The organism is Rugamonas sp. (assembly GCF_025354735.1).
Lineage (GTDB): Bacteria > Pseudomonadota > Gammaproteobacteria > Burkholderiales > Burkholderiaceae_D > Rugamonas.
Map to the genome: position 1 here is coordinate 1 of NZ_JANXMI010000001.1, position 57073 is coordinate 57073.

The following is a 57073-nucleotide window of genomic DNA, read 5'->3' on the forward strand; positions in this document are numbered from 1 at the left end:
CCGATCTCGCATTTGACGCGGCCGCCCTTGTAGTGCAGGTTCAGCGGCACCAGCGTGTAGCCGGAGCGCTCGACCTTGCTGATCAGCTTATCCATCTCGGTGCGGTGCAGCAACAGCTTGCGGGTGCGCACCGCTTCCGGGTGGATGTGGGTGGACGCGGTCGGCAGGGCGCTGACGTGGGCGCCGAACAGGAACAGCTCGTCGCCACGGATGGTGACGTAGGCTTCCTTGATCTGCACGCGTGCGTCGCGGATGGCCTTGACTTCCCAACCTTCGAGCACGATGCCCGCTTCATAGCGGTCTTCGATGAAGTAGTCGTGAAAGGCTTTTTTGTTATCGGCAATGGTCATGGGGTGGTAAACAAGCGCGTGTCGGTTAAACTACTGTTTCGCGGCGCGAGCGGTATTGCAAAATAAGCAGCTTAAAATAAGCAACCTGCAAGGCCTTGCGGCGAATAATTCAACATCATAGCAAACGGTACCCCATGGCAGTAGTTCACAAGTCAGTTTTCCTCGGATATAGCGCCGAACAAATGTTCGCGCTGGTGGCCAAGGTCGAGGATTATCCCCAATTTCTGCCGTGGTGCGGCGGCGTCGACGTGCGCGAGCGGGGCGAGAACACCGTCATCGCCAGCCTCGGCATCAATTTCCACGGCGTGCGCCAGCAGTTCACCACCTCCAACGTCAACACGCCGCCCGATACGATCAAGATGGCGCTGGTGGACGGTCCTTTCAAGGCCCTCGATGGCGTCTGGACCTTCAAGGCGCTGCGCGCCGACGCCTGCAAGATCGAGCTGGACTTGCATTATGAGTTCTCCAGCCTGCTGCTCGAGGGCTTGGTCGGCCCCGTGTTCGGCATGATCGCCAACAGCATGGTCGACTCCTTCTGCAAGCGCGCCGAGACGGTGTATGGCTGAGCAAATCCATGTGCAGGTGTGCTACGCGACGCCGACGTCCGTGTTCCTGCGCGACGTGACGGTGGAGGCCGGCGCGACCTTGCAGCAAGCCATCGCGCTCAGCGGCCTGTTGCAGGAAATGCCGGAGCTCGACCTGGCCACGCTGCAAGTGGGCATCTACGCCAAGAAAAAGACGCTGGACACCGTGTTGCGCGAACATGACCGGGTGGAAATCTACCGCCCGCTGATCGCCGACCCCAAGCAGGCGCGCCGCCGCCGCAAGCCCACCGCCTGAAGTTTTAAACCAAGCCGTCGCGCAGAAATTGCCGGGTTTCCGGCTGACAGAAAAATTCCGTGTGCCAGACCCGGCCCTGCTTCGCGGCCGGTGTGCCGAAGTTGAGCCGGTGCGCGGCGTCGACGTCGAACTCGGGCAGGGACACGCCGTCATAGGGCACCACCAGGTCGTTGTCGACCTTGATCAGATATTTATCGAGGAAGACGCCCGTTTCCAGCAGCGCCGACTGGGCGTAGTCGAAATCGGCGCGCGCGTAATAGGTGGCGGCCGCGTCCAGCAGCGTGCCGCGGGCATTCAGGTCGGCGATCAACTGCGAGCTGCCGTCCAGCGCCTCGATGGCGGGCAGGCCGAAGCCCGACGACACCACGTATTGCGCCAGCCCGATCACGAGGTCCAGGCCGAAGCAGTCGCTGCGGGACGCCAGCAGCGCGGCCGCGTTGAGAAAGTCGCGGATCTGGTCGGGGTCGGCCAGCGGCGAACCCTGGTTGGCGGCGGCGATGAAAAAGGCGCGGCCGATCTGGGCGATGCGGCCCCGGCGCAGCGCGGCGATCTGCTGGAGCTCGGCCGTGGCCGGCGCCGCGCCGTCGGCGACGACGGCCAGCAGCGAGCGCACCACCAGGCCGCCACGGCTGTGGCAGACGATGTCGATATCCCAGCCGGCGTCGGCCGGTATCGCATTGAGCAGGTCGACGGCGTTTTGCTGCGGCGTTTTGCTGATGGTCCAGTGGTCGTAGCCGAACACCAGGTTGCGGTAGCGCTCCAGCAGGGGGCGCAGCGTGGCGGCGCCATCGTCGGCGGCGCCCAGGTCGTCGAAGGCGCCGGCCGTGGAACTGAAGATGCCGTGGATGAACAGCAGCACTTTCTGGCCGCGCGCCTGCGCCAGTTCGGCCGCCGTCGCCGGCTGGCGATAGCCTCGGCTCAAATTGATGAACCCTTCCGGCTTGCTGCGCCGTTCGATTTCGCGCACCACCGCCTGCGTCACGCCGCCCTGCGCCAGGTGCAGCGCCGCCTTGACGGTCCAGTCGAGCAGACCGGCCGCCGCCGCGCCGATGCCGAGCTGGCGCGGCCGGATGAAGCCGAAAGCATAGCCGGGCGCTTGCGGCGTCAGCTGCGGCACCGGTTGCGCACCCTGCACGGGAAAGGCGAACTGGATGCAGCCGCTGACCTTGTGCTGCAAGACCGTCAGATTGGCCAGGTCGAGCGCCGGCGCGGTCAGCGGCAGCGTCAGGCCGCGCTCCTGCGTCAGCGGGTGGATTTGCTCGCGCAGCGCGAGGTCGCGGCCCACGGTGCGACCGTCGGCGTCGCGCAACGCGCGTTCCAGTTCCAGATTTTTTGCTGCCGTCAGCCCGGCTTGATGTGTGTACATGGTCGCTCTCCTGTTATGAAGATGTTGGACCGTGAAGCATGGCGGAGATTCCCGCCATATCGATATTTATCTTCATATTACCCGCGCCGCATCAATGTCCGCGCACGTCGAGCACGCGGGCCGGCAGGTGCACGGTGACGCTGGCGCGCGGCGCGTCGGACGCCTCGGCCAGCGTGAGGACATAATCGCCCTCGGCGATGCGCCAGGTTTTGCTGGCGCTGTCGAACACGGCCAGCACGCGCGGGTCGATGCGCAGGCGCAGCGCCGCGCTGGCGCCGGGGGCCAGCGCCACCTTGTCCCAGCCGGCCAGGCGGCGCGGCGCCTCCCAGCCGCCGGCGGCCGGCGCCACGTACAACTGCGGCACCGCCTTGCCGTTGCGCCGACCGGTGTTTTTCGCCGCGAACGAGACGACGACGGCGCCATCCTGCGGCTGGGCCTTCAGGCCAGAGTACGCGAACGTGGTGTAGGAAAGCCCGTGGCCAAAGGCGAATAACGGTATAAATCGTTTCTCCTCGAACCATTTGTAACCGACCGCCGCGCCTTCCACGTCATAGCTGGTGGCGGCCTGCTGATAGTCCGGCTGGGCGGCGTCGCCGTCGATGCGCGCGCGCGGCAGCTGCGCCTCCGAGGCCGGGAAGGTGGCCGGCAGCCGGCCCGAGGGATTGACTTCGCCGCTCAGCACGCGCGCGATGGCGAGGCCGCCGCTGGTGCCGGGATACCAGGCTTCGACGACGGCGCCGGCCGCGTCCAGCCACGGCATGGTCACCGGGCCGCCCGTTTCCAGCACCACCACCGTGCGGGCGTTGGCGCGGGCGACGGCGGCGATCAGCGCATCTTGGCCGCCGGGCAGGGCCAGCGAGTCGGCGTCGATGCTCTCGGCGGTCCACTGCGTCGCGAAGACGATGGCGACGTCGCTGGCCGCCGCCAAGGCCGCCGCCGCCGCCGCGTCCTTGCCGTCGATGTAGGTGAGTCTGGCCTTGCTGCGCGCGGCCAGCGCCCGCATTGGCGAGGAGGTGTGATAGACCATGGGGCCGGGGAAGGTCGGCGGTCCTTCGTTGGGCACCGTCAGCCCGCCCAGCGGATAGACCTGCGACGAGCCGCCGCCGGACAGCACGCCCGCATCCGCATGGCCGCCGATGATGGCGATCGAGCTCAGGCCGGCTTTCAGCGGCAGCAGTTGGTCGCGGTTTTTCAGCAGCACGATGGCCTCCTCGGCGTCGGCCTGGCTTACCCTGGCGTGGGCCGCGAAGTCGATCCGCTGCGGCGTGTTCTGGACCGGCTGGTCGATCACGCCGCTGGCGAACATGCTGCGCACGATGCGGCGCGCCATGTCGTCCATGCGCGCGGGCGCGACGTGGCCGTCCTGCACCGCTTCCTTGAGCGCCGCGCCGAAGTAGGGCGACAGGTCGAAGGGATGGCCGGACTGCTGATCGAGGCCGCTGTTGGCGGCCGGGATGGTGGAGTGGGTCGCGCCCCAGTCGGACATGACGAAGCCCGGATAGGCCCAGTCCCGCTTGAGCACTTCGTTGAGCAGGTAGTCGCTCTCGCAGGCGTAGGCGCCGTTGACGCGGTTGTACGAACACATGACGGCGCCGGGCGCGCCGCGCTCGATCGCGAACTGGAAGGCCAGCAGGTCGGACATGCGGGCGGCGCCATCGTCGATGCGGACGTTGATGGTGGCGCGGTTGGTTTCCTGGTCGTTCAGCGCGAAGTGCTTGACGGTGGAGACGATGTGGTTGGACTGGATGCCGCGTATCTGCTCGCCCACCATCACGCCGGCCAGCAGCGGATCTTCGCCGGCGTATTCGAAGTTGCGGCCGTTGCGCGGTTCGCGCAGCAGGTTGACGCCGCCGCCGAGCAGGAAGTTATAGCCGGACAGGCGCGCCTCGTTGCCTATCATGGCGCCGCCGGCGTAGGCCAGCGCCGGATTCCAGGTGGCGGCGGTGGCCAGGCCGGAGGGCAGCGAGGTGCGCTGGTATGGTTGTTTGCTGCTGCCCTGGGTGGCGACGCCGACGCCGGCGTCGGACTGCCATTGCGGCGGCAGGCCGAGACGTTCGATGCCGGGCACGTAGCCGGCCGAATCGGGACGGCCTTGTTTCGGGTGGATGTAGGCTTTGTATTCGAGGTCGGTGGAGAAGTAGCCGTAGACGGTCTGGATTTTTTCCGGCAGCGTCATGGCGGCCACGAGGAGTTCGGCGCGGGCGTCGGCGGACAGCGCGGGGTTCATCCACGGCTGCGGCGGGGTGGCTTCGGCCGCGGCCGTGGCGCCAGCGCCGGCCAGCATGCAGGCCGCGGCGATCGCCGACCATCGAGTTGTAGGTTTCATGCGCATGCGGTCTCCTGCTGGTTTATTTTTAAAGCGACACGGAACCTGAAATCGGGGTTTGATCCCCGGCCTTGCGCCGCCGCGCCCCGCGCTATTTGCGCGGGATGTAGACGTCGAGGTGGTAGTCGCGTCCCGCCACGATGTCGGTCACGCGCGCTTCCGGCAGCAGCTTGCCTTCGTGCTTGACCATCACGCTGTCGACGCTCGCGCGCATGATCTTGACATGGAAAGTCGCGCCGCGGAATTTGCGCACGATTTCCATCTCGTCCCACGCCGCCGGCAATTGCGGCTTGATGACCAGGCCATGCGCGTCGCCCTGCAAGCCGCATAGTCCCTCGACGAAGCAGCGGTACACCCACGACACCGTGCCGGTGTTGAACAACTGGCTCGATCGGCCCGCCGTGCGCGGATACTGGTGATAGGCGCCGCGATAGTAGTTCGGGATGAATACGGGCAGCTGCCCGCGCTGCAAATAATCGGCCTCGCTCGGGCCGGGTATCATCTGGCGCAGCAGCTGGTAGGCGCGTTCCGCTTCATTGATCGTGTACAGGCTGTAAATGAAGAACACCGACGCGTGGTTGTAGACCGCGCCGTTCTCCGCCGAACCCGGATGCTTTTGCGTGACGCGGCCGACGTCGTCGCGCATGGCGCTGTACGGCGGCGCGAACATCGCCACGCCATACGGCGTATCGAGCTGGCGTTCGACTTCGGCCAGCATCTTCTTGCGCTGCGCGGCGTCGGCGGTGCCGGCCAGGATGGCCCAGGTCTGCGGGTTCAGATAGATGCGGCCCTCGACGTCCTTGCTGACGCCGAACACCACGTCGTCGTCGGTGATGCCGCGCGCGTACCAGTCGCCGTCCCACAGGTGCTTGTTGGCGGCGTCGTTGACGGTTTGCGCCCAGGCGCGATAACGCTGTGCCGCTTCGCCCTGCCGCTGCGCGTCGCAGACGTCGCTCCACAGATTGAGCGCGTAGGCGGTGGCCACGGTGAGCCAGCCGGACACGCCGCGCCCCTTGTAGCCGACCATGTTCATCGGATCGCACCAGTCGCCCTGCGCGATGTAGCTCAGGCCCCGGTGGTCGCGGGCGTTCAGCAGCCAGTCCATGGCGCGGCTGACGCGCTCGAACACGGTGCGCTCCTTGCCGTCGGCGCCGGCCACCACTTCGTCGAGCAGGGCGTAGTCGTTGGTCTCGTCCAGATACGTTTTCAAACAGACCGGCAGCCACACGCAATGGTCGGTGTGCGGCACCTGGTTGATGTATTTGAGTTCGGCGCCCTCGGCGATCAGTATCCCGTCGGGCATGGCGCCGCTGGCCTCCTGCTGCGACAGCGCGTGCACGAAGGCGGCGCGCATCACCGATGGGCGGATGAAGCTCATGCCCATATTGTCTTGCAGGTAGTTGCGCGTCTGCGGGTCGGTGCTGAGGCGATTGACGTCGCCGTGATAAAACACCTGGCGCGGCAGCCAGTGGTTGACGAAGTTGTCGAGCTCCTTGTCCGGCGTCGAAATGCGCAGGCATCCACGGCCGCCGGCGATGTAGTCGGCGTATTCCCGCTTGGTGCGCGCGAAGGCGGCGGCGCTCAGATATTTTTCGCGCACGGCGGCGATTTCGGCGTCGTCGAAGGCGGGCCCGAAGATGAAGCGATAGTCGTGCGACTCGCCGGCGGCCAGCGCGAGGCGGTACTGGACCACGGCGGCCGGCGTTTCGTAGCGCGCGTCGCCGTTGGCCAGCAGTTCTCCTTGCAGCGCGGACGGCGCGTGCAGGCCGCCTTCGCCCTCGAACGCCTGCTGCTGCACTTCCCACGCCACGGGCACTTCCTCGCACAGGAAGTAGGTCTTGTCCTTGAAGTTCTTCTGCTTGAAATGGTCGGCCACTTTCTGGTACGGCGCCACGCAGCTGGCGACGACGCCGCCCAGGTCCGCGCGGTATTCGCCGGACTGGTTCATCCACGACATGTAGCCGATCGGGAAGTAGGGGTAGACGCTGATCCTGCGCGCGCGGCCGGATAAGTCGCTCACGCGCAGCGACCACAGTTCGACCACGTCGTGGGTCGGCAGGCTCAGTGTCAGTTCGACGCGCAGGCCGAGATGTTCGACGGTCCACGCCAGATCGCTTTTGCCGACCGAGAAATTGAAGCTGTCCACCGGCGCGCGCACCGGTTCGTACGGCGCCGAAAACAGCTGGCCCGTTTCCTCGTCCTTGATGTAGAAGAAGCGGCCCGGATGGTGGGCATAATAATTCTGCTCCGGCTGCATGAAGGTCTTCGCTTCCAGGTTGGGCGCGTAGGCGTATTTGGCGGGTTCCGGCTGCATGAACTGGGCCACCGCATAGCCGCGGCAGGTCACCTGTATCATCATCTTCTGGTTCCACAGGAAGCCGGCGGCGCGCGGCATCGCGGTGGGGCTGGTCAATTCAAAGCGGTCGCCATCGTGGGTGGGGCGTAACATGAAACTCTCCGTGCTTGTCAGCTAAGGTCAGGTCCGGCCCTTGCGAGCGGCTAGCTCGGACTGGAGGCGGACCAGGGTGGGGTTATCGAGATTATAGAAAGCCATGACCGCCACCGCCAGCACGGCGAACATGGCGGGGATGAAGGACATCAGCCAGACGATGCCGGCCTGCGAGCCGCTGCTCTGCGCCGCGTTGGGCACGTAGCCGAGCGCCGTGAAGATGGTGCCGATGACGGCCACCGCCAGCGCGGTGCCGAGCTTTTGCGAGAAGGTGGCGGCGGCGAAGGTCATGGCGGTGGCGCGGCGGCCGGTGCGCCATTCGTTGTAGTCGGCGGTGTCGGCGTACATCGAAAAAGCCAGCGGCGATTTCGGGCCGAGCACCAGGCCGAGCGCGATCTGCAAGGCGAACATCAGCGCGACCTGGTCGTGCGGGATGAAGAAGAAGGCGCTCGATAACACGGCGGTGCAGCTCATCAAAATCATCATCAGCTTTTTCTTGTCGACGAAGCGCGTCATCAAGGGCGTGCAGGCGGCGCCGATGGCGGCCGCGATCATGTAGGCGGGGACGAAGCCGCCCATCAGCTCCGGCCGGCCGACGACGTATTTGAAGTAGTAGGCGGCGGTGCTGGTGCGCAGCGTGATCGACACCATGATGATGAGCGCCAGGAAGAACAGCACGATCCACGGCCGGTTTTGCGTCAGGTCACGCAGGTCCTGCGCCACGTTGCTGTGCTGCGCCGCCGACGGCGCGATGCGCTCGCGCGTGTTGAAGAAGGTCAGCGCGAACAGGGCCGAGGCGAACAGGCCCCACATCAGCATCGTCAGCTGCCACCCGAGTTTGTCGTCGCCGTGGCCCAGGTACTGCACCAGGCGCGGCGTGGCGGCGGTGACGATGGTGCTGCCGGCGAAGGCGAAGATGAAGCGCAGGCCGTTGATGGTGGAGCGTTCCTGCGGGTCGCCGGACATCACGCCCGACAGCGCGTTGTAGGGGATGTTGATGGCGGTGTAGCAGACCATCATCAGCAGATAGCTGGCGTAGGCCCAGGCCAGTTTGCCGCCGGCGTCGAGGTTGGGCGTGGTGTAGGTCAGCACGGCGGCGCCGGCCAGCGGGATCGCCATCCAGATCAGGTAGGGGCGGAATTTGCCGTGGCGGCTGCGGGTGCGGTCGGCCAGCGCGCCTATCATCGGGTCGCTGAAGGCGTTGACGATTTTAATCACGAACATCATCGACGCGGCGGCGGCGGCCGAAATGCCGAAGACGTCGGTGTAGTAAATCAGCAGGAAGGTGGCGATGTTGGTCCAATAAAAATTGAACCCCATGTCGGCGACGCCGTAGCTGATTTTTTCGCGCCAGGGGAGGGGAGCTGCGGACAAGGTGATGGTCTCGGTGATCTCGAAATAGGGAATGCCAGTTTACTGGAAGCGCGGTGCTGGAGCCGTGGTGCGCCGTGATTTTCGGCGGCGCGGCCGGCGGCGACCATCGGGGTCAGACCCCGCTGGAGTTTAGCGGCCGTAGTCGCCATCCTCAAGCGGGGTCTGACCCCGGTTTCCGCGACCGGGTCTTCAGCGGCTTACAAAGAGATCAAAAGTCCACGGTCAGGCGCGCGCCGTAGGTGCGCGGCGGCAGGTACATGGCCTGCCACACCGGCGCGGCCGATGTCGCCGGCGACACGTTGACGATGTTCGGCACCGATTTCACGTTGGCGTTTTCGGCGTTTTGCACGAACGCTTCGATCGCCCACTTCTGGTTGTTGGCCGGCTCGTAGCGCACCGTGAGGTCGGTGCGGGTGTACGATTTCTGACGATCCGGCGCGCCGTCGTTGAAGATATCGAGCCAGCTCGAGGTCTCGAAGTGCGTATTCATACGCGGCATGATCTTGGCGCCGCTATCGAGCTGGAAGCGGTGTTCGTACGCGAACGTGGCCGAGAAGTGCGGCGCGTGCGGCAGTTCGTTGCCCTTCAAATTGCGCACCAGCGACGACGATCCCGGCACCTTGACGTTGTTGTTGCTGGAGACGTCGGCGTCGGACGTGAGCAGCGTGTCCATCTCGGTGTGCTGGAACGAGGCCGCGACCTGCACCGTGTCGACCGGCGTGATGCGCGCTTTCAGTTCGCCTTCGAGGCCCGACGCTTTCGCGCCTTCGGCATTGGCCGTCAACAGGAAGCTGGCGCCGTTCGGGAAGGTGGTCGGGACCGAGACCTGATAGCCTTTGAAGTCGGCGTAGTACAGCGCCGAACTCCAGGTCAGCTTGCCGTTCATGGCCTTGCCCTTCAGGCCCAGTTCATAGCTGGTCAGCGTTTCCGGATTGGTGTGGACGCCGCCGTCGGTCAGCACGCCCGATTTGTAGCCGGTACCGATGCTGGCGTAGCCGAGCAAATCGGGCGTGATGTCGACGTCGCCCTTGATCAGCCACGTGGTGTGGTGCCAGTGCGCGGCGCCGGTGTTCGACAGCGCGGTCTTGCCGTCAGGGCCGATCACCGAGGGATTGGGCACGTAGCCGACATCGGCCGGGAAGTCGGAGGCGGATATCGGTTCGCAGGCCTTGCCGTTCGGCTGCGTGGTCGGGCAGTAGTAATTGACGCCGCCGTTGTTGCGCTTCTGGTCCCACGTTTCGCGCAGGCCGCCGGTCATGCGGAAGCGGTCCGTCACGTTCCACACGTCCTGCGTGAACAGGGCCGACGACTTGACCGATTCGGCCGGCTGGTAAAAACTGTTCGACGTCAGCGCCGGCCAGCCGCAGGTGGTGCAGCCATAGCCTTCCTGGGTGCCGGAGTAGGCCGGCTGGTCGAGGCGGATGGCGGCGCGCTCGTGGAAGTAGTAGGCGCCGAGCAGCCAGTCGACGGTCTTCTTGCCGGACGATTTCAGATTCACTTCGCCGCTGGCGTTGGTGTAGTGTTCCCAGTCGATGCGGGTGTTGCGCAGGATGCCGCCGGTGGTGTCGCTGGTCGGCACGGTGTAGCCGCCGCGCGCGTCGAACTGCTCGTTGCCGTTGGTGCGCTGGGTGCCGCCGATCAGCGACAGGTCGATGTCCGGCGTGAGCGTGTAGTCGATGCGGCTGCGGATGGTGTCGACCTTGCGGTGCAGGACGGGCGCGATCTGGATCAGCGCCGACCACAGGTCGGTGCCGGCGCGCGGGGTCTGGTTCAGATTCATCGACGGCGTGCCGTTGTCGAGGAAGCCCTCGTAGGAGACGTCGGCGCGCAGGTCGGCGCTCGGCTGCCACGCGGCCGAGATGCGGACCGCCTTCTGGTCCTGCGAATTGTATTTCGGGCCGCTGGTGATGAAGTTGTTCTTGTTCAGGCCCGGCACGTCGGGCGCGGCCTGGTAGTCGACATAGCCGTCGTGCTTCTCTCCGGCGTAGGCCACGCGCAGCGCGAACTGGTCGTTGATCGGGATGTTGTAGCTGAGGCGCTCGCCGACGCGGTTGTAGGAGCCCAGCGTCAGGTCGGCGTTGCCTTCGTTGACGCCGATCTTCGCTTTCGCGGTGACCATGTTGACGGCGCCGGCGGTGGAGTTGCGGCCCCACAGCGTGCCTTGCGGGCCGCGCATCACTTCGACGCGGTCCATGTCGAACAGCAGCGTGGTGGCGCCTTCGGCGCGCGGCGAGTAGACGCCGTCGACGTAGACCGACACTTCGGGGTCGGCCTGCTCGGTCTTGGCGCCGTCGTTGCCGATGCCGCGCATCGTCAGCAACAGCACCGAGTGGTCGCCCTGGGCGGTGGCCTGGAAGCTCGGCGTCAGGTGGGTGATGTCTTCGAGGTTCTTGACGTGGGCGTCGTCGAGCGCCTGGGCCGACAGCGCGGTGATGGCCAGCGGCGTTTTCAGCAGCGTGGTCGAACGTTTGGTGGCGGTGACGATCACTTCGGGGATGGCGCCGTTGTCGCGCGCCGCCGGCGCCGGCCGGGCGCTGGTGTCGGTGTCGGCGGCTGCCGGTGCGCTGACGGCGGGCGCGTTGTCCGTGGCGGCGCTGTTGGCCGTGTCGGCGGCGTAGGCGCCGGCGACGTGGGCCGCCATCGCGATCAGCGTGGTGCCAAGTATGTGCTTCGGTTGGAACATGGTGTTTGTCTCCTGGGTTGACTGCTGTTTTTATGGGTGCTGCGGTGGCGCTTATTAACTGGTGTGCGGGCCGGACGAATTGAGAATCTGCGCCACCAGTTCTGCGACCGGTTGGCGGATGTCGAGGACGATGCCGGCTTCGTCCGCTTGCAGCGGTTCGAGGTCGCGCAGCTGGCTGTCGAGCAGCGACGGCGGCATGTAGTGGCCGGCGCGCGCCAGCATGCGGTCGGCGATCAGCTCGCGCTCGCCGCTCAGGTGGGCGAAGCGCAGCGCCGGGTCGCCGGTGCGCAGCAGGTCGCGGTAGCGGCGCTTCAGGGCCGAGCACGACAGCACCATGCCGATCTGGCTGTCGCGGGCGTTGCGGATCTGGTTTTGCAGCGTCAGCAGCCAGTCGGCGCGGTCGTCGTCGGTCAGCGGCGTGCCGGCCGACATCTTGGCGACATTGGCGGCCGAGTGGAAGCTGTCGCCTTCGAGGAAGGGCACGCCGAGCGCCTCGGCCAGCGCGCGGCCGACCTCGCTCTTGCCGCAGCCGCTGACGCCCATGACGACCCAGCGGAACGTTTTCGTAGTGGTTTGCATGTGTGCTTGCCCAGTTGGAAAGTCAGTTTTTAGCGTAAAAATGATAGCGCTAACATTGAGGCCGAAGTTTAGCGCGCCGCGAAAATTTGTAAAGAAGAATCGATGTTGCGATGCAGCAGAGGGACGGTCGCGTGTTTGGAGGAGTGCGGGACAAGCCCGGCTCAGCGCAACCGGCGCCTGCGAAACGGCGGCGGCGAAACCGGCGGCAGCGAAACCGGCGACGGCGAAACCGAGGTTGGACCGCGAGGTCAGCCGGCGCCAGCTCGCGCAGTCAAAACCCGCCTGCGCCGCTCACGCGCTCTCCCGCGCCATCAGCGTGAAGCCGAGGTCGATCTGGGTGCGGGCCGGCTGTTCGCCCTTGATGACGGCGCGCAGCAGCGTCGCCGCTTCGTAGCCGATGCGGTAGCGCGGCGTGCCGACCGTCGTCACCGACGGATTCATCCACGCCGACGCCGGCAAGTCGTTGAAGCCGCACACGGCCAGTTGCTGCGGCACCGCGATGCCGCGCCGCTGGCACTGGTAAATGGCGCCGTGGGCCAGATCGTCGTTGCAGCAGAAGATGGCTTCGCAGTCCGGCGCCTGTGCCAGCATGCGGCCCAGCAGCTCGGCGCCGAGCGCGATGGTCGACGGGTCGCTGACCATCACTTCCAGCTTGGCATCGGACAGGCCGGCGTCCTGCATGGCCTGGCGGTAGCCCTCGGCGCGCCGCATGGTGCGTTCGTCGAGTTGGGCGGCGATGAAACCGATGCGGCGGTGGCCCTTGTCGATCAGGTAGCGCGTCATCGCGTAGCCGGCCTGCGACTGCGAGAAGCCGACCGAGGGCTGGGCCGGGTCGCTCGACATGTCCATCATCGAGACGATGGGCAGTTGCGACGTCGCCAGCATCTTTTGCACGCGCTTGCTGTGGGTGAGGCCGGACAGCAGCAAGCCGTCCGGATTGGACTGCATGTAGATGTTGAGCAGCTTCTCCTCCTCGGCGTCCGAATAGCGCGTGTTGCCGATCAGGATCTGGTAGTCGTCGGCGTCGAGCGCGTCCTGGATGCCGCCCAGCACTTCGGTGAACACGGCGTTCGACAGCGACGGCACCAGCACCACGATGACGTTGGAATGGGCCGAGGCGAGGGCGCGGGCGGCGCGGTTGGGCACGTAGCCGAGTTCGGCGACGGCGCGGTCGACGCGGTCGCGCAGCGCCTGCGACACCATGTTCGGATGGCTGATGGCGCGCGAGGCGGTCATCGTGGCCACGCCGGCGTGGTCGGCGACGGCGGCGAGGGTGATGCGGCCGCTGGAGCGACTCTTGCCTTGTAGTGTCTTGGTCATGCGTCGGTGGCGAGCGTAATGGTGATGGTAGTTAGCGTTATCATTATGCGGACCCGGTGCGGACACCGTCCTGCGGCGGCCGGCCCGATGGCGTCGGTTCAGTGGCAATCGGCCAGCGTCTTTTGATTTTTGGTGGCGGCGGCGCTGCGCTGGGCGTCATCCATGATGATGCGGTTGCCGTCCTTGTCGTAGGTGGTGAGCCGGATGCCCTCGTCGAGCGCGCGCTGGTTGTTGCGCGCGCCGTCGCAGTTGGCGGCGGCGCTGGCCTTGCGCGCCGCCTCCTCGCCGGCCGACTTGGCTTTCTTGGCCGCTTCGGCCTGGCGCTTGTCGTAGTCGGCGTTGCGTTCTACCAGCGTCGGCGGCGCCTTCGCTTTCGGCTCGGCCGCGGCGGTCTCGCCGTCGGCCGGCGCCGGCGGTGGCGCGTTCGGATCGAACAGCGGCTTGCCGGGCGCCTTCAAGATGCGCTGTTCCGGCACCGATGGCGGCGGCGGCTGGTCCGACAAGTGTTTGATGCCCTTGTCGTCGATCCAGATGAACTGCGCCAGCGCGTGCGCCGACACGGCCAGCAGCGCGCCGCAGGCCAGCAGGCGCACAAGGGCGGGCAGCCGGTGGGGTTGAGGGTGCTGGCTTGGGTGCCGCTTATATGCGCTTGCTGTCATCTGCTTCTTTCATCCGCGTTGCGTCCGTGCTGCCCTCGTTTGCCGGCAGATTTCGCCATGATTCTGCGGCCCTGTCCCCGCAGATGCAAGGGTTTAATCGGGCTTTTTTAACTTGCAGGGACGGAGCTGATGTTTTTCTGTATAATCTGCTTTTGCGCCTATAGGAAATACTATGCGTCTCCTCCAAAAAGCACTCACGTTTGATGACGTGCTCCTCGTTCCAGCGTACTCGAATGTTCTGCCTGCCGATACGTCCCTCAAAACCCGCTTGACCCGCAACATCACGCTCAATATCCCGCTGCTGTCGGCCGCGATGGATACGGTGACGGAAGCCCGGCTGGCGATCGCCATGGCGCAAGAGGGCGGCATCGGTATCATCCACAAGAATCTGACGCCGAAGGACCAGGCCCGCGAAGTGTTGCGCGTCAAGCGATTCGAGGCCGGCGTGTTGCGCGACCCGATCACGATACCGCCCGAGATGAAAATCCGCGACGTCATCGCGCTGACCGAACAGTATGGTATTTCCGGTTTCCCCGTCGTCGAAGGCAATGTGGTGGTCGGCATCATCACCAACCGCGACCTGCGTTTCGAACAGGAACTCGACGCCGAGGCGCGCGCCAAGATGACGCCGCGCGACAAGCTGGTCTACGTCAACGAGGACGCCGACACGGCCGAGGCCAAGCGCCTGATGAACAAGCACCGCCTCGAGCGCGTGCTGGTGGTCAACGAAGCCTTCGAGCTGCGCGGCCTCATCACCGTCAAGGATATCCAGAAGTCGACCGAGCACCCGCTGGCGTCGAAAGATTCGCAGGGCAAGCTGCTGGTCGGCGCCGCCGTCGGCGTCGGCATCAAGGATGAGGAACGCATCGAGCTGCTGGTCGCGGCCGGCGTCGACGTGCTGGTGGTCGATACCGCCCACGGCCACTCGCAGGGCATCCTCGACCGCGTGCGCTGGATCAAGACGCGCTTCCCGCACGTCGACGTCATCGGCGGCAACATCGCCACGGCCGCCGCCGCCAAGGCGCTGGTCGAATACGGCGCCGACGCGGTCAAGGTCGGCATCGGCCCCGGCTCGATCTGCACCACCCGCATCGTCGCCGGCGTCGGCGTGCCGCAGATCACCGCCATCTCCAACGTGGCCGAAGCGCTCGAAGGCACGGGCGTGCCCTGCATCGCCGACGGTGGCATCCGCTACTCGGGCGACATTTCGAAGGCGCTGGCCGCCGGCGCCTCGTCCGTGATGATGGGCTCGATGTTCGCCGGCACCGAAGAGGCGCCGGGCGAAGTGATACTGTACCAGGGCCGCAGCTACAAGTCGTATCGCGGCATGGGCAGCGTGGGCGCGATGACGGACGGCTCGGCCGACCGCTATTTCCAGGAATCGAGCATGAAGGCCGACAAGTTCGTGCCCGAAGGCATAGAGGGCCGCGTCGCCTACAAGGGCAGCGTGCTGGCCATCATCTTCCAGATGGTCGGCGGCGTGCGCCAGTCGATGGGCTACTGCGGCTGCGCCACCATCGACGAGCTGCGCGAAAAGGCTGAGTTCGTCGAGATCACCTCGGCCGGCATGCGCGAATCGCACGTCCACGATGTGCAAATCACCAAGGAAGCGCCGAACTACCGTTCCGGCGATTAAACCTGGTCAGGCCGGCGGCCCCAGCGCCGCCGGCGTTGCAGTTTTACGGGCGCGCGCCGCCTCTTGCCCTGACGGTCCGCGCCGGCGCAGCCCTTGCGCGGCGGACCGCTCATTCCGCACCGATGTTTTCATTTTTAAAGCACTCATCCCATGCACTCTAAAATCCTCATTCTCGATTTCGGCTCCCAAGTCACCCAGCTGATCGCCCGCCGCGTGCGCGACTCCGGCGTGTTCTCCGAAGTGTTCCCCTACGACGTCAGCGACGAGTTCGTGCGCAACTACGGCGCCGCCGGCGTGATCCTGTCGGGCAGCCACAGCTCGACGCTCGAAGGCGACGCGCCGCGCGCGCCGGACGCCGTGTTCGAGCTGGGCGTGCCGGTGCTGGGCATCTGCTACGGCATGCAGACCATGGCGGCTCAGCTGGGCGGCAAGGTTGAAAACGGCCTGGTGCGCGAATTCGGCTACGCCGAGGTGCGCGCGCGCAGCCACACCAAGCTGCTCGACGGCATCAACGACTTCGTCACCGACGAAGGCCACGGCATGCTCAAAGTGTGGATGAGCCACGGCGACAAGGTGCTGGACATGCCGCCCGGCTTCAAGCTGATGGGCAACACGCCGAGCTGCCCGATCGCCGCCATGGCCGACGAGGAGCGCCACTTCTACGGCGTGCAGTGGCATCCGGAAGTGACGCACACGGTGCAGGGCAAGGCCATGCTGGGCCGCTTCGTGCACGAGATCTGCGGCTGCAAGGCGGACTGGAACATGCCGGACTATATTACCGAGGCGGTCGAGAAGATCCGCGCCCAGGTCGGCACGGACGACGTCATCCTCGGCCTGTCCGGCGGCGTCGACTCGTCGGTGGCCGCTGCGCTGATCCACCGCGCCATCGGCGACCAGCTGACCTGCGTGTTCGTCGACCACGGCCTGCTGCGCCTGGACGAGGGCAAGATGGTGATGGACATGTTCGCCAAGAACCTCGGCGTCAAGGTGATACGCGTCGACGCCGAAGACCAGTTCATGGGCCACCTGGCCGGGGTCGCCGATCCCGAGCAGAAGCGCAAGATCATCGGACGCGAATTCGTCGAAGTGTTCCAGGTCGAATCGGCCAAGCTGGTCAACGCCAAGTGGCTGGCCCAGGGCACGATTTATCCGGACGTGATCGAGTCGGCCGGCAAGGGCAAGAAGGGCCAGACCATCAAGAGCCACCACAACGTCGGCGGCCTGCCCGAGACGATGAAGCTCAAGCTGCTAGAGCCGCTGCGCGAACTGTTCAAGGATGAAGTGCGCAAGCTGGGCGTCGCGCTCGGCCTGCCGCACGACATGGTGTACCGCCATCCCTTCCCGGGTCCGGGCCTGGGCGTGCGCATCCTCGGCGAAGTCAAGAAGGACTTCGCCGACCTGCTGCGCCGCGCCGACGCCATCTTCATCGAAGAGCTGCGCAACACGCCGTATGAATTCATCGTCGGCCAGGCCGTCGATCACGAGCAGCTGCCGAAGAACTGGTACGAGGCGACGTCGCAGGCGTTCGCCGTGTTCCTGCCGGTGAAGTCGGTCGGCGTGATGGGCGACGGCCGCACCTATGAATACGTGGTGGCGCTGCGCGCGGTGCAGACCCAGGACTTCATGACGGCGCACTGGGCGCACCTGCCGCACGCGCTGCTGGGCAAGGTGTCGAACCGCATCATCAACGAAGTGCGCGGCATCAATCGCGTGGTCTACGACATCAGCGGCAAGCCGCCGGCGACCATCGAGTGGGAATGATATCCCGTCCGGCAGCCTCTGGCAGCGGCGGGTAATTGGATGAGATGAAGCCCCTGATTTTCAGGGGCTTTTTCTTTTTTAAGCGGCTGGACCATGGCGCAGAGCGGCGACGGTTATCTCTGGATGGGCGGCGCCGCCGGGCTGTTGCGGTTTGACGGCCTGCGCGGGAACGGACGGGTATCAGGTGGCAGGTATCAGCGCTTCGGCCTTGGCAATGGCGCGCCGAACGGCCGGGCGCTGGGCCACCAGCTCGTACCAGCGTTCGACGTTCGGCGTGGCGCTGAAATCGATGCCGGCGAAGGCGCGGCGCCAGATCCAGCCGAAGTGGGCGATGTCGGCGATCGTATAGTCTTCGCCGGCGGCGTAGGTGGTTTTGGCCAGCACCTGGTCGAGTATCGCCATGGTGCGCTTGGCTTCGCCATGAAAGCGCAGTATCGCGGCGGGCAGTAGGTCGGGCGCCGATTTCTGGAAGTAGCCGGACTGGCCAAATGCCGGGCCGATACCGGACGCGTGGAAGAACAATTGTTCAAACACGCGGGCGCGTGCTTCGCCCGAGCTCGGCAGCAAGCGGCCGTGCTGCTCCGCCAGGTAGATCAGGATGGCCGCCGATTCGCTCAGCACCATGTCCTGGCCGCCGCCCATGCCGACGGTCAGCACCGGGACCTTGGCGTTCGGGTTGAGCGCAATGAACTCGTCGGATTTCTGCTCGCCCTTGCGTACGTTGATACCTTGCAAAGCGTATTCCACTTCGAGTTCTTCGAGGGCGATGATGGGTTTGATGCTGTTAGGAGTGCCGAAGGCAAAAAGCTGATACATGATGTGTCCTTGGTGGATGAGAGTCTGGATGTGCTGGTCGCTACTCCGCAGCCCACTAACGCGCGCCGAGATGCAGCGCGCGCAGCACCGGCAGCACGTTCTCCGGCTCCGCGCGTATGGTGTAGTCGGGATGGACTTCGCTGTACAGCACGACACCGTCGCTGCCGATGACGAAGCGCGCCGTCATCGGCAGCGTCCAGCTGTCATCGCCATTCAGGCGCGGCAGGTCGTTGCCCAGTTTGCGATACAGGTCGGCGACATAGACCGGCAGCTCATAGGCTAGTCCGAACAGCGCGGCGGTGCGGTTGTGCGGGTCGCTGAGCATCGTCAATTGGCCGTCGTCCTGGATCGACGCCAGCTCCGGCGACACGGCGACCACGCGCGCGCCCGCCGCGGCCAACTTGGGCAGAGCCGCTTTCATGGCATCCAATTCCATGTTGCAGTAAGGACACCAACTACCGCGATAGAACATCAGCACCAGCGGCCCATGTTTCAGCAAGCTGCCCGAGCTGATCGTCTGTCCTTGCCGATTGCGCAATTTAAACGCGGGGGCGCGGTCGCCGGCCCGCAAGGTATTGCGGGCCCGGCCCGATGCGACCAGCTCGGCGATCCCGCGCGCCAGCAGGGCGGCCGTTTCGGGCGATGCCTTGTGCGCGGTCTCGCCGGCGCTGAAACACGCTTCGAAAGCGTCGAGTTGTTCCTGGAGTGCCATGGTAGCTGGTCGCAATGCCTTAGATTTGAGCGTAACCGCCGTCGACGAACAAATCGATGCCGGAAATGAAGCTACTCTCCGGGGGCGCCAGGAACAGCGCCGCATTGGCCATGTCGTCGCCGGTGTCGATGCGATTCAAGGGCGTGCCGGCGGCCAGCATGGCCTTGATGTCGTCGTTCAACAAACCGTCCAGGCCAGGGGTCTGGGTGTGGCCGGGCGAGAGCACATTGATGCGGATGTTGCGCGGCTTCAGGTCGACGATCCAGCTGCGGGCGAAGGAGCGCACGGCAGCCTTGCTTGCGTTGTAGACGGAGAAGGCTTCGAAGCCCTTGATCGATGCAATCGGGCCGGTCATGATGACGGCGGCTCCGTCGGGCATCAGCGGCAGCGCTTTTTGCACGGTGAACAGCAGGCCGCGCACGTTGACGTTGAAGGTCTTGTCGAAGTGCTCAGCGCTGATGTCGCCGAACTTGCCGAGTTCATAGAAGCCTGCGTTGGCGAACAAGACGTCGATCCGGCCGGCCTGGGCTTTGACGGCGCTATAGATGCGGTCGAGGTCGTCCATATTGGCAACGTCGCCTTGCAGCGCGATGACGCCATTGCCGATTTCCGCGACGGCCTTGTCCAGTTCCGACTGACGGCGGCCGGTGATGAACACTTGCGCGCCTTCGGCGGCGTAACGCTTGGCCGCCGCCAGGCCGATGCCGGCGCTGGCACCGGTGACTACCGCGACTTTACCATTGAGTTTGTTCGACATGATCTGCTTTCTAAGTGGTTCAAAGGGACGCCTGATGCGGCGCCCATGACCACAAGATACGGGCGTGGCGGCGCGTGCGCTAGCCAGCCGCCGAGCATGACACCTATGCGAACCTGGAATAGCAGCGGCGATCATTCCCAACCAGAATAGAACTTATCTCCCACGCATGCGTAGCGCGTCCATGGCCGGTTAACCATAATCGGCAGCTCAGATAGACGACGGGCCATTCGCCAATTGCTGTAAGCGATACCGTAGCGGCCAGTGTGTCGTCATCTCTTCATGTAACTAAAAAGGAAATGCCATGTCTCGCTTGCAAGGAAAAATCGCTGTCATTACAGGGGCCAGCAGTGGAATCGGCCTGGCCACCGCGCAACGCTTCGTCGCTGAAGGCGCGTATGTGTTCATCACCGGCCGCCGCCAGGCCGAGCTGGACAAAGCCGTCGCCCTGATCGGCGGCAACGTCACCGCCGTTCAGGGCGACGTCTCGAACCTGGACGATTTGGACCGCCTGTACGCCGTCGTCCAACAGCAGAAGGGCCGCATCGACGTGCTGGTCGCCAACTCCGGCGTGGTCGAGCAAAAACGCCTGGAAGACATCACCCCGTCCCACTACGACCAGACCAATGACATCAACGCGCGCGGCCTGCTGTTCACCGTGCAAAAAGCCTTGCCGCTGTTCAGCAACGGCGGTTCCATCGTGCTGATCGGGTCCATCGCGGCCTACATGGGTTTTCCCAACCACAGCACGTACAGCGCCACCAAGGCGGCCGTGCGTTCGTATGCGCGGACCTGGACCGCGGAGTTCAAGGACCGCGGCATCCGCGTTAACAACATCAGCCCCGGCCCGGTCGACACGCCCATCATCGACGGCCAGGCCGATACCAAGGAAGACGCCGACAAGCTGCGCGACTTCTTCCTCTCGGTAATCCCGTTGGGCCGCATGGGCCGCGCCGATGAGATCGCATCGGCGGCGCTGTTCCTGGCATCGGATGAAAGCAGCTTTATCGCTGGTATAGACTTGAGCGTGGACGGAGGCATGGGCGCTGTTTGACGCGCATCGGCGCGCTGTTGTTTATTAAAATGGCAAGACCATGAGTCGCCATGCCGCCGTACACATTGCCGATGCTGAGCGTGCCGCCGCCGTCCACGGCGATGGCCGCGCAGCTACCGGAGTGGTATTGCCGCTTGAATAGCAGCTGAATACGCTTTGAGTTTCATCGCATGCCCCGGGCCGCAATTCGCGGCGCCGGGGCATGCCTGTTTTGGAGGAGATAATGTTATTATCAATGCCATGGAGGAATAAGCGGTGGATCGATTGCAAGCGATGGAAACTTTTGTCAATGTGGTGGACGCCGGTTCATTCTCCGGCGCCGCGCGGCGGCTGAATGTCGGCCAGCCGGCGGTATCGAAGACCGTGGCGCAACTCGAGGAGTACCTGGGGGTGCAGCTGCTGCTGCGCTCGACGCGCGGCCTGGCGCCGACCGAGGCCGGACTCGGCTATTACGAAGGCGCGCGCCGCGCCCTCGCCGAAGCCGAGGATGCCGACGTGATCGCGCGCGGCGCCAACGCCGGTTTGAGCGGGCGCTTGAAAGTGTCGGCCGCCGTCACCTTCGCGCGCATCCACATCATGCCTTACCTGCAGACCTTTCTCGACGCGCATCCGCAACTGAGTATCGATGTCGTGCTCGATGACCGCAACATCGATCTGCTGGAAAACGGCATCGACGTGGCATTGCGCATGGGCACACTGAGCGATTCCAACATGACGGCGCGCCGCATCGCGCAGGGGCGGCGTTCGGTGCTGGCGACACCCGAGTATTTACTGCGTTGCGGCGAGCCGCGCGCACCGGCCGAACTGGCGGCGCATGCGGCGATCGTCTACGACCGTCTGGGCGGCGGGGGCAGCTGGTCGTTCCAGCAGGGCGAGACGGAGGTATCGGTCGTCGTGACGGGCCGCGTGCGCGTGTCTGCGGCCGAGGGCGTGCGCGAGGCGGTACTGGCGAATATGGGGCTGGTGGTGACGTCGGACTGGATGTTTGCGCCGGAACTCGCCAATGGCAAAGTGCGGCGGGTGATGGAGGATTGGACATTGGCGCCGATCGACCTGTGGGCGGTCTATCCGTCCGGCCGCAAGGCCAGCGCCAAAGCGCGTGCCTTCACCGCCTTCGTTGAAGCGACAATGGCCGGAGCCGTTTGACGGTTGCCGCCATGCGATGACATCCGCGTATCAAACGGCCGGCCCAATGCCAGGAGGGCTTCGATCAGGAGCTTCGGTCGAGCTGGCAAATTGAAACACTTCAGAGTGAATGTCCGCAATCACATTGCAGAACATCCTGCACACAAGCCTGCAAGGCCCTGACGCCCTTGATTGGAGAAAAATCCGTTCGGGGTCAGCGTTAGTCATAGCCGATATTTATCTTCAGGATTAATACGTACGAACATATTATTTATTGACTAGAATAATATGGACGTCCATAATTTAATTATGAGATGGCACTGCGAAGCTAACAGCCGCAGCGGGCTGGACCCATCTCTCAAGCTAAGTTTACAGAGCGGAACACGCTTCCGCTGCCCTCATTTAATTTGATCGGAATAACATGAAATCCTTCTACGCCGCATGCATGCTGATGGCCAGCGTCATCACCACCCAGGCCGCGACCGCGCCGGCCACCGCCGCCGCGTCCAAATCCTGCGCGACCTGCCACGCGGTCGATGTCCACACCCAGTTCGTCGATGTCGACGGCACCAAATTCGCCTACCGCCGTTTCGGCAAGGTCGGCGCGGCGCTGCCGCTGGTGTTCTTCCAGCATTTCTCGGGCAACCTGGATAATTGGGATCCGGCTGTCGTCGACAACCTGGCCAAGGACCGCGAAGTGATCATCTTCAATAACCGCGGCGTCGCCAGCAGCGAGGGCGAAGTGCCGACCAGCTACGGCGCCATGGCCAAGGACGGCATTGCCTTTATCGATGCGCTGGGACTGAAGCATGTCGACATCCTCGGCTTCTCGATGGGCGGCGGCATCGCCCAACTGGTGGCGCAGGCGCGTCCGGATTTGGTGCGCCGCGTGATCCTGGTCGGCATCGCGCCGCGTAACGGCGACGGCATGCAAGGCATGTCGCCGGAAGCCCAGGCCGTGTTTGGCAAAAAACGCGCGGTCGCGGACGAACTCTGGCTGGACGTGTTCTTCACCCAGTCGCCCGCCAGCCAGGCCAAGGGACGGGAATTCCTTGAGCGCTACCGCGCCCGCAAGGACCGCGACATCGCGCCCAACGCCAGCGTGCCGACCAAGCAGATGGCCGCCATCGGCGAATGGGGCCAGCCGGTCGGCGAACGCTTCGCCTATCTGAAGGAGATCAAGCAACCCGTGCTGGTCGTGAACGGCAGCAACGACATCATCGTGCCGACGATTAACTCCTATTACCTCCAGCAATACCTGCCGAACGCCACGCTGATCCTGTACCCGGACGCCAACCATGGTTCGATGTACCAGTATCCGGAGCAATTCGTCAAACACGCGACGCAATTCCTGTCCAGCAAATAAAGACACCGGCGCCTTGCCTTTTAATATTTTGAATTGGAAATAACATGTCGAAAATTGTGGGTTTTACTGAATACGGCGGTCCCGACGTCCTGACGATCACGGACATCGTCGTGCCGGCTCCGGCCGCTGCCGAAGTGCAGATCGCCGTCAAGGCGATCGGCCTGAACCGCGCCGAATCGATGTGGCGCACCGGCGTCTATGTCGAACCGGTGCGTCTGCCGGCGCGCCTCGGTTACGAGGTCTCCGGCGTGGTGACGGCGGTGGGGGCCGATGTGTCGGGCCTCGCCGTCGGCGACCGCGTCAGCACCATGCCGGCCTTTTCGCAGAACGACTATGGCCTGTATGGCGAACTGGTGAACGCACCGGCCCACGCCGTGGTCAAGGTGCCCGCCTCGCTGTCGTTCAACCAGGCCACCGCGCTCTGGAATATGTTCGTCACGCCTTACGGCGCGCTGGTCGAGAGCAAAGCGCTGTCGGCCGGACAGAGCGTCCTGATTCCGGCGGCGTCGAGCGCCGTCGGCCTGGGCGCCATCCAGGTCACCAACCTGGCCGGCGGCGTTTCCATCGCCTTGACGCGGACTTCGGCCAAGCGCGACCAGCTGCTGGCGGCCGGCGCGCAGTTCGTGATCGCGACCGAGGAGCAGGACCTGGTGGCCGAAGTGCTGCGCATCACCGGCGGCAAGGGCGCGGACCTGGTCTTCGAACCGGTGGGAGGCGCCTATTTCCCGACGCTGATCGAGGCCATGGCGCCGGGCGCCACCATGTTCATCTACGGCGCGCTCAGCCCGGAGACGACGCCGTTGCCGCTGCTGAGCATCATCCTGAAGCAGCCGGTCATACGCGGCTTCAACCTGTTCGGCATCACGACCAATCCGGCGCGCCAGAAAGCGGCGGCCGATTATATTTTCGCCGGCATCGCCCGTGGCGCGCTCCAGCCCATCATCGCCCGAACCTTCCCGTTCAGCGAGATCGTCGCGTCGCACCGCTACCTTGAAACCAACCAGCACTTCGGCAAAATCATCGTCGAGGTCTGATGAGGGCAGGGCCGCCGGTGGAAACAGCATTGCGCTGCCGGCGGCCGGCCCAGGCCCTCATCAACGTGGGCATTGAAAATCTCGGGCTGGACCCAGCACGTCAGTGCGTCATCAGGTAACCGGCGATCCGGCTTTGCAGCAGCCGCGGCGCCAGCCGGTTCATCATCACCATCAGGCGGTTGGCCAAGCCCGGCATGACCACGGCGCGGCGCGCCAGCAGGGCGGCCAGCCCCTCGGCGGCCACCGTGCGCGGCGCCTTCATCATCAGGCGCTGGAACGGGGTCACCGCTTGCCCCGACACGGACAGGAACGACGTTTGCGTCACGCCAGGGGAGAGCACGGTCACGTTGACGCCGTGACCGGCCAGTTCGACATGCAGCGCTTCGCCGAACTGGAGCACGTAGGCCTTGCTGGCGGCGTAGGCGGCGTAGCCGGGCGTGGCCTGGTAAGCGAGGATGGACGCCACCAGCAGGATCTGGCCGCCGCCCCGCCTGACCATGTCGGCGGCGAACACCTGCGTCAGCTCGGTCAGGCTGACGATGTTCAGTTGCAGCATCTCGAGCGTGCGGTCGGCCGCTTGCGCATGAAAGTCGCCGAACACGCCGAAGCCGGCGTTGTTGGCCAGGATGTCGATGACGATGGCTTGCCGCGCCACGCTGGCGTACAGCGTCACGGCGGCGCCCGCTTGCGCGAGGTCGATGGGCAGGACCAAGACCTGCACGCCATGCGTGTCCCGTAGTTGCGTGGCCAGCGCCTCCATGGCGCCGGTGCTGCGCGCCGCCAGCACCAGGTTGGCGCCGCGTTGCGCCAGCTGTTGGGCGAACTCCGCGCCGATGCCGCTCGACGCCCCGGTGACCAGCGCCCACTTGTTATGAATATCGTCCATGTCCATCCTTTTTAGTCGAGCCAGGGTTACAAAATGATCTTGCCGCCGGCGCGGCGGTTCTCGATGAGGCCTCGTCGGTTTGCGCGCTGCGGGTTGCGCGGGTGCGGGCCAGGCCGGGGTTCGGTGCTGCGCACGGCGAGGCCGATATTGAATTATGACTGTAATTTTATTGGGTTAAAAAAATGCGGCGCTGTGCGCGGCATCGCCGCTCAGGAACTTGGTTGCGCGCCGACCAGGGCCAGGCCGGCTGCGATGCCGCCTTCCAGGATGCGGTCCGACAGCGCCGCGTCATTGACCGCGCGCGCCAGTTGCAGCGTGCCCACCATCATGCCGAACAGGGCGGCGGCCTGCCCGCGCCGCGCGGCGGGGTCGCCGGCCGGCAAGCTGGCGGCGATGAACTGGAGGAAAGCGTCGATCTTATCGGTGAACAGGGTGCGGGTCTGCTCCGGATGGCGGGCGATTTCGGCCGCCAGCGCCGCCGTCGGGCAACCCTGGTCGGGCAGGTCGCGCTGGCGCGGGCTCAGGTAGTCTCGGATGGCGTCGCCCAGGCTTGCGCCCTGCGCCCTGGCGGCGACCATCGCGGCAAGCCGGCGGTCCAGCGCATCGACCAGCACTTCCTGCACCAGCTGTTCCTTGGAATCGAAGTGGACATAGAAGGCGCCATTGGTGAGGCCGGCGTCCCGCATCAAGCCGGCCAGTCCCACCGCCTCGACGCCCTCGGCCCGAAAACGTCGTGACGCCGTTTGCACGATGCGCGAGCGCGTCACATCTTTCCGGCCTTTTTCGTAGCGCATGTCCCACCTTTGAATTACGACTGTATTTTCAAAGTATAGTCATAAGTTAAATGGACAACAAGCGCTTTTTATACGCTTTTTATAATTTATAAATTAACCCATCCGGGTGGCGTGATCGGATGGCGGCGTCACCTGCCGCGCCCGCGCTTGCCAGTCGGGCTGGCCGTGCGCCTGCGCTTCGAGCAGCTCCCGCATCGCGTCCGGCGCCAGCGGCCGGCTGAATAAATAGCCCTGGATATCGTCGCAGCCGTGGTCGGCGAGGAACTGGCGCTGTTGCTCGGTTTCGACGCCCTCGGCGATCACGCGCAGGTTGAGCTGGTGCGCCAGGCCGATGATGGCGCTGGCGATGGCCTGGTCGTCGCTGCTGCTGGCGAGGTCGCGCACGAACGATTTGTCGATCTTGAGCGTGCTGACGGGGAAGGACTTGAGCGCCGCCAGACTCGAATAGCCGGTGCCGAAATCGTCGATCGACAGCGACACGCCCATGGCCTTGAGCGAGCGCATCTTCTCGACCGCCTGGGTCAGGTCGCGCATGATGAGCCCCTCGGTCACTTCCAGCTCCAGCCAGGCCGGGTGCAGGCCGCTGTCGGCCAGCGCATGGCCGACGCGCGCCACCAGCTGGCGGTCCTCGAACTGGCGCGGCGACACATTGACCGACACGCACACCGGCGCCAGGCCCTGCAACTGCCACGCGCGGTTTTGTTTGCAAGCCGCCTGCAACACCCAGTCGCCGAGCATGGTGATCAGGCCGCTTTCCTCGGCCAGCGGGATGAAGCGGTCCGGGCCGATCACGCCGTGCCGCGGGTGGCGCCAGCGCACCAGCGCCTCGGCGCCGAAGATGCGGCCGGTGAGCAAGTCCACCTTGGGCTGATAGACCAGGAACAGCTGCCGGTCGTCGATGGCGCCGCGCAAGCCTTCGAGCAGGGCCAGCTTTTCCTGCAGGCTGGCGTTCATTTCCTGGGTGTAGAACTGGCAATTGTTCTTGCCCAGGTCCTTGGCGCGGTACATGGCGGCGTCGGCGTTCTTGAGCAGGGTGTCGGGGTCGGCGCCGTCGTAGGGATAGACGGCGACGCCGATGCTGCAACTGACTTGCACCTCTTGCCCGGCCAGCGCGATGCTGCGGCAGACGGCGGCGCGGACACGCTCGAGCACGTTCGCGCCAGTGGTGTCGATGGCGTCGTCCAACTGCGGCAGCACCAGCACGAATTCGTAGCCGCCGAAGCGGCCCACCGTGTCGCTGACGCGCACGCATTCGGCCATGCGGCCGGCGACGACCTGCAACAGGCGGTCGCCGGCATTGTGGCCGAGGCCGTCGTTGACGATCTTGAAACCGTCCAGGTCGATGAAGGCCACCAGCACGGCGTGGCCCTGGCGCGCGGCCTGGGAAATCGCTTGTTCCAGGCGCTCGCCGACCAGGGCGCGGTTGGGCAGGCCGGTCAGGCTGTCGTGGCGGGCCAGGTGCAGGATGCGCTGTTCGGCCTGCTTGCGCTCGGTGATGTCGCGCACGATGGCGACCACGCCGCGTTCGACCGACACGGTTTGCTGGCGCAGCCAGCGCGTGCCCGCGCGCGGCAGGTCGAACTGCCATTCGTTTTCGTGGACGCCGCCGGCGCCGCCGGCCGCCACCAGCATGTCGAAGATGCCGTTGCCCCGCAGTTGCGGGAACAGCTGGCACAGGCTGCGGCGGCGCAGGCGCTGTTTGTTGCGTCCGGTCATCAGCTCGGCGCGGCCGTTGGCGTCGATGATCTTGAAGTCGACGATGGCGCCGCCGGCGTCGCGCACCTCGCGCAGCAGGAAGAAGGCGTCCAGGCTGGCCTGCGAGGCGGCGGCGTAGGTTTCCTGGATGCGCCGCATGCTGCGCCGGCTCCTGGCGTTTTGCCAGTTCCAGTGCCAGATCAGCGCCAGCATCATCACCAGCACGGTGCTGGCGATGGCGCCCCGCCACAGCTCGCTGTCGCGCTCGCGCATGAAGGCCGCCATCTGCTCGTCCTCGGCCAGGCCGACGCTGACGCTGAGGTCGATGCCGTGCAGCTGCCGCGCGCCATCGTAGCGGACCACGCCGTCCCACGCGCTGCGATGGGGACGCTCGGCCGGGGCGCCGCTGGGCGCCAACATCGCCGGCGGCGCGCTGGCCAGATGCTGGCCGAAGGTGACGGCGTTGCCGACCCGCATGGCGCGCACCACGCCGTCGCCGCCGGCCACGCCCAGCATGCCGCGCACGCCCACGCGGCCGCGCTCGTAACTGCTGGTGAAATAGGCGGGATCGGCTTCGACGATGACGATGCCGGCGAAGCGGCCCCGGCCGTCGTTCAGGCGGCGCGTGAAGTGCAGATGCCAGTCGCTGCGGGCGCTGTCGCGGGCCGCCTCGCTGACGTAGGTGTGGTCGCTGTCGTGCGCGCGGTGGTACTGGAAATACATCTGGTCGGCCACCGCCAGCGGCGGCGCCGGCGGATTGCTGGCCAGCGTCAGGCCGTCGCGGTCGACGACGCTGACGATGAAGACCACGCCCGGCGGCAGCAAGCCCTGGCGCTGCAACTCCGGCAGCGCCGCCAGCGGCCCTTTGAGTTCGACGGCGTACTTGAGCACGTTGAGCGTTTGCTCGATGCCGGCCAGGCTGCGCGCCACCTGCGCCTCGTAGGTGTCGAGCAGTTCATGCACCGAGTCGGCCGCCACCCGCTGCGCGCTGGCGCGGCCGCTGTCGATGGCGTGCAGGGTCGCGGCCCAGATGGCGATCAGCAGCAGCACGCCCAGCAGCGGCAGCGAAACCTGGGCGTCCAGGCCCAGGCGCAGGCGCTGGCCCAGGCTGCGCCGCTGCGGCGGCGCCATCATGGCAGCACCAGCACGGCCTTGACGCTGGCGTCGAGCTCGGCGCGGTCGATGTAGCCGATCAGCTTGGGATTGGCGGCCACCATCTTGCGCACCTCGGCGCTGCCGGGCAGCTCGCGCGGCGGCTGGCCACGGCCGGTGAAGATCATCTTGGTCCAGTACGCCTTCATCAGCGCCGGCGACTTGGCGGCGACCTTCATATAAAACTCCTCGCGCAGCGCGCTGCCGAGCGGCTGGTCGAGAGCGACGGCCTCGGCGCCGTCGGGGAAGCGCCCGCTCTGGGCCAGGAAGATGTCGGCCACCTGGTCGGCGCGCAGTTCGCCCAGGCCGCTGTGGGCCGAGACGATCACCACCATCCGGGGACCGGCGGCGGGGGCGGCGGTGCCGGCATGGGCCGAGGCGGCCGGGGTCGGCGCGGCCAGCGCCGCCAGCAGGCAGGCCGAGGCGGCGTTGCGGAGGCGGAATGTCGTCATCGCGCCACCTCAGAACACAAAATCGATGACGGCGCTGCTCACGCCGATGGCATGGCCGGACTGGAAGCCGGGCTGCACATTGATGAGCGTGCCGGTCGAGCCCGGTTCCGGCGTCAGCCTGTCGTATTGCAGCTTCAGCGCCAGATTGCTGTGGAAGTCCCAGCGCAGGCCGACGGTGCTGGTGTGCTGGCGGGCGACCGAGCTGAGCAGTCCGTTCAGGCCGGCGTTCAGCGCGGCGCCGGCGCCGACCAGCGGCGGCGGCAAACCGGCCAGGTCCAGGCCGGGCACGCGGGTCGGCATGTTGGCGCGCACCTTGGACCAGGTCGCATAGGGCGTCAGGATGCCGTACCGGTAGCCGCCGCTCAGGTAGCCGGCGGTCTTGTCGCCGAAGAAGGAGTGCGACTGCGCGCGGCCGATCTCGGCCATCAGGAACCAGGCGCCGGGATCGTAGCTTGCGCCGACGCTGGCGACCCAGGTGTTCTTGGCGCGCGCGCCGTAGCGGTCGGCCAGCGCCGCGCCTTGCGGGCCGAACTGGCGCAGGGCGTTGAAATAGGCGGTGGCGACGTCGACCGTGAGTTCGGTCGAGAGCACGCTGGCGCGCACCGTCAGGGCGCCGCTGGTGGCGGTGTCGGACAGGCTGGCCAGCCTGCGCGCCCTGGCCCGCGCTAGCGCGCCGATGCTGATGTCGGTGCGGCCGAACAAGGCTTGGGTGACGTGGTTGAAGCCGCCCAGGGTCCAGCGGTAGCTGGCGTCGACGCCGTCGCTGTTGCTGATCGGGATGGCGTCGTACAGTTCCACGGGCGGCCGCACCCACGGCAGCGCGTAGCCGGCCTTGCGGTAGTCGCCGGCCAGGAACAGGGGCAGGGCGATGCGGCCGACGCGCACGCTCAGGTCCGGGCCGACCTGGTAGCTGAGGTTGGCCCACTCGACGGCCGGGCGCCAGGAATCGGTCAAGCCGCGCTCGGACACCAGTTGCAGCACCGCCGACAACGCCGGCGTCAGCTGCACGCCGAGCTGCATGCCGACCCGGCTGTCGACGTCGGCGCTCCAGCTGCGGCTGTGGCCGGCGCTCCCGGGGGTGAGGACGTTGGCGGTGAAGTCGGCCTCGTGCTCGCTGGAATGGACGGCGCCCAGCGTACCGTAGCCGCCGAAGGTCCAGCTGGGCAAGGGCGCGCCGTCGGCCGGCGCCGGGTCGGCGTCCGCCGCGCCGGCGTCGAGCATGGCCGCGCAGGCCAGCGCTAGCGGAAGACAACGGCGGAATGAGGCGGTGAAGCTTGAAGGCATGCGGGCACCCGGAAATGGACGTTGGCGATAGGGACAGCCTAAGGCGGGCCGCCCGGCGCAAGCTGCCCGGGCGGCAAATGGTAGAAGATCGATATCGGAGAGTGGGCAGCCTTGCGGCTCGATGGGAGCGCCGGCGGCAGCGGTGAGCACGGGGTGGGGGTGCGGGCCAAGAACGAGGTCCAGGGCCATAGGTGCAACTATATACAGCGAAGCGGCGGCTGTCGATTAATGCTTTAGGAAAACTAGTATTACCTTGGATTAATTGCACACATGGGCCGGTTCAGTGCGATAAATCGCCGCACCGAGCCGCGCCCGCGTGGCGCTCTTGGCCATGTTTCAGACGATGTTCGCGATGCGCGCCAGCGTGGACAGCGTCGGCCTATTCGGTCGCTGCGCGATAGGCCGCCTGGAGCGCCGGGACCAGAGATGGGTGCAGGGTGCCCAGCCTCGGTGTCTGCCCATGTGGCGCGGCCGGCGGTACCGAAAACCACTCGGTGGTGTAGGGCAGGTCGATGGCTTGCTTGAGATCGAACTTGGTATCGTAGCTCAGCCCAGCGGTTTCGTCAGCGGCTCGATTACGCTCACGCAAGATCGAAAATTCGCCGCGGTGGAGTGTCGTGGTGCGCTGACTGGTGCCGTAAGCGACCTGGACGTGAAACTGCGGCGCGTCATCGTCGAAGACCGCGAGTATCAGTGCCGGCCTCGGCTTGGGACGTGGGTTGATGTGGTCGGGAAAGTGGCACCAGACGATTTCTCCGGCGGTGGGTTCCGCCCACCATAAGGGCGTCATCTGGTTTCAGTGTCCAGCAGGCTGGAACGCACCGAGCGCTTGTTGCCCTGTGGCGCGCGCTTTTTGATGTCGCGCACCTGGGTCGCTGTTAATGGACCATCGTCGGCTTCGTACTGCGGTAGCAGCTTGACGGCGAGATCACGCAGTGCCCTGTGGATGGCCTGAGTTTCATCGACGCCCAACTGCTCGGCCAGGCGTTTGGCTGTTTCGCGCGTGACACCGGTGGCGCTGTCGGTGGTGCGGTAGCGAAATGCTATCTGATTGGCGATGGTACGGGTGGCCATGGAATTGTCTTTTTTGAGATATCTTCAAGATATCCAGCCCACCATGATTTGTCAAGTTGAACAGCAGCGCGCTCAGGCCGTTCGGGGCGGCCGCGCCGCGCGATGGCGTGCCCGCCCCGCGCGGTCTGTTCCCCGTGCCTCAGACGATGCCGCTGCCGCTGGCGCCCGCCCTGGGCGGCCGCGCCCGGCGTTGCTGTTCGCGGTAGGCCGCCGCGCGGTAGCAGGCCACCGGATCGGCCGCCGCGCCCGCGCGCACCCTGGCCATTGTCAGGATCGGGCCGACGTCGGTGCGATAGGCGTGCTTCAGGGTCTGCGCCGCCTGCAAGGCGTCGTTCCGTTCCTGGTGGTGGCGCAGCGCGGCGCGGTCGACCAGCGCCGCCTGCACGTAGGCGCGCTGGACTTCGACGGCACTGCTCATCAGGCTTTCGATCGGATCGGTCACATTGTGCGACTGGTCCAGCATATAGGCCGGGCGGAAGGCGGCGCCGTCGCGCTGGGCGGCGTCGGCCAGCTCGTTGAACACCAGGAACAGCTGGAAGGGATCGATGCTGCCGGCGTCGAGGTCGTCGTCGCCGTATTTGCTGTCGTTGAAGTGGAAGCCGCCCAGCTTGCCGAACTGGGCCAGCCGGGCCACGATCATTTCGATGTTGGTGTTCGGCGCGTGGTGGCCCAGGTCGACCAGGCATTTGGCTTTCGGTCCCAGCGCCGTGGCGCAGGCGTAGCTGGTGCCCCAGTCGGCGATGGTGGTGGCGTAGAAGGCCGGCTCGAACAGCTTGTGTTCGATGTACATCAGCCAGTCGTCCGGCAGGGCTTGATAGATCAGGCGCGCGCTGTCGAGGTAACGCTCCAGCGCGCCGCGCAGATTGTGCTGGCCGGGGAAGTTGGCGCCGTCGCCCACCCACACGGTCAGGCCCTTGGAGCCGAGCGCGCGGCCCAGTGCGATGCAGTCGATGTTGTGCTGCACGGCTTGCTCGCGCACGGCCGCGCTGTGCGAGGTCAGGCTGCCGAATTTATAGCTGTGCGCCTGGCCGGCCTGGTCCTGGAAGGTGTTGGAGTTGACCAGGTCGAAGCCCAGGCCGTAGCCCTCGGCCGCCTGGCGCAGGGCGGCCGGGTCGCCGGCGTCCCACGGGAAGTGCAGCGAAACGGTCGGCATGACGCGCGCGAGCTGGTGGATGACGGCGCAGTCCTCCAGCTTTTCCATCACGTTGCGCGGTTCGCCGGGGCCGGGAAAGCGCGCGAAGCGGGTGCCGCCGGTGCCCACGCCCCAGCTGGGTATGGCCAGCGCGAAACGTTGCGCCTGCGCCGTCAGCGCCTCGATGTCCACGCCGCGGCGTTGCAGCATGCCGGCCAGCGCGTCGTAGTCGGCGTCGAGGCGGGCGCGCTCGCCGGCGTTGTGTTCGGCCACCAGGGCCGGATTGATTACGGTGTTCATGATCGTCTCCTTGCGGCTGCGCCGTGGCGCGCCGCGTTTTTTAGTGGGGCCGGCGTATCAGCGTGTCAGCGGGTGAAGGCCGCCGCGTTGCCGGCGTCGACGTTGAGGATGTTGCCGGTGCTTTTGCCGGCCTTGTCGCTTGCCAGGAAGTATACGGCTTCCGCGATATCTTCGGGCAGCACGCTCCGTTTCAACAGGCTGCGCTGGCGGTAGAACTCTTCGATGTCGTCGGGGTCTATCTTGTTGGAGGCGGCGCGCTCCTGTTTCCACTTGCCGTCCCAGATGCGGGAGCCGCGGATCACGGCGTCGGGATTGACGACGTTGACGCGGATGCCGTGCTCGGCGCCTTCGAGCGCGACGCAGCGCGCCAAATGGATTTCGGCCGCCTTGGCGGTGCAATAGGCCGCCGCGCCGGCCGATGCCACCAGGCCGTTCTTGCTGGCAATGAAGACCATGCTGCCGCCCAGATGCTGCTGTTTCATCATACGGAAGGCGCCCCGGCTGGCGAGGAAGTAACCGGTCACGAGGATGGACTGGTTGCGCTCCCACACGGCCAGGCTGGTTTCGTCCAGCGGCGCCGAGGAGGCGATGCCGGCGTTCGAGATCAGCAGGTCGACGCCGCCGAAGGCCAGCGCGGTGGCGGCGAAGATGGCGTCGACCTCGGCTTCGCCGGTGATGTCGGCGCAGGTGGCGGCCACGTGGTCGGCCCCGGCCACTTGCTGCAAGTCCTCGCGGGCCCGCCGCGTCGATATCGGTCAGCATCACGCACGCGCCTTCGCGCAGCAGCTGGCGCGCCACCGCCTGGCCGATGCCGCCGGCGCCGCCGGTCACCAGCGCGATGCGCCCGGCCAGGCTTTTCGGCTTGGGCAGGCGTTGCAGCTTGGCTTCTTCCAGCAGCCAGTATTCGATGTCGAAGGCTTCCTGCTCGGGCAGGCCGACGTAGCGGTCGACGCCGTTGGCGCCGCGCATCACATTGATGGCGTTGACGTAGAACTCGCCGGCGATGCGCGCCGTCGGCTTGTCCTTGGCGAAGGACAGCATGCCGACGCCGGGGATCAGGTAGATGATGGCGTTGGCGTCGCGCATGGCCGGGCTGTCGGGCCGCTTGCAGCGCGCGTAATAGGCGGCATAGTCGGCGCGGTAGGCGGTCAGCGCGGCGTCTAGGCCGTCGACCAGGGCGTCGAAGTCGGGCCGGGCCGGGTCGAAGTCCAGCACCAGCGGACGGATCTTGGTGCGCAGGAAGTGGTCGGGGCAGGACGTGCCTTGCGCGGCCAGCGCCGCGAGGTCGGCGCTACAGACGAATTCGAGCACGGCGGCGCCGTCGTCGAAGTGGCCGAGCTTGTATTCGTCCCGGCTGATCTTGCCGCGCAAGATGGGCATCAGGCGGCTGGCCAGGGCGGTGCGCTCGGCCGGCGCCAGCGGCGCGACCCGTGGGCCGCCGAAGGCCGGCTGCCTGACGTGGCCAGACAGCCAGGCTTCGGCCCGCTTGATGATGGCCAGCGTGGTGTCGTAGCAGGACTTGGCGCTGTCGCCCCAGGTGAACAGGCCGTGGCCTTCGAGGACGATGCCTTGCAGGCCGGGCTGGGCCTCGGTGAGGGCGGCCAGCTTCAGGCCCAGGTCGTAGCCGGGACGCTGCCACGGCAGCCAGCCCAGCGCGCCCTCGAAGATAGACGCGGTCAGGTCGCGGCTGGAGGCGCAGGCGGCGATGGCGATCAGCGCATCGGGATGCATGTGGTCGACGTGCTTGCGGGCGATGTAGGCGTGCAGCGGGGTGTCGATGCTGGCCGCGCGCGGGTTGAGGTTGTAGGTGCAGTGCGGCAGGTAGGCCACCATCTCGTCTTCGTGTTCGCGGCCCCGGTAGCGCTGCTTGAGCGCTTGCAGCTTGTCCATGTACAGCGTGGAAAAGCCGTCCAGCTTGATGCTGCCGAGGTCGCCGCCCGAGCCCTTGACCCACAGCACCTCGACCGGCGCGCCGCTGAGCGGATCGGCCATCATCACTTTCGCCGAGGTGTTGCCGCCGCCGAAATTGGTGATGCGCAGGTCGGCGCCGAGCAGGTTGGAGCGGTAGAGCAGCAGCTCGGGCTCGCTCATGGCGGCGGCCAGGGCGTCGTCCCAGCGCGAGGCGATGGGCTCGTTGGTGGCGGAAGGTGCGGTCATTCTAGTCTCCAGATGGAATAGGGGGCCGCTGGCGGGCCGCTCACGGCGACAGTTGCGCCGATGGCCACCAGTAGAAATCAGCGCGCGCCCGGCGTCAATCACCGGACGATCAATTCGGTGAGCGAATTGAAAACGATCATCAAGTTGATTGGATGGACGCGGCGCGGGCTTGCCTCGCGTACATGGCGCTGAAATATTACTGAAATAATCATCACGTTGATCGATACGTGATTGACAACGCGGGTGCGAATGCTTAGCCTGCTTTACACAAGAAGTCGGCTCGGCCTGGCATACGCCGGCAAGAAGCTGGCTCGCACAGGAGACCACCGTGATTAACCACAACCGCCGCAAGCGTTTGCTGAAGCTGCTCGTCGAGCACCACGAAGCGAGCGTGCCGCAACTGGTGGACTGGCTCAGTTCCTCGCCGGCCACGGTGCGGCGCGACATCGTCTGGCTGGCCGCCCGCAACCTGCTCACGCGGACCCGGGGCGGGGCCGAGAACCTGCCGCAGAAGCGGCGCGACTTCAGCCTGTCGGGCGAAACCTTCCAGCACAATATCGCCTCCTGCGCGGCGCAGAAGCGCGCCATCGCGCGCATGGCCGCCAGCCTGTGCGCGGACGGCGAATCGATCATCATCAACGGCGGCACCACCACCCACATGATGGTGGAATTCCTGGTCGACCGGCAGCTCAAGATCCTGACCAATTCCTTCCTGATGGCCGAGCAGCTGCTGCGCACCAGCGAAAACGAAATCATCGTCCCCGGCGGCAAGGTCTATCGCGAACAGAACGTGATACTGAGCCCTTTCGACAACGACATCACCCAGCACCACTACGCCGCCAAGATGTTCATGGGCATCTACGGCCTGTCGATGCTGGGCTTGATGGAAGCCGATCCCTTGCTGATCCAGGCCGAAAAGCGCCTGATCGGCCAGGCCGAGGAGTTGATCGTGCTGGCCGACAGTTCCAAGTTCGAACGCAAGACCGGACTGATATTGTGCGACTTGAAACGGGTGTCCTGCGTCGTCACGGACACCGGCGCGCCGAAAGCGGCGTTGCAGATGCTGGAGCAACAGGGAGTGAAGGTAATCACGGTCGCGCCGGAAGCGTTGGCGCAGGATTTACATTAAAAAACCAAGGAGACGCAATGAAAATAGTTAAACTCGCGCTGGCGGCCTTCGTGCTGGGCGCCGTACTGGCAGGACAGGTCGAAGCGGCGCCACGGGTGCGCATCGCGATGGTGGTGAAAAACCTGGGCAACGGCTTTTTCGACGCCGCCCACCAGGGCGCGCTGGAGGCGGCCAAGCAGCTCGGCGACGTCGACGTCATCTACACCGGGCCGACCGCGCCGACCGCCGAGGGGCAGATCGAGATCATCAATTCCCTGATCAGCCAGAAGGTCGACGCCATCGTCATCTCGGCCAACGACGCCACGGCGCTGGTGCCGATCACGCGCAAGGCCATGCAGCGCGGCATCAAGGTGCTGTCCTTCGACAGCGGCGTGGCCAAGGACGGCCGGGCCATGCAGCTGAATCCGTCCGGCCCGGCGCTGATCGGCCGCAAGCAGCTCGAACTGGCGGCCGACGCCATCGGCGGCAGCGGCGAGATCGCCATCCTGTCGGCCACGGCCCAGGCCACCAACCAGAATATCTGGATCGGCGTGATGAAGCAGGACTTGCAGACGCCCGAGTTCGCCAAGCTGAAGCTGGTCGCCACCGTCTACGGCGACGACCAGTCCGACAAGAGCTACCGCGAGGCCATCGGCCTGCTGCGCAGCCATCCCGACCTGAAGGCCATCATCGCGCCGACCACCGTCGGCATCAACGCGGCCGCCAAGGCGGTGGTCGACGAGCACCTGGTCGGCAAGGTCTACGTGACCGGCCTGGGCCTGCCGTCCGAGATGGCCGGCCACGTCAAAAGCGGCGCCGTGAAAAGCTTCGCGATCTGGAATCCCATCGACCTCGGCTACGCCATCACCTACGCCGCCTATGAATTCGTCAAGGGCCGCGCCAGCGGCAAGCCGGGCGAGAGCGTGGCCGTCGGCCGCATGGGCAAGCTCCAGCTCGACGCCGACGGCGAGGCGGCGATGGCGCCGCCGTTCACCTACAACAAGGACAACGTCGACCAGTTCGTGAAAATCTTCTGAGCCGGCGACGATGAATATGACACCTCCTTCGGCTGAGCCGATCACGGCTGCGGTCACGGCGCCGGTGCTGGCGCTGGCCGGCATCTGCAAGCGCTTCGACGGCATCGTCGCGCTCGACCACGTGACGCTGTCGCTGCGGCCGGGCCAGGTGCTGGCGCTGGTCGGCGAGAACGGCGCCGGCAAGTCCACGCTGGTGAAGACGCTGACCGGTATTTATCAGCCCGACAGCGGCGCCATCACGCTCGACGGCGCGGCGCTGCGCCTGGCCGGCCCGCAGGACGCGATGCGCGCCGGCATCACGGCGGTGCATCAGGAAACCGTGATGTTCGACGAGCTCACCGTGGCCGAGAATATTTTCGCCGGCCGCCAGCCGCGCCACGGCTTTCCGCCGCGGGTCGACTGGTGCCGCATCGAACGCGAGGCCGAGGTCCTGTTCGCGCGGCTGGAGGTGGCGTTGCCGGTGCGCGCCCGCGTCAAGGACCTGAGCGTGGCGCAGCGCCATTTCGTCGGCATCGCGCGGGCCCTGTCGCAGCGCGCCCGCGTGGTCATCCTCGACGAGCCGACGGCGTCGCTGTCGCAGCGCGAAATCCGCGAGCTGTACCGCATCATCGGCCAGTTGCGCGCGGCCGGCACGGCGGTCATTTTCATCTCCCACAAGTTCGACGAGATCTACGCGGTGGCCGACAGCTACGCCGTGCTGCGCGACGGCCAGTGCGTGGCGACCGGCGCGCTGGCCGACATCGCCGAGGCCGAGCTGGTCGCGCTGATGGTCGGGCGCAGCGTCGGCGCCGTGTTCCCGCAGGGCGACGCGGCGCCCGGCGCCACCTTGCTGGAAGTGCAGGGCTATAGCCATCCGACGGAATTTTGCGACATCAGTTTCTCGGTGCGGCGCGGCGAAATCCTCGGCTTCTACGGCCTGGTCGGGGCCGGCCGCTCGGAAGTGATGCAAGCGCTGTTCGGGCTGGGCGGCCACAGCGCCGGCACGCTGACCATCGACGGCGTGGCCGTCGCCGTGAACTCACCCGGCGACGCCATCGCCCACGGCATCGCCTACGTGCCCGAGGACCGCCAGCACCAGGGCGCCCATCTGTCGCTGCCGATTTTGCACAACATCACCCTGCCGATCTTGTCGCGCATCGGCTTCCTGTTGCGCGGCAAGCGGGCCAAGGAAACGGCGATCGCGCGGCGTTTGTGCGCGCAGCTGGAATTGAAGGCCGCGCATTTTTTGCAGCCGGTGTCGGAACTGTCGGGCGGCAACCAGCAAAAAGTGGTGCTGGCCAAATGGCTGGCCACCGATCCGCGCGTGATTATCCTCGACGAGCCGACCAAGGGCATCGACATCGGCTCGAAGGCGGCCGTGCACGCCCTGATCCGGCAGATGGTCGAGCGGGGTTTGGCCGTGATACTAGTGTCGTCCGAATTGCCGGAGGTGCTGGGCATGGCCGACCGCGTGATGGTGATGCGCCAGGGCCGCATCGCATGCGGCTTCAGCCGCGCCGAGGCGACGCCGGAGCGCGTGGTGGCGGCGGCCTCCGGCTGCGCGGTGGCGGAGGAGGCCGCATGAGCTGGCTGAAACCGCACTTGCTGTCGTGGTTCAAATTGCGCGAGGCGCAGCTGGCCCTGTGCATCGGCCTGCTGGTGCTGCTGATCGGACTGCGCGCGCCGGTGTTCCTGGGCGCGGCCAGCCTGGGCAATGTGCTCAGCGACGGCACCCTGCTGGCCATGCTGGCGCTGGCGCAGATGTGCGTGATCGTCACGCGCGGCATCGATTTGTCGGTGGCGTCGACGCTGGCGCTGGCGGGCATGCTGTCGGCGCTGCTGGCCGTGCACCATCCAGAGCTGCCGGTGGCGCTGGTGGTGCTGGCGGCGCTGGCCGTGGGCCTGCTGCTGGGACTGCTCAACGGCGCCCTGATCGGCTATCTGCAATTGCCGCCCATCGTCGTCACGCTGGGCACCATGAGCGTGTATCGCGGCCTGGTGTTCGTGCTCTCGGGCGGCGCCTGGGTGTCGTCGCGGCAGATGCCGGCCGCCTTCATGGCCTTGCCGCTGAGCCGCTTCCTGGGCGTGAGCTGCCTGGTCTGGTTCTGCGCCGGCGCCATCTGCGTGGTCGGCTGGATCGTGCGCTACAGCCGCTTCGGGCGCGACCTCTACGCCATCGGCAACGATGCGGTGGCGGCGCGCTACGTCGGCATCGCCAGCGCGCCGCGCCTGTGCTGGACCTACGGCCTGTCCGGCGCCATGGCCGGCCTGTGCGGCTACCTGTGGGTGGCGCGCTACGCCGTGGCCTACACCGAGATCGCCTACGGCTTTGAATTCACCGTGATCGCGGCCTGCGTGATCGGCGGCGTCAGCATCGCCGGCGGCGTCGGCGGCGTCACCGGCACGCTGCTGGGCGCGCTGTTCCTCAGCGTCATCAACAACGCGCTGCCGGTGCTGCAAGTGTCGCCGTTCTGGCAAAGCGCGCTGACCGGGCTGGTGATACTGACGGCCGTGTTGATTAACGCGCGCGGCAAGATCCACCGGGGCCGGCAAATCCTGCCGCTCCATGTGACCCACACCGACGCAAGGACCGCCGCGTGAACGCTCCCCTACCCGACGCGGCGCTGCGCGCGTCGCGCTACACCATCGGCGACCGCCAGGGCCGCCGCGTACGGCGCGCGCTGGGGCGCTGGGAAAGCTTGCTGGCGCTGCTGTTGCTGGCCATCTTCGTTGGCAACAGCGTGTGGATACCGAACTTTTTCGACTACTACAATCTGGCCGACAGCAGCTTCAACTTCAGCGAAAAGGCGCTGCTGGCCTTGCCGATGGCCTTGCTCATCATCTGCCGCGAGATCGACATTTCCGTCTCTGCCATCCTGGCGCTGGCGCTGGCGTCGGTGGCGATGGGCATGGCGCTGCACGCCGGCTGGCCGCCGCAAACCATGCTGCCGGTGGCCGTGGCCACGGGCGCGGCCTGCGGCCTGCTCAACGGCGCGCTGGTGACGCGCTTCGCCTTGCCGTCCATCGTCGTCACCATCGGCACGGTGTCGCTGTTTCGCGGCCTGGCCAGCGTGATCCTGGGCGACCAGGCCTACACCGGCTATCCGGCGCTGATGGTGGAGTGGGGCCAGGGCTATTTCTTCGACGTGGTGCCGCGTCCCTTCGTGGTGCTGCTGGCGTGCACGGCGCTGTTCGCCTTCGTGTTGCACGCGACGGCATGGGGGCGGCGCATCTACGCCATCGGCAACAATCCGGTGGCGGCGCGCTTCGCCGGCATACGGGTCGAGCGCTACCGCCTGCTGCTGTTCGTGCTGACCGGGGCGATGGCCGGGCTGGCCGGTTTTTTGCTGACCGGGCGCATCGGCAGCACGCGCCCGAACATCGCCATGGGCTGGGAGCTCGAAGCGATCACGATGGTGATACTGGGCGGGGTCGGCATCGGCGGCGGCGTCGGCACCATGGGCGGCGTGCTGCTGTCGGTGCTGACGCTGGGTATGGTAAACTACGGCCTGGCGCTGCTCAACGTGCCCGGTATTTACATGACCATCGTGATCGGCGTGCTGCTCCTGGTGACGATCGCCGTGCCGCGCCTGCTGCGCGGCCGCCAGGGGCGCGCATGAGCGGGACCGGAACGGCGGCTGCCGCTGCGGCGGCGGGGGAGGCCGGAACCCGGACGGCGGGGGCCACGGCCGTGCTCGACATCGGCAAGTCGAACGTGAAGCTGACCCTGGTCGGCGCCGGCGGCGCCGTGCTGGCCGAGCAGCGCCGGCCGAACCGGACGCTGGACGACGGACCGTATCCGCACCACGATGTCGAAGGCATCTGGCAGTGGTTGCTGGCGGCGCTGAAAGCGATGTCGGCGCTGGCGCGCATCGAAGCCATCGTGCCGGTCACGCATGGCGCGACGGCGGTGCTGGTCGACGACGCCGGCCTGGTGCTGCCGGTGCTCGATTACGAATCGACGCTGCCGCAAGAGTTAAGCGCGGACTACCGGCGCGTGCGGCCGGCGTTCGCCGACAGCGGCTCGCCGGACCTGCCGGCCGGCCTGAACCTGGGGCGCCAGCTGTACTGGCAGGCGCGCACGTTTCCGGCGCAGTTCGCGCGGGCGCGCCACATCCTCATGTATCCGCAATACTGGGCCTGGCGCTTGTGCGGCGTGGCCGCCAGCGAAGTGACCTCGCTCGGCTGCCACACGGACCTGTGGCAGCCCCTGCCGGGCCGGCCTTCCAGCCTGGTCGACGCGATGGACAGGGGCCGCCTTTTGCCGCCGCTGCGCACGGCGTGGACGGCGCTCGGCCCGCTGCGCGGGGAACTGGCCGCCGCCACCGGCCTGCCGGCCGATTGCAAGGTGCTGTGCGGCATCCAAGACAGCAATGCCTCGCTGTTGCGCTACCTCGACATGTCGGCGCGGGACGGCGCGCGCCGGTGCACGGTGCTGTCGACCGGCACCTGGGTCATCGCCGCCGCGCTGGGCCGAACTGACAATGGCTTGTCGGAGTCGCTCGACATGCTGGCCAATGTCAGCGCAGTGGGCAAGCCGGTGGCCTGCATGCGCTTCATGGGCGGGCGCGAATTCGCCGCGCTGGCGGGGCCGCAAGGCGAGGTCTGCGAGGTTTGTGACGGCGCCGAGCTGGCCGGCCTGATTGAGCGGGGCAGCTTCGCCCTGCCCAGTTTCGCGGACGCCGGCGGGCCGTTTGTCGGCCGCGTCGGCGTAGTGAGCGGGCCGCCGCCCCGCAATGGTCGCGAACGCTACGCGCTGGCGACCATCTATTGCGCGCTGATGAGCGACTATTGCCTCGATGCGCTGCAAGCGGAGGGGAGCATCGTGATCGAGGGCAGCTTCGCCGGCAACGCCCATTTCGCCGGCCTGCTGGCCGGCCTGCGCGGGCGCCAGGAAGTGCTGGTGTCGGACGACGAGTGCGGCACCACCTGCGGCGGCTGGATGTTGCACCGCTGGGGCCAGCGCAGCGCCACGCCGCTGCGCTCGGTCCACGCCCTGACGCCGCGAGGCTGGTTGGACTACCGCAACCGCTGGCGCGCATTGATCGAGGGGCCGGCGGGCGCATCGGCGTGTGTGGATGGATCGCTCGAATCTTCATCTTGATGAATAAAGCGGCTTTGAACAGTCGTTTGACCCCTTGATTGTTCGATGCTTAATAGCATACATCGCGGGCCTTGGATGCAAGGCGCGCTGGATCGCCAGCTGTATCCCCTTTGCGTGACACCTTGTCGGGACCGGTATGCAATCAGCGTTTATGGTCGTCGAAGGGCGGACCCGCCCGCCGAGTCACCTCGGCTATATATCGCGACGGTAGGCAAATGCGGGTAGAATCCAGTACCTCATTTTTTCGCATCCCTGCCGCCCACGTCCATGATTAAAATTCATCTGCACACCGATAAGCCATCCGACACTCATCCGCTGCCAGCGCGCGCCGCGCAGCCGATGCCGGTGCATGACTGGGCGGTACAGCCGGACGTTTTTTTCCTGGAGCTGACCAACCACTGCAATATGCACTGCACCTTCTGTCCGTCTGATTATTTAAAGAAGGAGCGCGGCAATGCCGACGACGAGCTGGCGATCCGCTTTATCGAGCAGGTGCGCGACCTCGGCCTGAACAAGCCGATCCAGTTCAACGTGCTGGGCGAGCCCTTGCTGAACAAAAAGATCTATAAATACATCGACCTGTGCGAACGTTACGGCATCGAGGTTTACTTGATCAGCAATTTCGCCATCCTTGACGCCGAGCGCGCCCGCGCCATCTTCCAGCACGATAACGTCGCGCTGGTGCTGAGCCTGCAAACGCCGACCGAGGATTCCTACCGCCGCATGCGCGGCTACGACAAGCTCAGCTTCGAACAATATTTCGACCGCATCTTGCCGGCGCTGCGCGAAAAATTCGCCAACGGCAGCGAATCACGGATCGAGGTGCACGTGACGTCGACGTCGAACATGCGCGCAGACTCGACGATTCAATCCGACTTCGAGTTGAATATGTGGGACCCGTTCGCCATCGAAGACAAGGACGCCTTCGTGCGCGGGCTGCTCGATCGCTCGATGCCTTCGGCGCTGAGCTATGCGCCGAATTCCCCGAACAATTTACGACCGAGGACGCGCGCAGCCGCGACAAATATGCCGAGCAGATCGGCCGCAACCACATCGCCGCCAGCCGCGACACCGTGCCCGAAGGCGCCCCGGACATGATCGATGAGCGCTTCTGGGGCTATATGTTCGCGCCCAATTGCTTCATCCGTTTCAAGACCTTCGGCCTGTGGACCAAGGAAGAGTCGTTCATGAAGACGTTCTTGCCGAAGGAGGCACTGGTCTACGTCGAGGAGCGTGAAGAGGCGCTCGACTGCTCGATGGCGCACAATGTCTCGATGCTGGCCGACGGTCAGTTGTCGCTGTGCTGTCTCGACTACGAAGGCGAGATGGGCTTGCCGAATCTGCGCGACACGTCGGTGGTGGAATTGTTGCGCAGTCCGCAGCGCACGGCCATCGCCAAGGATTCGATGAAGGCCGAAGTGTGCCGCCGTTGCCAGGGCAATCTATTCGTGTTCGATACCGAGGCCGCGAGCGGCGCCGCCGTGGCGCTCGACAAATTCGGCCGCGGCTGGCATCCGTTCGAGCCGGACATGAATGGCATCGGCGGGCGCTGGTCGAACGGCGAGGCATGGACCTACCTGTTGGCGCGCCAGGACAACAATCTGCTGGCGCTGCGTTTCCTCAGCGTGCATGATTCGGCATCGCCGCTGACCGTGCAACTACGTGAGTATGACGAGGCCAGCAAACAGTTCGGCATCGTCTTGCAGGAGCAAACATTCTTCGGCACGCAGAACCAGGTAACAGAGGTCGAGCTGCCGCTGCACCTGCGGACAGGCAAGATGTATCGCATCGATCTCTTGTCGCCGACTTTCACCCCTGGCGAGCCCGACGGCGGCGGCGACCAGCGTAAGCTGGGCCTGGTGCTGTTTGACGCCACCATGCGCCACGGCGAGTCGACGCTGCCAGCGCTGCCGGCCGAGTTGCCGCCGCCGGAGCGCGAGCCTATTCAGGAAGCGCCGGTCGAAATGGCTGAGGAAACGGCTGTGGCGCTGGCTCCGGCGGCCGCGGTAGCGACACCGGTGGCCCTGGGCACCATCCAACGCTGGCTGAACCGACTGGTTCGCCGGCCCTGACAGTTGGTGTCAGGGCTGCGCGTGCCCGAGAGCATGGTCGCGGCCGGGTTATTGAGGGCGAGCCGCGCCAGCTTGATGAATTGATCGTCAACGCCGGGATCGTCTCGACGTACTGGATCGGCTGCGCTCGCGACGCGGCGGGGGGAGTGTCATCCGCGAGCATATCGACTGGGGCGCGGCCCAGGGGTTGAGCTTGTTCGCTCCCTATCTCCACGGTACAGCGCAATGCCGAGGTCGCCCTCGGCTGCAACTCCGGCGCCACGTAAACCACGTCGGAACTTTAAAGCCGGTGCGCGGTCCAAATGTCAGCGGCCGAAAACAGGCGTCCGCGCCGATCGTTGCGCCGGGAGCGTTAGCGGCTGGCCGCAAGTTGGCGTGGCGCCGTTTGCTCGGTGGCGAAGTACAGCAGCGCGATCACCGGCAGCGCCATGCCCAGCGCCGTCACGCCGGGCCAGCCGTAGCGCGTGTAGCACCAGCCGCTGAGCGCCGAGCCGACCGCGCCGCCGACGAAGAAGGTGGCCATGAACAGGCCGTTGATGCGGCCGCGCTGTTCGGCGCCCAGCGCATAAATCGCGCGCTGGCCGAAGACCAGGTTGGCCGACACGGCGAAGTCGAGCAGGATGGCGGCAAAGACGATCAGTCCCAGCCCCACCGGCGAGGCGCCGCGCGCCAGCGCGGTGACGGCGAACGCGACGATCACCGCCAGCATCGCCAGCCCGGTGCCGCGCCGGCTCAAGCCACGGTCGGCCATGCGTCCGGCCAGCGGAGGGGCGATGGCGCCGGCCACGCCGGCCAGCGCCACCCAGGCGATGCCGCGCTGCGTCAGGCCGAATTGCGGGCCGCTCAGCCACAGCGGCACGGCGGTCCAGAACACGCTGAAGGCGCCGAACAGGTAGGCGTGATAAATGGCGCGGCGCCGCAGGATGGGGGTGCCGACGAAGATCCGGCCCAGCGACAGCAGCAGGCGCGGATAGGTCAGTCCGGGCGCCGGGTGGCGCGCCGGCAGCATGCCGCGCAACGCGACGGCCAGCATGGCCATCAGCGCCGCCGAGAGGCCGAAGATGGCGCGCCACGACGCCAGGTCCGACATCAGGCTCGACACCGGCCGCGCCAGCATGATGCCCAGCATGACGCCGCTGACGACGCGGCCGACGGCCTGGCCGCGCTGCGCTTCCGGCGCCAGGAAGGTGACGTAGGGAACCAGGATCTGCACCGCCGCCGCCGTGGTGCCGACGCAGAACGCGACCACCAGATAGAGCGCGGCATTGCTGGTGATGCTGATGAGGGCCATGCACAGCGCCTCCAGGCCGACCATCAGCAGCACCAGGCGGCGATTCTCGACCAGGTCGGCCAGCGGCACCACCAGCAGCAGGCCGGTGCCGTAGCCGATCAGCGGCAGCGTCACCAGCAGACCGGCGCTGGCGCGCGGCAGGCCGAGCGCGGCGGTAATCAGTCCGGTCAGCGGCTGGGCATAGTAGACGTTGGCGATCAGCAGGCCGCAGGCGATCCCCAGCAGCCATTGCAGGCGCAGCGTGTAGACCGGCGCGGCATCGGCGGCAGCGGCCGCAGCGGCGCGCATCACAGCACCTCGAACAGGTTGTAGACCACGCCGTCGGCGCGGCGCTGGCCGCTGCCGACGGCGACGATGCGGTTCAGCCAGTCGTACCGCGGGGCCGCCGTCTCGAACATCGGAATGATGCGGAAGTAGTAGCTGGCCGGGTCGACCACCTCGCCTTTTTCCAGGCGGGCGATGACGTCGGCCGGGCCGTGGCGCACGCCGCGATAGGTCACGCCGATCAGGGCGCCGTCGTCGGTCTTGAGCACCAGGCGCACGTCGAGCGTGGTGCTGCCGTCGCTGCGCACCGACTGCCAGTCGTTGCCGCCTTCGAGGATGACGCCGGACAGGCGCTCGCCGTGGAATTGGCCGCCGGGCACGACGCCGACGCGGCGGGTGGCGCCGGGCGTGGCGCCGATCACTTGCAGCGGGTGGACATCGAGGCGCATCGTCAACAGGGGCTTGAGGCGCAGATCGGTCAGGGCGGCGGGCAGGTTCTCGGGCGACAGGCCGGCTGGCGCGCCCGAACCGGCGGCCAGCGCCCGGGTGGCCGCGCCCGGCAAGACATAGCCGAGCGCCACTGCGCCGGCGACCAGCGCCTTGGCGCGCAGGAACGCGCGGCGCGGCATGCTGGGCGTGGTTGGCAGCGGCAGCGGTTGCAGTTGCGCCAGCGGTTGGGCCGCGCCGGCCGCGTCGGCGGTGGTGGCGGTGTCGGTGGTGATGGTGGTGGCACGCATCACAGCACCTCGAACACGTTGTAGACCACGCCGTCGGCGCGGCGCTGGCCGCTGCCGACGGCGACGACGCGATTCAGCCAGTCGTATTGGGGCGCGGCCGTTTCAAACATCGGAATGATGCGGAAGTAGTAGCTGGCCGGGTCGACCACTTCGCCTTTTTCCAGGCGGGCGATGACGTCGGCCGGGCCGTGGCGCACGCCGCGATAGGTCATGCCGATCAGGGCGCCGTCGTCGGTCTTGAGCACCAGGCGCACGTCGAGCGTGGTGCTGCCGTCATTGCGCACCGACTGCCAGTCGTTACCGCCTTCGAGGATGACGCCGGACAGGCGCTCGCCGTGGAATTGGCCGCCGGGCACGACGCCGATGCGGCGCGTGGCGCCGGGTGTGGCGCCGATCACTTGCAGCGGACGGACGTCGAGGCGCATCGTCAACAGGGGTTTCGTTTTAATGTTTTTTAAGACCTCGGGCAGGTCGTCATGGCGGAGTTCGGACATGGTTTTTCCTTTCGGGATGTAAGTGCGGTGAACAAGGCGGTAAGGTGTGGGGGTGATTTTGCTGCCTGATAGCAAGTAGACAGATCTGTCTTTTTCTTGCATTGTACAGACCTGTCTGTTACTGTCAATCCATGGCTACGAAAATTTCAACGACTGTACGTTTGCCGGCGCGCGAGCGCCTGCTGGCCGCCGCCGAGGCGCTGTTTTACGAGGAGGGCGTCAACGCCGTCGGTATCGACAAGGTCATCGCCCACGCCGGCGTGGCCAAGGCTTCCTTGTACGCCAGTTTCGGCAGCAAGGAGGAGCTGGTGCGCTCTTACCTGCTGATGCGGCAGGAGGCGCGCCAGCGGCGCGTCACAGCTGGCTTGCAGCAATATGAGACGCCGCGCGAACGGCTGCTGGGAGTGTTCGACCTGCTCGGCGAGTTGATGGCGCAAGCCGATTTCCGCGGTTGCGCGTTCACCAAGGCGGGACTCGAAGCGCGCGCCGGCAGCAGCGTGCGTGACACCTGCGACGACGCGCGCAAATGGCTGTCCGATTTGTTCGTGGGGCTAGTGCGGGACGCCGGCGTCGACCAGCCGGCGCAGCTGGCGCAGCAACTGGTCATGTTGTACGACGGCGCCTCGATCGCGGCGCAGATGGACGCCAACCCGCAAGCGGCGGCGTCCGCCCGCGTGGTTGCCGCCGCCATGCTTGAGCTGTATCTGCCGCCCGTGTCCGCATAGGCATTGAGCGAGTCGCATTGCCGCCGTGCCATGGGGCGGCTGTTCCATGCTGTTCGTAATCGGCGTCAGCATAGTATGGTGAAGTGGTCGGCTTACGGGATAGTGAGATGGTGAGCGGCACGAACTGGTACGATAAATCGTACAAGTTAAGATATCGCAAATCTTTGCGGCCGGCATCTCTCGTTTGGATGCGGCGCCGCTATCCCTTCCGCATTTACATGCCCAGCGACTTGAGCAGATCGGAATTGTCATCCTGCGCGGTGACGGGCGCCGCCGGGGTCGACGCGCCCTGGTTCGCATATTCCCGCGCGATCAGGGTGTCGGGGTCGGACTCGTCGTTCGAATCGAAATCATGCAGCTTGATGAATTCGGTGCGGTCGATCGCCAGTTCCAGGTAGAAGATATTGTTTTTCTCGGTATAGAAGGTCACGCGGCGCATTTCCGGCCGGTCCAGCGGCGTATCCACGCTGAGCATCACCTGCTTGTTGAGCACCAGCATTTTCGGCTGGTTCTGCGTGATATTGGTTTGCAGCTCGCGCCGCACCTTGCCGGTGAAGTCGCCGACGATCTGATTCATCAGCTCGCCCATGATGTTCGAGACTTCGTCGGAGGTATGGGAGTTGGCCAGTTCGCTTTTCGGCATGCCCATGTGCAGCATATAGCGCTCGTACACTTCCATTGCCGTCTCGGCGGCGAAGTTGAGCACCACCAGGCCGCTGAAGCCGCCGTCGAACAGCACGAAGCAACCGATATCGGGCTTCAGGCCGATTTTGGTGATCCGCTGCACCATGCCGGAATACGTGAGCTTGCTCTGCGTGGCGAGGTTCAGCACACGGGTGACCGAGTTGCACAGGCTGACCAGCACATCCTCGGTCCCGTAGACCACGTCCTTGTTCTCTGCACTCATGGATTCCTCCCAATTAGTCATTCGCGGGCCAGCCCGGCACGAAACAGGATTACCTTGCTCAGCAAGCGGACAATTTCTTTTCTTAAAAACTGTTCGCGGCCGGCGTCGCCGGAGGCGGCGCTCAGTAAGTCGCGCAGCGCCATCACTTCGCGCTCGATGTTGCGGGCGCGCAGCAGCAGCGTCAGGTCGGCGTCGGACACCGGATGGCCGGCCGCGCCGGCCAGGCCGGCCAGGCCGACCGCTTCGACCGGTTCGACCGTCAACGTCGGCGCTGGCGGCGCCGCGGCGATGCCGTACATTGCTGCTGGTGCGTGCGGTGGTGCGTGCATGTGTGCCTCAGGAATGACGCAACGCTGGACGACATCTCTCCGTTGCCTTCTATCAGCATACTGAGTCGCAAGATTTCCGTCCATCTGATTTTGCATTTATGCAAACAGCGCCGCCCTTGGCGCGGATTCAGGAAATTTCGTCCGAAGAGTTGGGTCGATAACTCCTGACCGCGCCCGCGCCTGCGGGGCTATATTTCGGATTCTTTTAAGCAACCCCAAAATCCTGACGAACGGGCGCCACATCGTGCCAAGGCGCCGTTCTCAATACCGAGGAGTACCGAAATGAGCATCAGTTTTAATTTGAACGGCAAGAAGGTCAGCGCCGCCGCCGAAGCCGACACGCCCCTGCTGTGGGTGATACGCGACGAACTCGGCCTGCACGGCACCAAGTTCGGCTGCGGCGCCGGCCTGTGCGGCGCCTGCACCGTCCACGTCGACGGCGCGGCCACGCGCTCCTGCCTGCTCAAGCTGTCCGACGTGGCCGGCAAGAAGGTGGCCACCATCGAATCGCTGTCGCATGACAACAGCCACGTGCTGCAGCGCGCCTGGATCGCGCACGACGTTCCGCAGTGCGGCTACTGCCAGTCCGGCCAGTTGATGAGCGCCGCCGCGCTGCTGTCGACCAACCACCAGCCCAGCGACGCCGACATCGACGACGCCATGAGCGGCAATATCTGCCGCTGCGGCACCTATGTGCGCATCCGCGCCGCCATCCACACGGCCGCCACGGAACTGCGCCGCAACGGCAACAAGGGAGCGGCCAAATGAGCAATCGTCGCGACTTCCTGAAATCGACCGCCGCGCTGGGCGCGGGCATGGTGCTGGGACTGTATGTGCCGATGTCGCGCGCCGAGGCCAAGCTGGCCAGCGCCGAGTACGCATCCAACGTCTGGCTGCGCATCGCCGAAGACAACACCATGACCGTGATCTGCGCCCGTTCCGAAATGGGCCAGGGCGTGTTGACGGCGCTGCCGATGCTGGTGGCGGAGGAATTGAACGTCGACGTGCATAGCCTGAAGGTCGAGATCGCGCCGGCGGCGCCGGCCTACATCAATGCGCTGCTGGGCGCGCAGTGCACGGGCGGTTCGAGCTCGGTGCGCGACGCCTGGGGCACGCTGCGCACCGGCGGCGCGCAGGCGCGCACCATGCTGATCGCGGCCGCCGCGCAGCGCTGGCAGGTCGATGCGGCGCAGTGCCGCGCCGACGGCGGCAAGGTGTTCGGCCCGGCCGGCAAGTCCGCCACCTACGGCCAGCTGGCGCAGGCGGCGTCCAAGCTGCCGGTGCCGGCCACCGTGGCGCTGAAGGAGGCCAAGGACTACACCCAGATCGGCAAGCCCACCAAGCGCCTCGACACGCCGGCCAAGGTCAACGGCAGCGCCCGCTTCGGCATCGACGTCGTGCTGCCCGGCATGGTCTACGCGTCGCTGGAGCAGTGCCCCGTCATCGGCGGCAAGGTGCGCAGCTTCGACGGCGCGGCCGCCAAGGCCATGCCCGGCGTGATCGCCGTGGTGCAGGTGCGCGATGGCGTGGCCGTGGTCGCCACCTCGTACTGGCGCGCGTTCAAGGCCCGCCAGAGCCTCAAGATAGACTGGGACGAGGGCGCCGGCGCGGCGCTGAACGACAAGGCGATGCTGGACACCATCGCCGGCACCGCCGCCAACATGACGGCCAACGATGTGCGCATCAACATCGCCAGCGCCGGCGACGCGGCGGCGGCGCTGAAGGGCGCGGCGCGCACGCTGACGGCCGAGTATCACTCGCCCTTGCTGGCGCACGCGACGATGGAGCCGCAGAACTTCACCGCCGACGTCGCCAACGGCAAGTGCCGCATGATAGGCCCGACCCAGTATCAGGCCGGCGTGGTCGGCGACGTCGCCGCCGCGCTGGGCTTCAAGCCGGAAGACGTGACGGTCGAGACCACCTTCCTCGGCGGCGGTTTCGGCCGCCGCGTGGAAAGCGACGTGGCGGTGCAGGCGGCGCAGATTTCACAGGCGGTCGGCAAGCCGGTCAAGCTGGTCTGGACCCGCGAGGACGACACCCGCCACGACTTTTATCGCCCGCAAGCCGTGCACCGGCTGGCGGCCGGCCTCGACGCGGCCGGCAAGCCGGTCGGCGCCACGTTCGAGCTCACGTCGCAGTCGCCGACGCAGCGTCTGTTCGGCCTGCCGAAGGACAAAATGGACCCGTTCATGGTCGAAGGCGCGGTCGTCAGCTACGACATCGCGCACAGCTGGCAGGATGTGATCTCGCACGACGCCGGACTGCGCGTCGGCTACTGGCGTTCGGTCAGCAACGCGCTGAACGCCTTCGCCAACGAATCGTTCTTCGACGAACTGGCGCACGCGGCCGGCCAGGATCCGTATGCCTACCGCCGGGAACTGTTGCACCATCAGCCCCGGCTGGCTAAGGTGCTGGAACTGGCGGCGCAAAAGGCCGGCTGGGACCAGCCGCCGGCCAAGGGCAGGGCGCGCGGCATCGCCGTGCTGGAAGCCTATGGCAGTTATCTGGCCCAGGTGGTCGAAATTTCGCGCAAGGACGACGAAATCAAGGTGCATCGCGTGGTGGTGGCCGTCGATGTGGGCCAGATGATTAATCCCGACACCGTCGAGGCGCAAGTGCAGTCTAGCATCGCCTATGGTTTGTCGGCGGCGCTGGGCAGCGAGATCACGCTGGAAAAAGGCCGGATCCAGCAAGCCAATTTCGACAGCTATCCGGTGCTGCGCATGGCGCAGATGCCGACCGTCGACGTCATCCTCGTCAAGAACACCGAGGCGCCCGGCGGCATCGGCGAGCCCGTCACGGCGCTGGTCGGCCCGGCGCTCGCCAACGCCCTGTTCGCGCTGACCGGCAAGCGGGTGCGCAAGATGCCGTTCTCGGCGGATAACGTCGCGCAAGCGGCGTAATAGCAGCGTAAAGCAACATGGCATAACAGCGCCATGCATCCCTCACCGGCGCCTTCAGGGCGCCGGTTTCACATCCGCATGACCCGCGGCCTGTTCAGCGCCACCTCACCGGGGCGTGCGCCGATGCCAGCTGCATTTCCCCCTCCAAATTGTTGAGCCACATCGAATATTCATGTCGCCAATTGATGGATTATCTTCTGTTTCGCAATCAATAAAATGACTCCACTGGAGCTGCGCCGGCATTCCGCCGGTCCGGCATTGTTAACATTGGAGAGCTTTTATCATGGCACGCATCATACATATCACCACCCCCGGCGGTCCCGAAGTGCTGACCTATAAAGACATCGACGTCGCCGCGCCGGCCGCCGGCGAAGTGCGCATCCGCGTCAAGGCCATCGGCCTGAACCGCGCCGAATCGATGTGGCGCAGCGGCGAGTACATCGAGGAAGTGAAGCTGCCGGCGCGGCTCGGTTACGAGGCGGCCGGCATCGTCGACGCCGTCGGTCCCGGCGTGACCCGCTACGCCGTCGGCGACGCCGTCAACACCGTGCCGGCGTTTTCGCAAAACCAGTACGGCATGTACGGCGAACTGGTGCTCGCGCCGGTGTCGGCCGTGGTGCCGCATCCTCCCTCGCTGTCGTTCGAGGAGGCGGCGTCGATCTGGATGATGTTCATCACCGTCTACGGCGCCTTCATCGAGGCGGCCAAGCTCCAGGCCTGCGACGTGGTGTTGATCCCGGCCGCGTCGAGCAGCGTGGGCCTGGCGGCGATCCAGCTGGCCAATATGGTCGGCGCGACGCCCATCGCGCTGACGCGCAGCAGCGCCAAGCGCCAGCTGCTGCTGGACGCCGGCGCCGCCTTCGTCATCGCGACCGGGGAACAGGACCTGGTCGCCGAAGTGCTGCGCATCACCGGCGGCGCCGGCGCGCGCGTGGTGTTCGACCCGGTCGGCGGCCCCGGCTTCGGCAAGCTGGTCAAGGCCATGGCGACGGGCGGCATCTTGCTGGCGTACGGCGCGCTCAGCGAGGAGCCGGCGCAGCTGTCCTACCTGGACCTGCTCATCAAGCTGCCCACCATCGTCGGCTACACGATCTGGAGCACCAGCGGCGACCCGTTGCGTCAACAGGCGGCCGTCGCGTTCATCCTCGCGGGCCTGGCCTCGGGCGCGCTCAAGCCGGTGATCGACAAGACCTTCACCTTCGACGACATGGTCGACGCCCACCGCTACCTGGAAGCGAACGGTCAGTTCGGCAAGATCGTCGTGACGGTGTAAGCGGGCGCCGTCCGGCCATTTGCCCGGAGAAAGTCACGCTGAGATTGTTGGTTTGGATCGAATACTGCTGTCAAATAATGATGGATTATCTGTCGATCAAACACCAATAAAATGGCTTCAGTGCTTCAACATTAACCCAACCGAGAGGTGAACATCATGGAACATCGTCTTTATTCTTCCGTCAAAGTAGGTCCTTATCAACTGTCGCACCGCGTCGTGCTGGCGCCGCTGACCCGTCTGCGGTCGGCCCAGCCGAGCGACGCGGCCTCCGACATGATGGCCGTCCATTACGGCCAGCGCGCTTCTCAGGGCGGCTTGCTGATCGCCGAAGGCACGGCCGTGTCGCAGGGCGGCCGCTCCTACCTGGGCGCGCCGGCCATCTACACGGAAGAGCAGGTCACCGGCTGGAAAAAAGTCACCGAGGCCGTGCACGCCAAGGGCGGCCGCATCTTCGTGCAGCTGTTCCACGGCGGCCGCCAGTCGCACGTCTTCATGACCGGCGGCGCGGCACCGGTGGCGCCGTCGGTGGTGCCGCAATTCCAGAGCGTGGCGCTGACCGACGAAGGCTTCGTGCCGGTGTCGCCGCACCGCGCGCTGGCCATCGATGAAATCGCCGCCATCGTCGAAGACTTCCGCCACGCCGCCAAGATGGCGCTCAAGGCCGGCTTCGACGGCGTCGAACTGCACGGCGCCAACGGCTATCTGCCGGACCAGTTCCTGCAAGACGGCAGCAACCAGCGCACCGACGCCTACGGCGGCCCGGTCGAAAACCGCGCCCGCTTCATGCTCGAACTGGTCGACGCGCTGACGTCGGTCTGGGGCGCCGAGCGCGTCGCCGTGCGCATCTCGCCGAGCGGCGAGTGGGGCGACATTTCGGACAGCAATCCGGACGCCACCTTCGGCTACCTGGCCGCCAAGCTCGACGCCTACGGCCTCGCTTACCTGCACATCATCGAGCCGCGCATCAAGGGCGACGACACGCTGCACGAAGGCCAGGCCGACGTCGCCGCCACCACGCTGCGCAAGGTCTACAAGGGCACCATCATCGCGGCCGGCGGTTTCACGCGCGAATCGGCGCAGGACATCGTCGCGCGCGGCGACGCCGACCTGGTCGCCTTCGGCCGCCACTTCTCGTCCAACCCGGACTTGCCGGAGCGCCTCAAGCGCAACCTGCCCTTGAACCACTACCGGCGCGACGCCTTCTGGGGCGGCGACGAAAGCGGCTACAACGACTTCGCCACGTACGAAGAACAAGCCAAGGCCGCCTGAGTTTTTCAACACACGCTTTTCAGGCCCGGTCCCGGACAGCTCCGGCGCCGGCGCCTGAGCCACATCGACTTTTCTGGAGCACTATCATGACTGCATCGACACAAGTTGTACTGATTACCGGCGCGCTGTCCGGCATCGGCCGCGCCACCGCACTGAGCTACGCCCGCCAGGGCGCCAAATTGATCGTCTCCGGCCGCCGCGCGGCCGCCGGCGCCGAGCTGCAAGCCGAACTGCGGGCCCTCGGCGCCGAAGCCGACTTCGTGCTGGCCGACGTCAGCAAGGAAGACGACGTGCGCAAACTGGTCGACGCGACCGTGGCCCGCTTCGGCCGCCTCGACGTCGCCGTCAACAACGCCGGCAACGAAGGCATAGGCGGCCCGATCACCGGCCAGACCGTCGAAAACTACCACGCCATCTTCGACACCAATGTGCTGGGAGTCTTCCTCGGCCTGAAATACCAGTTGCCGGTGATGGTGGCGCAGGGCAGCGGCAGCGTCGTCAACATCTCGTCGATCGCCGGCCAGATCGGCCTGCCGGGCGCCTCGCTGTACGTGGCCAGCAAGCACGCCGTCGACGGCTTGACCAAGTCGGCCGCGCTGGAAGTGGCCGCTGCCGGCGTGCGCGTCAACAACGCGTCGCCGGGCCCGGTCGACACGCCGATGCTGGACCGCGTGGTGGGCGGCAACCAGGAAGCCAAGACCGGCTTCATCGCCACCGTGCCGGCCAAGCGCGCCGCGACGCCGCAAGACGTCGCCGACCTGGTGCTGTTCCTCGGCAGCGACCAGTCGCGCTATGTCAATGGCCAGTCCTACCTGCTCGATGGCGGTTACACGGCGGGTTGATTCCTGTCGTAAAACGGGTAGGCGGCGCGGCTAGGTCCACGCCGTCTTTTTTGTATTTCTCACGGATCTCAAGAGCGTGCGCGCATCACAGGTATGTATGGTTGGGCGCTCCCGAAAAGCGGTTTTACTAATCGCCGCTATCTCATGCTAAGGCATACTACAACGCGCTAAAGCTTACTAAAATTTCCGTGTGGAACGCGAAATCATACTAAAACCGGCCCGTAGGTGTTAGCGCCGTTTGGTATGGTTTAGTTTTCGCGATAGCGTGAGCCAGTATCGAATAGTATCGAATAGTACCGAATATCGCTGATTAGTATGAAATCGCAGGTTTTAGTAAAACCGAAAAAAACGCGGCACCCACCCCACATTCGCTCAGCCTGCCGCCGACGTGGCGAACGCTGGGCCGTTAGACCGGTGGCGCCGTAAAGATGCCGCTGACCTGGAAACGCACTTCGCCGGCGACGTCGCCCGCCGTCGTTTCGATATGCAACTGGCGGATGCCATGAAGGTGGGCTTGCAGCGCCAGGCCACCGACCAGCGCGGCCAGGTCGGCGGGCACGGCCGTCGAGACGGCGGGCGCCATGCCTTGCGCCACGCCTTGCCCTATATCCTGCGCCACGGCGGACGGCGCGGCCCGCGCGGCCCTGGCGCCGAAAAACTGTCCGGCCATCGAACCAAATTCGCGCCGCGTGGTCACACACCATACAGGCCGCACACCGGGAAAGGCCAGCGCCACGGCGCCGTCGGCGCGGGCCTGGTCCGGGTCCACGGCCAGCACGAACAAGCCGTTGCTGTCGTCCACCACCGGCATCCACTGCTGGCGCAGCACGTCGGCGTGCTTGAACTGGTCGAGCAAACGCACCGGGCGGCGGTGTTCGCTGTCGAACGTGAAATAAGGAACGGAAAAGAAATCGGCCAGGGCCCGTCCGACCAGTACGGTCTTGATGCCGAAATCGTCGATCAGCACGTCCTCGATATCGCGCTGCGTGGCGGCGGCCTGATGCAAGGCCAGGTCCAGCCGGGCGCGCGGCAGCACCGTTTCCGGGATCAGGGCGGCGAAGCGGCTGCGCTCGCGGCGCGGCGCCGCGCCGGCGCGGGCGAAGGCCGCCGCCAGCGTCAGCGACAAGGTCCGCACGCCTTCCTCGACCATGGGGGAGTAGGGGCCGCCGCTGCGGTTGTTAATCAGTTGTATCACGCCCAGCAGCTGGCCGCTGGCGGCGTCGGCGATGGGGGCGGCCAGCATTTCGCGGGTCCGGTAGCCGGTGCGCCGGTCGACGCCCTGCTGAAAGCGCAGCGCCGGCGAGTGGCGCAGCAGTTCGGCCTCGTCGTAGACGTCGAGCAGGTTCAGCATCTTGCCCGACAGCGCGGCGTAGCCGGCCACGCTGTCGGCGGACACCGGCAGCTTGAGCTGCTTGAACGAGGCCAGCCCGGTCTTGACCTTGGATACCAGGCTGGACTGATCCTCGCCCAGGGCGTAGATGCTGAGGCGGTCGGCGCCGAACAGTTCGCAGATGCCGGCCGACAGGTTGAGCATGATGTCGTCGACATCGTCGGTCGCTGCGATGCTGGCGCCGACGCGTTGCAGTTGCTGGAAAAACGCGGCGCGCCG

General features: G+C 66.1%; 48 protein-coding genes and 1 pseudogene (1 of these 49 cut by a window edge). 22 read left to right on the plus strand and 27 right to left on the minus strand.

What is annotated here, in order from left to right; genetic code table 11:
* On the minus strand, positions 1-350 hold a 350-nt coding region (gene smpB, locus Q0S71_RS00005), incomplete at its 3' end, for an SsrA-binding protein SmpB (protein WP_295989890.1).
* Between the two features lie 134 nt (positions 351-484).
* On the opposite strand from smpB, the gene Q0S71_RS00010 reads away from it, so the two are divergent.
* Both Q0S71_RS00010 and Q0S71_RS00015 read left to right on the plus strand, forming a co-directional pair.
* On the plus strand, positions 485-916 hold the full coding sequence (locus Q0S71_RS00010) for a type II toxin-antitoxin system RatA family toxin (RefSeq protein ID WP_295989891.1): 432 nt from the start codon (positions 485-487) through the stop codon (positions 914-916).
* Positions 909-1190, plus strand: a complete 282-nt coding sequence (locus Q0S71_RS00015; RefSeq protein ID WP_295989892.1) for an RnfH family protein — start codon at positions 909-911, stop codon at positions 1188-1190. The genes Q0S71_RS00010 and Q0S71_RS00015 overlap by 8 nt, the downstream gene beginning before the upstream one ends.
* A gap of 4 nt (positions 1191-1194) precedes the next feature.
* On the opposite strand, the gene Q0S71_RS00020 is transcribed toward Q0S71_RS00015, so the two are convergent.
* The 8 genes from Q0S71_RS00020 to Q0S71_RS00055 all read right to left on the minus strand — a co-directional run bounded on the left by Q0S71_RS00020 (position 1195) and on the right by Q0S71_RS00055 (position 13946).
* Positions 1195-2556 carry a hypothetical protein gene (locus Q0S71_RS00020; RefSeq protein ID WP_295989896.1) on the minus strand — a complete coding sequence of 454 codons (1362 nt, stop codon included), beginning with the start codon at positions 2554-2556 and terminating at the stop codon, positions 1195-1197.
* Positions 2557-2647: 91 nt separating this feature from the next.
* Positions 2648-4888 (minus strand): glycoside hydrolase family 3 protein, encoded by a 2241-nt coding sequence (locus Q0S71_RS00025; protein WP_295989897.1) that lies wholly within the window; start codon positions 4886-4888, stop codon positions 2648-2650.
* 85 nt (positions 4889-4973) lie between these two features.
* Entirely contained in the window at positions 4974-7331 is a 2358-nt protein-coding gene (locus tag Q0S71_RS00030) for an NdvB protein (protein ID WP_295989899.1), read from the minus strand.
* Between the two features lie 27 nt (positions 7332-7358).
* Positions 7359-8705: an MFS transporter gene (locus Q0S71_RS00035; RefSeq protein WP_295989901.1), complete on the minus strand. Its 1347-nt coding sequence runs from the start codon at positions 8703-8705 to the stop codon at positions 7359-7361.
* 208 nt (positions 8706-8913) lie between these two features.
* On the minus strand, positions 8914-11388 hold the full coding sequence (locus tag Q0S71_RS00040; protein WP_295989903.1) for a TonB-dependent receptor: 2475 nt from the start codon (positions 11386-11388) through the stop codon (positions 8914-8916).
* A 54-nt stretch (positions 11389-11442) separates the two neighbouring features.
* Positions 11443-11967: a gluconokinase gene (locus Q0S71_RS00045; RefSeq protein ID WP_295989905.1), complete on the minus strand. Its 525-nt coding sequence runs from the start codon at positions 11965-11967 to the stop codon at positions 11443-11445.
* 291 nt (positions 11968-12258) lie between these two features.
* On the minus strand, positions 12259-13287 hold the full coding sequence (locus Q0S71_RS00050; RefSeq protein ID WP_295989907.1) for a LacI family DNA-binding transcriptional regulator: 1029 nt from the start codon (positions 13285-13287) through the stop codon (positions 12259-12261).
* 98 nt (positions 13288-13385) lie between these two features.
* On the minus strand, positions 13386-13946 hold the full coding sequence (locus Q0S71_RS00055; RefSeq protein ID WP_295989909.1) for a DUF4124 domain-containing protein: 561 nt from the start codon (positions 13944-13946) through the stop codon (positions 13386-13388).
* 172 nt (positions 13947-14118) lie between these two features.
* On the opposite strand from Q0S71_RS00055, the gene guaB reads away from it, so the two are divergent.
* Both guaB and guaA read left to right on the plus strand, forming a co-directional pair.
* Entirely contained in the window at positions 14119-15582 is a 1464-nt protein-coding gene (gene guaB / locus Q0S71_RS00060; RefSeq protein WP_295989911.1) for an IMP dehydrogenase, read from the plus strand.
* Positions 15583-15732: 150 nt separating this feature from the next.
* Positions 15733-17343, plus strand: coding sequence for a glutamine-hydrolyzing GMP synthase (gene guaA, locus Q0S71_RS00065; protein WP_295989913.1), 1611 nt, complete (start codon positions 15733-15735; stop codon positions 17341-17343).
* A gap of 180 nt (positions 17344-17523) precedes the next feature.
* Here guaA and Q0S71_RS00070 read toward each other — a convergent pair whose 3' ends face one another.
* The 3 genes from Q0S71_RS00070 to Q0S71_RS00080 are packed head-to-tail and all read right to left on the minus strand — an operon-like array spanning position 17524 to position 19628.
* Positions 17524-18159 carry a glutathione S-transferase N-terminal domain-containing protein gene (locus Q0S71_RS00070; protein ID WP_295989915.1) on the minus strand — a complete coding sequence of 212 codons (636 nt, stop codon included), beginning with the start codon at positions 18157-18159 and terminating at the stop codon, positions 17524-17526.
* 55 nt (positions 18160-18214) lie between these two features.
* Positions 18215-18871: a peroxiredoxin-like family protein gene (locus Q0S71_RS00075; RefSeq protein ID WP_295989916.1), complete on the minus strand. Its 657-nt coding sequence runs from the start codon at positions 18869-18871 to the stop codon at positions 18215-18217.
* 19 nt (positions 18872-18890) lie between these two features.
* Positions 18891-19628, minus strand: coding sequence for an SDR family oxidoreductase (locus Q0S71_RS00080; RefSeq protein WP_295989917.1), 738 nt, complete (start codon positions 19626-19628; stop codon positions 18891-18893).
* Between the two features lie 301 nt (positions 19629-19929).
* Here Q0S71_RS00080 and Q0S71_RS00085 point away from each other — a divergent pair, with 301 nt between their 5' ends.
* The 4 genes from Q0S71_RS00085 (at position 19930) to Q0S71_RS00100 (ending at position 24204) form a co-directional block, all read left to right on the plus strand.
* A complete protein-coding gene (locus Q0S71_RS00085; RefSeq protein ID WP_295989918.1) occupies positions 19930-20679 on the plus strand; it encodes an SDR family NAD(P)-dependent oxidoreductase in 750 nt (249 codons plus the stop codon).
* A 255-nt stretch (positions 20680-20934) separates the two neighbouring features.
* Positions 20935-21825 carry a LysR family transcriptional regulator gene (locus Q0S71_RS00090; protein ID WP_295989920.1) on the plus strand — a complete coding sequence of 297 codons (891 nt, stop codon included), beginning with the start codon at positions 20935-20937 and terminating at the stop codon, positions 21823-21825.
* Between the two features lie 400 nt (positions 21826-22225).
* On the plus strand, positions 22226-23170 hold the full coding sequence (locus Q0S71_RS00095; RefSeq protein ID WP_295989922.1) for an alpha/beta hydrolase: 945 nt from the start codon (positions 22226-22228) through the stop codon (positions 23168-23170).
* A 44-nt stretch (positions 23171-23214) separates the two neighbouring features.
* Positions 23215-24204, plus strand: coding sequence for a zinc-dependent alcohol dehydrogenase family protein (locus Q0S71_RS00100; protein ID WP_295989924.1), 990 nt, complete (start codon positions 23215-23217; stop codon positions 24202-24204).
* A 100-nt stretch (positions 24205-24304) separates the two neighbouring features.
* Here the strand turns inward: Q0S71_RS00100 and Q0S71_RS00105 are convergent, their stop codons facing one another.
* The 9 genes and pseudogenes from Q0S71_RS00105 to Q0S71_RS00145 all read right to left on the minus strand — a co-directional run bounded on the left by Q0S71_RS00105 (position 24305) and on the right by Q0S71_RS00145 (position 35064).
* Positions 24305-25090 (minus strand): SDR family oxidoreductase, encoded by a 786-nt coding sequence (locus Q0S71_RS00105; RefSeq protein WP_295989926.1) that lies wholly within the window; start codon positions 25088-25090, stop codon positions 24305-24307.
* 209 nt (positions 25091-25299) lie between these two features.
* Positions 25300-25884 carry a TetR/AcrR family transcriptional regulator gene (locus Q0S71_RS00110; protein WP_295989929.1) on the minus strand — a complete coding sequence of 195 codons (585 nt, stop codon included), beginning with the start codon at positions 25882-25884 and terminating at the stop codon, positions 25300-25302.
* Between the two features lie 93 nt (positions 25885-25977).
* Positions 25978-28713 (minus strand): EAL domain-containing protein, encoded by a 2736-nt coding sequence (locus Q0S71_RS00115; protein ID WP_295989931.1) that lies wholly within the window; start codon positions 28711-28713, stop codon positions 25978-25980.
* The gene (locus Q0S71_RS00120; RefSeq protein WP_295989933.1) at positions 28710-29183 is read right to left on the minus strand and encodes a phosphate ABC transporter substrate-binding protein; all 474 of its coding nucleotides are present in this window, start codon (positions 29181-29183) and stop codon (positions 28710-28712) included. Before Q0S71_RS00120 ends, Q0S71_RS00115 begins: the two co-directional genes overlap by 4 nt.
* Before the next feature lie 9 nt (positions 29184-29192).
* A complete protein-coding gene (locus tag Q0S71_RS00125; protein ID WP_295989935.1) occupies positions 29193-30404 on the minus strand; it encodes a hypothetical protein in 1212 nt (403 codons plus the stop codon).
* A gap of 442 nt (positions 30405-30846) precedes the next feature.
* Positions 30847-31257: a hypothetical protein gene (locus Q0S71_RS00130; RefSeq protein ID WP_295989938.1), complete on the minus strand. Its 411-nt coding sequence runs from the start codon at positions 31255-31257 to the stop codon at positions 30847-30849.
* On the minus strand, positions 31254-31541 hold the full coding sequence (locus Q0S71_RS00135; RefSeq protein ID WP_295989939.1) for a hypothetical protein: 288 nt from the start codon (positions 31539-31541) through the stop codon (positions 31254-31256). Before Q0S71_RS00135 ends, Q0S71_RS00130 begins: the two co-directional genes overlap by 4 nt.
* Before the next feature lie 139 nt (positions 31542-31680).
* Positions 31681-32973 carry an L-rhamnose catabolism isomerase gene (rhaI, locus tag Q0S71_RS00140; protein WP_295989941.1) on the minus strand — a complete coding sequence of 431 codons (1293 nt, stop codon included), beginning with the start codon at positions 32971-32973 and terminating at the stop codon, positions 31681-31683.
* Positions 32974-33038: 65 nt separating this feature from the next.
* Positions 33039-35064: pseudogene (locus tag Q0S71_RS00145) on the minus strand (bifunctional rhamnulose-1-phosphate aldolase/short-chain dehydrogenase).
* Between the two features lie 394 nt (positions 35065-35458).
* On the opposite strand from Q0S71_RS00145, the gene Q0S71_RS00150 reads away from it, so the two are divergent.
* The 8 genes from Q0S71_RS00150 (at position 35459) to Q0S71_RS00185 (ending at position 44430) form a co-directional block, all read left to right on the plus strand.
* Positions 35459-36259, plus strand: coding sequence for a DeoR/GlpR family DNA-binding transcription regulator (locus tag Q0S71_RS00150; RefSeq protein ID WP_295989943.1), 801 nt, complete (start codon positions 35459-35461; stop codon positions 36257-36259).
* A gap of 17 nt (positions 36260-36276) precedes the next feature.
* On the plus strand, positions 36277-37275 hold the full coding sequence (rhaS, locus tag Q0S71_RS00155) for a rhamnose ABC transporter substrate-binding protein (RefSeq protein ID WP_295989945.1): 999 nt from the start codon (positions 36277-36279) through the stop codon (positions 37273-37275).
* 16 nt (positions 37276-37291) lie between these two features.
* Positions 37292-38839: a sugar ABC transporter ATP-binding protein gene (locus tag Q0S71_RS00160; RefSeq protein WP_295989947.1), complete on the plus strand. Its 1548-nt coding sequence runs from the start codon at positions 37292-37294 to the stop codon at positions 38837-38839.
* Complete coding sequence (locus Q0S71_RS00165; protein WP_295989949.1) at positions 38836-39855, plus strand: ABC transporter permease; 1020 nt, start codon at positions 38836-38838, stop codon at positions 39853-39855. The genes Q0S71_RS00160 and Q0S71_RS00165 overlap by 4 nt, the downstream gene beginning before the upstream one ends.
* Entirely contained in the window at positions 39852-40874 is a 1023-nt protein-coding gene (locus tag Q0S71_RS00170; protein WP_295989951.1) for an ABC transporter permease, read from the plus strand. The genes Q0S71_RS00165 and Q0S71_RS00170 overlap by 4 nt, the downstream gene beginning before the upstream one ends.
* Positions 40871-42358 carry an FGGY family carbohydrate kinase gene (locus Q0S71_RS00175; RefSeq protein WP_295989953.1) on the plus strand — a complete coding sequence of 496 codons (1488 nt, stop codon included), beginning with the start codon at positions 40871-40873 and terminating at the stop codon, positions 42356-42358. The genes Q0S71_RS00170 and Q0S71_RS00175 overlap by 4 nt, the downstream gene beginning before the upstream one ends.
* A gap of 267 nt (positions 42359-42625) precedes the next feature.
* Positions 42626-43456 carry a radical SAM protein gene (locus Q0S71_RS00180; RefSeq protein ID WP_295989955.1) on the plus strand — a complete coding sequence of 277 codons (831 nt, stop codon included), beginning with the start codon at positions 42626-42628 and terminating at the stop codon, positions 43454-43456.
* Positions 43453-44430, plus strand: a complete 978-nt coding sequence (locus tag Q0S71_RS00185; protein WP_295989957.1) for an SPASM domain-containing protein — start codon at positions 43453-43455, stop codon at positions 44428-44430. Before Q0S71_RS00180 ends, Q0S71_RS00185 begins: the two co-directional genes overlap by 4 nt.
* A gap of 352 nt (positions 44431-44782) precedes the next feature.
* Here Q0S71_RS00185 and Q0S71_RS00190 read toward each other — a convergent pair whose 3' ends face one another.
* Genes Q0S71_RS00190 through Q0S71_RS00200 form a run of 3 tightly spaced genes read right to left on the minus strand, consistent with a single transcriptional unit; the run spans position 44783 to position 47216 of the window.
* On the minus strand, positions 44783-46009 hold the full coding sequence (locus Q0S71_RS00190) for an MFS transporter (protein WP_295989959.1): 1227 nt from the start codon (positions 46007-46009) through the stop codon (positions 44783-44785).
* The gene (locus tag Q0S71_RS00195) at positions 46009-46722 is read right to left on the minus strand and encodes a DUF3237 family protein (RefSeq protein WP_295989961.1); all 714 of its coding nucleotides are present in this window, start codon (positions 46720-46722) and stop codon (positions 46009-46011) included. Before Q0S71_RS00195 ends, Q0S71_RS00190 begins: the two co-directional genes overlap by 1 nt.
* Positions 46722-47216, minus strand: coding sequence for a DUF3237 domain-containing protein (locus tag Q0S71_RS00200; RefSeq protein ID WP_295989964.1), 495 nt, complete (start codon positions 47214-47216; stop codon positions 46722-46724). The genes Q0S71_RS00195 and Q0S71_RS00200 overlap by 1 nt, the downstream gene beginning before the upstream one ends.
* Positions 47217-47347: 131 nt before the next feature.
* Between Q0S71_RS00200 and Q0S71_RS00205 the strand changes: the two genes are divergently transcribed.
* On the plus strand, positions 47348-47941 hold the full coding sequence (locus Q0S71_RS00205) for a TetR/AcrR family transcriptional regulator (RefSeq protein ID WP_295989966.1): 594 nt from the start codon (positions 47348-47350) through the stop codon (positions 47939-47941).
* Between the two features lie 214 nt (positions 47942-48155).
* Here the strand turns inward: Q0S71_RS00205 and Q0S71_RS00210 are convergent, their stop codons facing one another.
* Positions 48156-48848, minus strand: a complete 693-nt coding sequence (locus tag Q0S71_RS00210; RefSeq protein ID WP_295989969.1) for a DUF3334 family protein — start codon at positions 48846-48848, stop codon at positions 48156-48158.
* A 17-nt stretch (positions 48849-48865) separates the two neighbouring features.
* A complete protein-coding gene (locus tag Q0S71_RS00215) occupies positions 48866-49177 on the minus strand; it encodes a hypothetical protein (RefSeq protein ID WP_295989971.1) in 312 nt (103 codons plus the stop codon).
* Positions 49178-49459: 282 nt separating this feature from the next.
* Here Q0S71_RS00215 and Q0S71_RS00220 point away from each other — a divergent pair, with 282 nt between their 5' ends.
* The 5 genes from Q0S71_RS00220 to Q0S71_RS00240 all read left to right on the plus strand — a co-directional run bounded on the left by Q0S71_RS00220 (position 49460) and on the right by Q0S71_RS00240 (position 55464).
* The gene (locus Q0S71_RS00220) at positions 49460-49945 is read left to right on the plus strand and encodes a (2Fe-2S)-binding protein (protein ID WP_295989973.1); all 486 of its coding nucleotides are present in this window, start codon (positions 49460-49462) and stop codon (positions 49943-49945) included.
* Positions 49942-52080: a xanthine dehydrogenase family protein molybdopterin-binding subunit gene (locus Q0S71_RS00225; RefSeq protein WP_295989975.1), complete on the plus strand. Its 2139-nt coding sequence runs from the start codon at positions 49942-49944 to the stop codon at positions 52078-52080. Before Q0S71_RS00220 ends, Q0S71_RS00225 begins: the two co-directional genes overlap by 4 nt.
* A gap of 283 nt (positions 52081-52363) precedes the next feature.
* A complete protein-coding gene (locus Q0S71_RS00230) occupies positions 52364-53353 on the plus strand; it encodes a zinc-dependent alcohol dehydrogenase family protein (protein ID WP_295989977.1) in 990 nt (329 codons plus the stop codon).
* Positions 53354-53509: 156 nt separating this feature from the next.
* On the plus strand, positions 53510-54622 hold the full coding sequence (locus Q0S71_RS00235; RefSeq protein ID WP_295989979.1) for an alkene reductase: 1113 nt from the start codon (positions 53510-53512) through the stop codon (positions 54620-54622).
* Between the two features lie 86 nt (positions 54623-54708).
* A complete protein-coding gene (locus Q0S71_RS00240) occupies positions 54709-55464 on the plus strand; it encodes an SDR family NAD(P)-dependent oxidoreductase (RefSeq protein WP_295989982.1) in 756 nt (251 codons plus the stop codon).
* A 406-nt stretch (positions 55465-55870) separates the two neighbouring features.
* On the opposite strand, the gene Q0S71_RS00245 is transcribed toward Q0S71_RS00240, so the two are convergent.
* A protein-coding gene (locus Q0S71_RS00245; RefSeq protein WP_295989984.1) for a GAF domain-containing protein crosses the window boundary here: on the minus strand, positions 55871-57073 show its 3' portion. 27 nt of this gene lie beyond the right edge of the window; only the last 1203 of its 1230 coding nucleotides appear in the window; its start codon lies beyond the right edge, outside the window — the gene reads right to left on this strand; it ends in the stop codon at positions 55871-55873.

Excerpts from the sequence above, each read along its gene's own strand:
- Q0S71_RS00010 (WP_295989891.1), top strand. The coding sequence starts at position 485 with ATGGCAGTAGTTCACAAGTCAGTTTTCCTCGGATATAGCGCCGAACAA.
- Q0S71_RS00015 (WP_295989892.1), top strand. The coding sequence starts at position 909 with ATGGCTGAGCAAATCCATGTGCAGGTGTGCTACGCGACGCCGACGTCC.
- Q0S71_RS00020 (WP_295989896.1), bottom strand. The coding sequence starts at position 2,556 with ATGTACACACATCAAGCCGGGCTGACGGCAGCAAAAAATCTGGAACTG.
- Q0S71_RS00025 (WP_295989897.1), bottom strand. The coding sequence starts at position 4,888 with ATGCGCATGAAACCTACAACTCGATGGTCGGCGATCGCCGCGGCCTGC.
- Q0S71_RS00030 (WP_295989899.1), bottom strand. The coding sequence starts at position 7,331 with ATGTTACGCCCCACCCACGATGGCGACCGCTTTGAATTGACCAGCCCC.
- Q0S71_RS00040 (WP_295989903.1), bottom strand. The coding sequence starts at position 11,388 with ATGTTCCAACCGAAGCACATACTTGGCACCACGCTGATCGCGATGGCG.
- Q0S71_RS00045 (WP_295989905.1), bottom strand. The coding sequence starts at position 11,967 with ATGCAAACCACTACGAAAACGTTCCGCTGGGTCGTCATGGGCGTCAGC.
- Q0S71_RS00050 (WP_295989907.1), bottom strand. The coding sequence starts at position 13,287 with ATGACCAAGACACTACAAGGCAAGAGTCGCTCCAGCGGCCGCATCACC.
- Q0S71_RS00055 (WP_295989909.1), bottom strand. The coding sequence starts at position 13,946 with ATGACAGCAAGCGCATATAAGCGGCACCCAAGCCAGCACCCTCAACCC.
- guaB (WP_295989911.1), top strand. The coding sequence starts at position 14,119 with ATGCGTCTCCTCCAAAAAGCACTCACGTTTGATGACGTGCTCCTCGTT.
- guaA (WP_295989913.1), top strand. The coding sequence starts at position 15,733 with ATGCACTCTAAAATCCTCATTCTCGATTTCGGCTCCCAAGTCACCCAG.
- Q0S71_RS00070 (WP_295989915.1), bottom strand. The coding sequence starts at position 18,159 with ATGTATCAGCTTTTTGCCTTCGGCACTCCTAACAGCATCAAACCCATC.
- Q0S71_RS00075 (WP_295989916.1), bottom strand. The coding sequence starts at position 18,871 with ATGGCACTCCAGGAACAACTCGACGCTTTCGAAGCGTGTTTCAGCGCC.
- Q0S71_RS00080 (WP_295989917.1), bottom strand. The coding sequence starts at position 19,628 with ATGTCGAACAAACTCAATGGTAAAGTCGCGGTAGTCACCGGTGCCAGC.
- Q0S71_RS00085 (WP_295989918.1), top strand. The coding sequence starts at position 19,930 with ATGTCTCGCTTGCAAGGAAAAATCGCTGTCATTACAGGGGCCAGCAGT.
- Q0S71_RS00095 (WP_295989922.1), top strand. The coding sequence starts at position 22,226 with ATGAAATCCTTCTACGCCGCATGCATGCTGATGGCCAGCGTCATCACC.
- Q0S71_RS00100 (WP_295989924.1), top strand. The coding sequence starts at position 23,215 with ATGTCGAAAATTGTGGGTTTTACTGAATACGGCGGTCCCGACGTCCTG.
- Q0S71_RS00105 (WP_295989926.1), bottom strand. The coding sequence starts at position 25,090 with ATGGACGATATTCATAACAAGTGGGCGCTGGTCACCGGGGCGTCGAGC.
- Q0S71_RS00110 (WP_295989929.1), bottom strand. The coding sequence starts at position 25,884 with ATGCGCTACGAAAAAGGCCGGAAAGATGTGACGCGCTCGCGCATCGTG.
- Q0S71_RS00115 (WP_295989931.1), bottom strand. The coding sequence starts at position 28,713 with ATGATGGCGCCGCCGCAGCGGCGCAGCCTGGGCCAGCGCCTGCGCCTG.
- Q0S71_RS00120 (WP_295989933.1), bottom strand. The coding sequence starts at position 29,183 with ATGACGACATTCCGCCTCCGCAACGCCGCCTCGGCCTGCCTGCTGGCG.
- Q0S71_RS00125 (WP_295989935.1), bottom strand. The coding sequence starts at position 30,404 with ATGCTCGACGCCGGCGCGGCGGACGCCGACCCGGCGCCGGCCGACGGC.
- Q0S71_RS00130 (WP_295989938.1), bottom strand. The coding sequence starts at position 31,257 with ATGACGCCCTTATGGTGGGCGGAACCCACCGCCGGAGAAATCGTCTGG.
- Q0S71_RS00135 (WP_295989939.1), bottom strand. The coding sequence starts at position 31,541 with ATGGCCACCCGTACCATCGCCAATCAGATAGCATTTCGCTACCGCACC.
- rhaI (WP_295989941.1), bottom strand. The coding sequence starts at position 32,973 with ATGAACACCGTAATCAATCCGGCCCTGGTGGCCGAACACAACGCCGGC.
- rhaS (WP_295989945.1), top strand. The coding sequence starts at position 36,277 with ATGAAAATAGTTAAACTCGCGCTGGCGGCCTTCGTGCTGGGCGCCGTA.
- Q0S71_RS00160 (WP_295989947.1), top strand. The coding sequence starts at position 37,292 with ATGACACCTCCTTCGGCTGAGCCGATCACGGCTGCGGTCACGGCGCCG.
- Q0S71_RS00165 (WP_295989949.1), top strand. The coding sequence starts at position 38,836 with ATGAGCTGGCTGAAACCGCACTTGCTGTCGTGGTTCAAATTGCGCGAG.
- Q0S71_RS00175 (WP_295989953.1), top strand. The coding sequence starts at position 40,871 with ATGAGCGGGACCGGAACGGCGGCTGCCGCTGCGGCGGCGGGGGAGGCC.
- Q0S71_RS00180 (WP_295989955.1), top strand. The coding sequence starts at position 42,626 with ATGATTAAAATTCATCTGCACACCGATAAGCCATCCGACACTCATCCG.
- Q0S71_RS00185 (WP_295989957.1), top strand. The coding sequence starts at position 43,453 with ATGATCGATGAGCGCTTCTGGGGCTATATGTTCGCGCCCAATTGCTTC.
- Q0S71_RS00190 (WP_295989959.1), bottom strand. The coding sequence starts at position 46,009 with ATGCGCGCCGCTGCGGCCGCTGCCGCCGATGCCGCGCCGGTCTACACG.
- Q0S71_RS00195 (WP_295989961.1), bottom strand. The coding sequence starts at position 46,722 with ATGCGTGCCACCACCATCACCACCGACACCGCCACCACCGCCGACGCG.
- Q0S71_RS00200 (WP_295989964.1), bottom strand. The coding sequence starts at position 47,216 with ATGTCCGAACTCCGCCATGACGACCTGCCCGAGGTCTTAAAAAACATT.
- Q0S71_RS00205 (WP_295989966.1), top strand. The coding sequence starts at position 47,348 with ATGGCTACGAAAATTTCAACGACTGTACGTTTGCCGGCGCGCGAGCGC.
- Q0S71_RS00210 (WP_295989969.1), bottom strand. The coding sequence starts at position 48,848 with ATGAGTGCAGAGAACAAGGACGTGGTCTACGGGACCGAGGATGTGCTG.
- Q0S71_RS00215 (WP_295989971.1), bottom strand. The coding sequence starts at position 49,177 with ATGCACGCACCACCGCACGCACCAGCAGCAATGTACGGCATCGCCGCG.
- Q0S71_RS00220 (WP_295989973.1), top strand. The coding sequence starts at position 49,460 with ATGAGCATCAGTTTTAATTTGAACGGCAAGAAGGTCAGCGCCGCCGCC.
- Q0S71_RS00225 (WP_295989975.1), top strand. The coding sequence starts at position 49,942 with ATGAGCAATCGTCGCGACTTCCTGAAATCGACCGCCGCGCTGGGCGCG.
- Q0S71_RS00230 (WP_295989977.1), top strand. The coding sequence starts at position 52,364 with ATGGCACGCATCATACATATCACCACCCCCGGCGGTCCCGAAGTGCTG.
- Q0S71_RS00235 (WP_295989979.1), top strand. The coding sequence starts at position 53,510 with ATGGAACATCGTCTTTATTCTTCCGTCAAAGTAGGTCCTTATCAACTG.
- Q0S71_RS00240 (WP_295989982.1), top strand. The coding sequence starts at position 54,709 with ATGACTGCATCGACACAAGTTGTACTGATTACCGGCGCGCTGTCCGGC.